General features: G+C 70.7%; 52 protein-coding genes and 2 riboswitches (2 of these 54 only partly in view). Of the genes, 20 read left to right on the top strand and 32 right to left on the bottom strand.

Annotated elements, in window-relative coordinates; genetic code table 11:
* Both MZC64_RS08760 and MZC64_RS08755 read left to right on the top strand, forming a co-directional pair.
* Positions 1-1,686: the 3' portion of a helicase-associated domain-containing protein gene (locus MZC64_RS08760; RefSeq protein WP_247761531.1), read on the top strand. The gene continues 570 nt to the left of window position 1, outside the view; only the last 1,686 of its 2,256 coding nucleotides appear in the window; the start codon falls outside the window, past its left edge; it ends in the stop codon at positions 1,684-1,686.
* A 289-nt stretch (positions 1,687-1,975) separates the two neighbouring features.
* The gene (locus MZC64_RS08755) at positions 1,976-2,713 is read left to right on the top strand and encodes a hypothetical protein (RefSeq protein ID WP_247761530.1); all 738 of its coding nucleotides are present in this window, start codon (positions 1,976-1,978) and stop codon (positions 2,711-2,713) included.
* A 63-nt stretch (positions 2,714-2,776) separates the two neighbouring features.
* On the opposite strand, the gene MZC64_RS08750 is transcribed toward MZC64_RS08755, so the two are convergent.
* The gene (locus MZC64_RS08750; protein WP_247797697.1) at positions 2,777-3,316 is read right to left on the bottom strand and encodes an ATP/GTP-binding protein; all 540 of its coding nucleotides are present in this window, start codon (positions 3,314-3,316) and stop codon (positions 2,777-2,779) included.
* Between the two features lie 125 nt (positions 3,317-3,441).
* On the opposite strand from MZC64_RS08750, the gene MZC64_RS08745 reads away from it, so the two are divergent.
* Together MZC64_RS08745 and MZC64_RS08740 are read left to right on the top strand one after the other, a co-directional pair.
* Positions 3,442-3,702: a type II toxin-antitoxin system VapB family antitoxin gene (locus MZC64_RS08745; RefSeq protein WP_247766277.1), complete on the top strand. Its 261-nt coding sequence runs from the start codon at positions 3,442-3,444 to the stop codon at positions 3,700-3,702.
* Positions 3,699-4,091 carry a type II toxin-antitoxin system VapC family toxin gene (locus MZC64_RS08740; RefSeq protein WP_247766276.1) on the top strand — a complete coding sequence of 131 codons (393 nt, stop codon included), beginning with the start codon at positions 3,699-3,701 and terminating at the stop codon, positions 4,089-4,091. Before MZC64_RS08745 ends, MZC64_RS08740 begins: the two co-directional genes overlap by 4 nt.
* 74 nt (positions 4,092-4,165) lie before the next feature.
* Here MZC64_RS08740 and MZC64_RS08735 read toward each other — a convergent pair whose 3' ends face one another.
* From MZC64_RS08735 to MZC64_RS08720, 4 genes are read right to left on the bottom strand one after another with little or no spacing between them, the layout of a single operon-like run.
* Positions 4,166-4,771: an ATP/GTP-binding protein gene (locus MZC64_RS08735; RefSeq protein WP_247797667.1), complete on the bottom strand. Its 606-nt coding sequence runs from the start codon at positions 4,769-4,771 to the stop codon at positions 4,166-4,168.
* Entirely contained in the window at positions 4,752-5,357 is a 606-nt protein-coding gene (locus MZC64_RS08730; protein ID WP_246492477.1) for a DUF742 domain-containing protein, read from the bottom strand. Before MZC64_RS08730 ends, MZC64_RS08735 begins: the two co-directional genes overlap by 20 nt.
* 24 nt (positions 5,358-5,381) lie before the next feature.
* Entirely contained in the window at positions 5,382-5,804 is a 423-nt protein-coding gene (locus MZC64_RS08725; protein WP_185001434.1) for a roadblock/LC7 domain-containing protein, read from the bottom strand.
* Between the two features lie 37 nt (positions 5,805-5,841).
* Positions 5,842-9,168, bottom strand: coding sequence for a nitrate- and nitrite sensing domain-containing protein (locus MZC64_RS08720; protein WP_247761529.1), 3,327 nt, complete (start codon positions 9,166-9,168; stop codon positions 5,842-5,844).
* Between the two features lie 516 nt (positions 9,169-9,684).
* Between MZC64_RS08720 and MZC64_RS08715 the strand changes: the two genes are divergently transcribed.
* Entirely contained in the window at positions 9,685-10,668 is a 984-nt protein-coding gene (locus tag MZC64_RS08715; RefSeq protein ID WP_247761528.1) for an ABC transporter substrate-binding protein, read from the top strand.
* A gap of 9 nt (positions 10,669-10,677) precedes the next feature.
* On the opposite strand, the gene MZC64_RS08710 is transcribed toward MZC64_RS08715, so the two are convergent.
* The 5 genes from MZC64_RS08710 to MZC64_RS08690 all read right to left on the bottom strand — a co-directional run bounded on the left by MZC64_RS08710 (position 10,678) and on the right by MZC64_RS08690 (position 16,310).
* Entirely contained in the window at positions 10,678-12,189 is a 1,512-nt protein-coding gene (locus tag MZC64_RS08710) for a tripartite tricarboxylate transporter permease (RefSeq protein ID WP_374205663.1), read from the bottom strand.
* Positions 12,190-12,218: 29 nt separating this feature from the next.
* On the bottom strand, positions 12,219-13,184 hold the full coding sequence (locus tag MZC64_RS08705; RefSeq protein WP_247761527.1) for a tripartite tricarboxylate transporter substrate binding protein: 966 nt from the start codon (positions 13,182-13,184) through the stop codon (positions 12,219-12,221).
* Positions 13,185-13,264: 80 nt separating this feature from the next.
* Positions 13,265-14,779, bottom strand: coding sequence for a tripartite tricarboxylate transporter permease (locus MZC64_RS08700; protein ID WP_247761526.1), 1,515 nt, complete (start codon positions 14,777-14,779; stop codon positions 13,265-13,267).
* A complete protein-coding gene (locus MZC64_RS08695) occupies positions 14,776-15,318 on the bottom strand; it encodes a tripartite tricarboxylate transporter TctB family protein (RefSeq protein ID WP_247761525.1) in 543 nt (180 codons plus the stop codon). Before MZC64_RS08695 ends, MZC64_RS08700 begins: the two co-directional genes overlap by 4 nt.
* Positions 15,315-16,310, bottom strand: coding sequence for a tripartite tricarboxylate transporter substrate binding protein (locus tag MZC64_RS08690; RefSeq protein WP_247761524.1), 996 nt, complete (start codon positions 16,308-16,310; stop codon positions 15,315-15,317). The genes MZC64_RS08695 and MZC64_RS08690 overlap by 4 nt, the downstream gene beginning before the upstream one ends.
* 253 nt (positions 16,311-16,563) lie before the next feature.
* Between MZC64_RS08690 and MZC64_RS08685 the strand changes: the two genes are divergently transcribed.
* Positions 16,564-18,225 carry a DNA repair helicase XPB gene (locus MZC64_RS08685; protein ID WP_247761523.1) on the top strand — a complete coding sequence of 554 codons (1,662 nt, stop codon included), beginning with the start codon at positions 16,564-16,566 and terminating at the stop codon, positions 18,223-18,225.
* Here the strand turns inward: MZC64_RS08685 and MZC64_RS08680 are convergent.
* Positions 18,218-18,877 carry a glycoside hydrolase family 75 protein gene (locus tag MZC64_RS08680; RefSeq protein ID WP_282104986.1) on the bottom strand — a complete coding sequence of 220 codons (660 nt, stop codon included), beginning with the start codon at positions 18,875-18,877 and terminating at the stop codon, positions 18,218-18,220. The genes MZC64_RS08685 and MZC64_RS08680 overlap by 8 nt on opposite strands.
* A gap of 190 nt (positions 18,878-19,067) precedes the next feature.
* Between MZC64_RS08680 and MZC64_RS08675 the strand changes: the two genes are divergently transcribed.
* The gene (locus MZC64_RS08675; protein WP_247761522.1) at positions 19,068-20,714 is read left to right on the top strand and encodes a hypothetical protein; all 1,647 of its coding nucleotides are present in this window, start codon (positions 19,068-19,070) and stop codon (positions 20,712-20,714) included.
* Between the two features lie 58 nt (positions 20,715-20,772).
* On the opposite strand, the gene MZC64_RS08670 is transcribed toward MZC64_RS08675, so the two are convergent.
* Complete coding sequence (locus MZC64_RS08670) at positions 20,773-21,882, bottom strand: CapA family protein (protein ID WP_247761521.1); 1,110 nt, start codon at positions 21,880-21,882, stop codon at positions 20,773-20,775.
* Positions 21,883-21,980: 98 nt separating this feature from the next.
* Here MZC64_RS08670 and MZC64_RS08665 point away from each other — a divergent pair, with 98 nt between their 5' ends.
* Entirely contained in the window at positions 21,981-22,211 is a 231-nt protein-coding gene (locus tag MZC64_RS08665; RefSeq protein WP_185001422.1) for a PspC domain-containing protein, read from the top strand.
* Here MZC64_RS08665 and MZC64_RS08660 read toward each other — a convergent pair whose 3' ends face one another.
* The 10 genes from MZC64_RS08660 to MZC64_RS08615 all read right to left on the bottom strand — a co-directional run bounded on the left by MZC64_RS08660 (position 22,212) and on the right by MZC64_RS08615 (position 32,840).
* Complete coding sequence (locus MZC64_RS08660) at positions 22,212-23,801, bottom strand: beta-N-acetylhexosaminidase (RefSeq protein ID WP_247761520.1); 1,590 nt, start codon at positions 23,799-23,801, stop codon at positions 22,212-22,214.
* Entirely contained in the window at positions 23,798-24,622 is an 825-nt protein-coding gene (locus tag MZC64_RS08655; RefSeq protein ID WP_247761665.1) for a carbohydrate ABC transporter permease, read from the bottom strand. Before MZC64_RS08655 ends, MZC64_RS08660 begins: the two co-directional genes overlap by 4 nt.
* A 14-nt stretch (positions 24,623-24,636) precedes the next feature.
* Complete coding sequence (locus MZC64_RS08650) at positions 24,637-25,587, bottom strand: carbohydrate ABC transporter permease (protein ID WP_247797666.1); 951 nt, start codon at positions 25,585-25,587, stop codon at positions 24,637-24,639.
* Positions 25,588-25,607: 20 nt separating this feature from the next.
* The gene (locus tag MZC64_RS08645) at positions 25,608-26,897 is read right to left on the bottom strand and encodes an extracellular solute-binding protein (protein WP_247761519.1); all 1,290 of its coding nucleotides are present in this window, start codon (positions 26,895-26,897) and stop codon (positions 25,608-25,610) included.
* A 249-nt stretch (positions 26,898-27,146) separates the two neighbouring features.
* Complete coding sequence (locus MZC64_RS08640) at positions 27,147-27,818, bottom strand: copper homeostasis protein CutC (RefSeq protein WP_374205661.1); 672 nt, start codon at positions 27,816-27,818, stop codon at positions 27,147-27,149.
* A 44-nt stretch (positions 27,819-27,862) separates the two neighbouring features.
* Positions 27,863-28,504 carry a TNT domain-containing protein gene (locus tag MZC64_RS48560; RefSeq protein ID WP_247761518.1) on the bottom strand — a complete coding sequence of 214 codons (642 nt, stop codon included), beginning with the start codon at positions 28,502-28,504 and terminating at the stop codon, positions 27,863-27,865.
* A gap of 319 nt (positions 28,505-28,823) precedes the next feature.
* On the bottom strand, positions 28,824-30,446 hold the full coding sequence (groL, locus tag MZC64_RS08630; protein WP_247761517.1) for a chaperonin GroEL: 1,623 nt from the start codon (positions 30,444-30,446) through the stop codon (positions 28,824-28,826).
* Positions 30,447-30,648: 202 nt separating this feature from the next.
* On the bottom strand, positions 30,649-31,842 hold the full coding sequence (locus MZC64_RS08625) for a protein kinase (RefSeq protein WP_247761516.1): 1,194 nt from the start codon (positions 31,840-31,842) through the stop codon (positions 30,649-30,651).
* Between the two features lie 28 nt (positions 31,843-31,870).
* Entirely contained in the window at positions 31,871-32,077 is a 207-nt protein-coding gene (locus tag MZC64_RS08620; protein ID WP_185001414.1) for a cold-shock protein, read from the bottom strand.
* Positions 32,078-32,156: 79 nt separating this feature from the next.
* On the bottom strand, positions 32,157-32,840 hold the full coding sequence (locus tag MZC64_RS08615; RefSeq protein ID WP_247761662.1) for a TIGR00266 family protein: 684 nt from the start codon (positions 32,838-32,840) through the stop codon (positions 32,157-32,159).
* A gap of 72 nt (positions 32,841-32,912) precedes the next feature.
* Here MZC64_RS08615 and glp point away from each other — a divergent pair, with 72 nt between their 5' ends.
* The 6 genes from glp to MZC64_RS08585 all read left to right on the top strand — a co-directional run bounded on the left by glp (position 32,913) and on the right by MZC64_RS08585 (position 42,071).
* A complete protein-coding gene (gene glp / locus MZC64_RS08610; RefSeq protein WP_247761515.1) occupies positions 32,913-34,130 on the top strand; it encodes a gephyrin-like molybdotransferase Glp in 1,218 nt (405 codons plus the stop codon).
* A gap of 55 nt (positions 34,131-34,185) precedes the next feature.
* The gene (locus tag MZC64_RS08605; protein ID WP_247761514.1) at positions 34,186-36,069 is read left to right on the top strand and encodes a M48 family metallopeptidase; all 1,884 of its coding nucleotides are present in this window, start codon (positions 34,186-34,188) and stop codon (positions 36,067-36,069) included.
* 113 nt (positions 36,070-36,182) lie between these two features.
* Entirely contained in the window at positions 36,183-38,087 is a 1,905-nt protein-coding gene (locus tag MZC64_RS08600; protein ID WP_247761513.1) for a M48 family metallopeptidase, read from the top strand.
* 61 nt (positions 38,088-38,148) lie between these two features.
* Positions 38,149-38,862: a phosphatidylserine decarboxylase gene (locus MZC64_RS08595; protein WP_247761512.1), complete on the top strand. Its 714-nt coding sequence runs from the start codon at positions 38,149-38,151 to the stop codon at positions 38,860-38,862.
* Between the two features lies 1 nt (position 38,863).
* A complete protein-coding gene (gene pssA, locus MZC64_RS08590) occupies positions 38,864-39,838 on the top strand; it encodes a CDP-diacylglycerol--serine O-phosphatidyltransferase (protein WP_247761511.1) in 975 nt (324 codons plus the stop codon).
* A 10-nt stretch (positions 39,839-39,848) separates the two neighbouring features.
* Positions 39,849-42,071: an AAA family ATPase gene (locus MZC64_RS08585; RefSeq protein ID WP_247761510.1), complete on the top strand. Its 2,223-nt coding sequence runs from the start codon at positions 39,849-39,851 to the stop codon at positions 42,069-42,071.
* A 21-nt stretch (positions 42,072-42,092) separates the two neighbouring features.
* On the opposite strand, the gene MZC64_RS08580 is transcribed toward MZC64_RS08585, so the two are convergent.
* Both MZC64_RS08580 and MZC64_RS08575 read right to left on the bottom strand, forming a co-directional pair.
* A complete protein-coding gene (locus tag MZC64_RS08580; protein ID WP_247761509.1) occupies positions 42,093-42,731 on the bottom strand; it encodes a LytR C-terminal domain-containing protein in 639 nt (212 codons plus the stop codon).
* A gap of 46 nt (positions 42,732-42,777) precedes the next feature.
* Positions 42,778-43,110, bottom strand: coding sequence for a DUF3263 domain-containing protein (locus tag MZC64_RS08575; protein ID WP_185010313.1), 333 nt, complete (start codon positions 43,108-43,110; stop codon positions 42,778-42,780).
* Between the two features lie 167 nt (positions 43,111-43,277).
* Between MZC64_RS08575 and MZC64_RS08570 the strand changes: the two genes are divergently transcribed.
* From MZC64_RS08570 to thiD, 4 genes are all read left to right on the top strand, one after another.
* Complete coding sequence (locus MZC64_RS08570; protein WP_247761508.1) at positions 43,278-43,850, top strand: peptide deformylase; 573 nt, start codon at positions 43,278-43,280, stop codon at positions 43,848-43,850.
* A 36-nt stretch (positions 43,851-43,886) separates the two neighbouring features.
* Positions 43,887-44,900 carry a hypothetical protein gene (locus MZC64_RS08565; protein WP_247761507.1) on the top strand — a complete coding sequence of 338 codons (1,014 nt, stop codon included), beginning with the start codon at positions 43,887-43,889 and terminating at the stop codon, positions 44,898-44,900.
* A 24-nt stretch (positions 44,901-44,924) separates the two neighbouring features.
* A riboswitch (TPP riboswitch) is annotated at positions 44,925-45,056 on the top strand.
* Positions 45,048-46,700: a phosphomethylpyrimidine synthase ThiC gene (gene thiC, locus MZC64_RS08560; RefSeq protein ID WP_247761506.1), complete on the top strand. Its 1,653-nt coding sequence runs from the start codon at positions 45,048-45,050 to the stop codon at positions 46,698-46,700. Its footprint overlaps the riboswitch before it by 9 nt.
* On the top strand, positions 46,697-47,545 hold the full coding sequence (gene thiD / locus MZC64_RS08555; protein WP_247761505.1) for a bifunctional hydroxymethylpyrimidine kinase/phosphomethylpyrimidine kinase: 849 nt from the start codon (positions 46,697-46,699) through the stop codon (positions 47,543-47,545). Before thiC ends, thiD begins: the two co-directional genes overlap by 4 nt.
* Before the next feature lie 153 nt (positions 47,546-47,698).
* On the opposite strand, the gene MZC64_RS08550 is transcribed toward thiD, so the two are convergent.
* From MZC64_RS08550 to thiO, 3 genes are all read right to left on the bottom strand, one after another.
* Positions 47,699-48,490, bottom strand: coding sequence for a thiazole synthase (locus MZC64_RS08550; RefSeq protein ID WP_308300976.1), 792 nt, complete (start codon positions 48,488-48,490; stop codon positions 47,699-47,701).
* Positions 48,491-48,691: a sulfur carrier protein ThiS gene (thiS, locus tag MZC64_RS08545; RefSeq protein ID WP_185001399.1), complete on the bottom strand. Its 201-nt coding sequence runs from the start codon at positions 48,689-48,691 to the stop codon at positions 48,491-48,493.
* Positions 48,688-49,788 carry a glycine oxidase ThiO gene (gene thiO, locus MZC64_RS08540; RefSeq protein ID WP_247761504.1) on the bottom strand — a complete coding sequence of 367 codons (1,101 nt, stop codon included), beginning with the start codon at positions 49,786-49,788 and terminating at the stop codon, positions 48,688-48,690. The genes thiS and thiO overlap by 4 nt, the downstream gene beginning before the upstream one ends.
* Positions 49,783-49,894, bottom strand: a riboswitch (TPP riboswitch). Its footprint overlaps the gene before it by 6 nt.
* A gap of 45 nt (positions 49,895-49,939) precedes the next feature.
* On the opposite strand from thiO, the gene thiE reads away from it, so the two are divergent.
* On the top strand, positions 49,940-50,593 hold the full coding sequence (gene thiE / locus MZC64_RS08535) for a thiamine phosphate synthase (RefSeq protein WP_247761503.1): 654 nt from the start codon (positions 49,940-49,942) through the stop codon (positions 50,591-50,593).
* A gap of 109 nt (positions 50,594-50,702) precedes the next feature.
* Here thiE and MZC64_RS08530 read toward each other — a convergent pair whose 3' ends face one another.
* From MZC64_RS08530 to MZC64_RS08510, 5 genes are all read right to left on the bottom strand, one after another.
* A complete protein-coding gene (locus MZC64_RS08530) occupies positions 50,703-51,887 on the bottom strand; it encodes a S1 family peptidase (protein ID WP_247761502.1) in 1,185 nt (394 codons plus the stop codon).
* A 205-nt stretch (positions 51,888-52,092) separates the two neighbouring features.
* Complete coding sequence (locus MZC64_RS08525) at positions 52,093-53,217, bottom strand: S1 family peptidase (protein ID WP_247761495.1); 1,125 nt, start codon at positions 53,215-53,217, stop codon at positions 52,093-52,095.
* Between the two features lie 356 nt (positions 53,218-53,573).
* Positions 53,574-54,476: a hypothetical protein gene (locus MZC64_RS08520; protein WP_247761493.1), complete on the bottom strand. Its 903-nt coding sequence runs from the start codon at positions 54,474-54,476 to the stop codon at positions 53,574-53,576.
* A gap of 124 nt (positions 54,477-54,600) precedes the next feature.
* A complete protein-coding gene (locus tag MZC64_RS08515) occupies positions 54,601-56,067 on the bottom strand; it encodes a DHA2 family efflux MFS transporter permease subunit (protein ID WP_374205659.1) in 1,467 nt (488 codons plus the stop codon).
* Positions 56,068-56,111: 44 nt separating this feature from the next.
* A complete protein-coding gene (locus MZC64_RS08510) occupies positions 56,112-56,864 on the bottom strand; it encodes a GntR family transcriptional regulator (protein ID WP_185001392.1) in 753 nt (250 codons plus the stop codon).
* Positions 56,865-57,088: 224 nt separating this feature from the next.
* On the opposite strand from MZC64_RS08510, the gene MZC64_RS08505 reads away from it, so the two are divergent.
* Positions 57,089-57,671 carry the beginning of an extracellular solute-binding protein gene (locus tag MZC64_RS08505; RefSeq protein WP_247761489.1) on the top strand. Its footprint extends 698 nt past the window's final position, so 583 of the gene's 1,281 nt are visible here — the first part of the coding sequence; the start codon lies at positions 57,089-57,091; its stop codon lies beyond the right edge, outside the window.

The raw sequence follows: 57,671 nt of genomic DNA, 5'->3' as shown, positions 1-57,671 counted from the left end.
CTGGCCCGCGGTCTGCTGCTGCGCCGGGACGCCGAGACCGTGGAGCTGCCAAGGCAGGTCGGGCTTGCACTGCGCGGAGACCGGGCCTTCCGCGCCGTCGAGGTGACCGAACCGCGGCTGGACACCGGCGCGTACCCGCTGTCCACGGTGGACGCGACCGCGGCCGGGGCGGCCATGGAGCTGGGCCGTCAGGTCGAGGCGCTGATCGGGTTCTGGAGCGAGGAGCCGCCGCCGGTGCTGCGCTCCGGCGGGCTGGGCGTGCGCGAGCTGCGCAGGCTGGCCAAGGAGATCGAGGTCGAGGAGCGCCGGGCCGGGCTGCTGGCCGAACTGGTGGTCGGCGCCGGACTGGTCGGCGACAGCGAGGGCAACGAGCCGGAGTGGGTGCCCACCACGCTGGCCGACACCTGGCTGGTCGGCGCCCCCGAGCAGCGCTGGGCCACGCTGGCCCAGGCCTGGCTGGACCTGCCGAGGCTGCCTGGTCTCTACGGCCGCCGGGACGAAAAGGACCGGCCGCTGGGCGTGCTCAGTGAGGAGCTGCGCCGCCCGGTCGCGCCGCGGGAACGGCGGCGGGTGCTGGACCTGCTGGCCGACCTGCCGCCGGGCGCCACCGTCAAGGACGTCCGGCAGCTGGCCGCGGTGCTGGCCTGGCGGGCGCCCCGGCGCGGCGGCAGGCTGCGCGACGACCTGGTCGAGTGGACCGTCACCGAGGGCACCGCGCTGGGCGTGATCGCACTGGACGCGCTGGCCGGACCGGGCCGCACGCTGCTGACCGAGGGCCCCATCGCGGCCGCCAAGGCGATGGCCGAGGCGCTGCCCGCGCCGGTGGACCACGTGCTGGTGCAGGCCGACCTGACCGTGGTCGCGCCCGGCCCACTGGAGGCCGACCTGGCCGCGGACATCGCGCTGGTCGCCGATGTGGAGTCGGCGGGCGGGGCCACGGTGTACCGGGTCACCGAGGCCACCGCGCGGCGCGCGCTGGACGCCGGGCGCACCGCGGCCGACCTGCACGAGTTGTTCCGCAGTCGCTCGCGCACCCCGGTGCCGCAGTCGCTGACCTACCTGATCGACGACGTGGCCCGGCGGCACGGACGGCTGCGCGGCGGCGCGGCCGGGTCCTTCCTGCGCTGCGACGACCCGGTGCTGGTGGCCGAGGTGCTGGCCAGCGCGGCGGCCGAACGGCTGGACCTGCGCCGGATCGCGCCGACGGTGCTGATCAGCCCGATGAGCCTGGCCGAGGTGCTGGACGGGCTGCGCGCCGCCGGGTTCGCCCCGGCCGCGGAGGGCCCGGACGGACAGGTGCTCGACCTGCGCCCGGCCGGCCGCCGGATCACCGCCCGGACCAGGCACAACCGCCGTCCGATGCTGCCCGGCGGGCCGAGCGAGGACCAGCTGCTGGCGGTCATCGCGCAGATGAAAGCGGGGGACGCCGCGGCCGCCACACCGCGGGGTGCCACAATCTCCCCGACGGACAGCGCGACCACCCTGGCCCTGCTGCGTGCGGCCGCCGAGGCGGGTCGCAGCGTCTGGCTCGGTTTTGTGGACAACCACGGGGTGGCCAGCCAGCGGGTGGTGAACCCGGTGAGCGTGGCTGGCGGCATGCTCGAGGGCTTCGATCAGGCCCATGGCGCGCTGCGCCGTTTTCCGGTGCACCGGATCACCTCGGTGGCCGTGGTCGAGGACGTCTGATCTCGCTGCGCGTCTCACCCACCCCTCCGGCGGTCGCCGATCATGGTGGCCGATCCAAGATCGAATACGGAACGACGTTGAACTGAATCGTTCCCCCCTGCGAATACGTGCCCAGCGCAGGCACAACGGTCCTCTGTGGACGATCCACTCGACGGGGCGCGCGGACCACCCGTTGTAGTGGCCTTTTCCGGCCTAGCGTTCTCGCAGCGGAGGTTGCCACCTGCACCGGCCACCTCCGACCCGGCGGTCTTTCGGACCGTTTCACGAACGACTGCGGAGGAGGAATGGCATGACCATTTCCCGACTGGCCCTGCGCTCGGCTGCGGGCTTCACGGCGGTATCACTCGGCCTGCTCGCCTGTGCCGGGCTCGCCAGCGCTGGGGACAAGCCCCAGGCCGGCATCCGGCCCAACGTTGGGATCTCGATCACCGGCCTGAGCCTGGGCGCGAGCGTCGGCAGCATCAACGTGGGCGTCAACGGCGATGTGAACGTCAGCCTCAACGGCAGCGTCGGCCTGGACGTCAGTGACGGCATTGGCCTCACCGCCACGGTGGACGCCGACGCGGGTGTCGGACTGGGCATCAACGCCCTGGACGGCGCGGTGGACGCCGATGTGAACGTCAGCGCCGACATCGGGGCCAACGCCGATGTCAGCCTGGGTGACGGGATCCGCAAGGCGGCCACGGCCAAGATCACCGGCAGGCAGGCGACGGTCAAGGCCAAGCCAAGGGACGCCGGTCCGCAGGTGGCGGTCAACCCGACCGCGAGCGCGGGCATCACCGGCCTGAGCCTGGGCGCGGGCGCCGGCAGCGTCAACGCGGTGGTGGTCGGCAACGCCAGCATCGGCCTGAACTGCGCCGCGGGCGCCGGGGTCAACGGCGGCGTCACGGTCAACGCCAGCTGCGACGGCAACGTGGGCGCCGGGCTCGGCCTCACGGTCGGCGGCAACGGGGAGGGCCGCAAGTCCAAGTCGGAGGGCATCCGCGCCGCGGCCAAGGCGAAGATCGCCGAACGAGCCGCACGCTAGTCACGCGGTAGCCCGAAGTGCCCCGGCTGCGCCAGCCGGGGCCTTCGTGCTGTCCGGGCCTGATCAGCCCGCGCGAACCGCCATCCACTGCCGCATGGCGTGCTCCACCAGGTGGATCAGCGCCTGCTTGGTGGACTCCCGGCTCCGGGCGTCACAGGTGATGATCGGCACGCCCTCCTCGATAGTGAGGGCCTCACGCACGTCCTCGACACGGTGATGCAACGTCCCGTCGAAGCAGTTGATCGCCACGACATAGGGCAACTGCCGGTCGTCGAAGAAATCGATCGAGGCGAAAGCATCAGCCAGCCTGCGGGTATCCACCAGCACCACCGCGCCAATGGCGCCGCGGACCAGGTCGTCCCACATGAACCAGAACCGGTGCTGACCGGGAGTGCCGAACAAGTAGAGGATGAGGTCGCTGTCCAGTGAGACACGACCGAAGTCCATCGCCACCGTGGTGGTGACCTTGTTGGGCGTGGCGCTGAGGTCATCGACCCCGACACTGGCCTCGGTCATCACCGCTTCGGTGGTCAGCGGCACGATCTCGGACACCGCGCCGACGAATGTCGTCTTCCCGACGCCGAACCCGCCGGCCACCACGATCTTGGCCGAGGTGGTGGCCCGCCGAGTGTCCGGCGTATTGCGGGGATTAGCCGAGAACGACGCCGAGGAAGATAGGGTAGAATCTGAGTAAGCCAATGGTAGACATCGACGCTGGGAGGAATGCGGTGAGCCTGAACATCAAGAACCCCGAGGCGGAACGGCTGGCCACCGAGATCGGCGCGTTCACCGGCGAAAACAAGACAGCCGCGATCATCGTCGCACTGCGCGAGCGGCTGGAACGCCTGCTGGACCATCACCAGCAGACCGAGGACGCCACCATGGCCAATGATCTGCTCGCCCTCGCCGCGAGGATCAGCACCAGACTCGCGGGGCCCCCGCTGTCCACCGACGCGCTCTACGATTCCGAGACCGGACTCCCCGCATGATCATTGACACCAGCGCGATCGTCGCCATCCTCAACAGCGAGCCGGATGCCCCCTCGTTCGCGAAGGCCATCCAGAGCGCCGCCGAGCGCCGTATCTCGGCCGCGACCTACGTCGAACTGGCGGCTGTGGTTGAACGCACCCGTGACCCAGTTACCTCGCGCCTGCTTGACGACCTTCTGGCCAGGATGAGCATCGAGATCATGCCGGTCACCGCCGACCAGGCGCTGATCGCCCGCCGGGCTTACTGGGACTACGGCAAGGGCAGCGGACACCCGGCCGGACTGAACTTCGGCGACTGCTTCTCCTATGCGCTGGCGCGAGAGCATCGGGAACCGCTGCTGTTCAAGGGAAACGACTTCGTGCACACCGATGTGATGGCGGCATTGTGACCAATCGCTAGTCACGCGGTAGCCCGAAGTGCCCCGGCTGCGCCAGCCGGGGCCTTCGTGCTGTCCGGGCCTGATCAGCCCGCGCGAACCGCCATCCACTGCCGCATGGCGTGCTCCACCAGGTGGATCAGCGCCTGCTTGGTGGACTCCCGACTCCGGGCGTCACAGGTGATGATCGGCACGCCCTCCTCGATAGTGAGGGCCTCACGCACGTCCTCGACACGGTGATGCAACGTCCCGTCGAAGCAGTTGATCGCCACGACATAGGGCAACTGCCGGTCGTCGAAGAAATCGATCGAGGCGAAAGCATCAGCCAGCCTGCGGGTATCCACCAGCACCACCGCGCCAATGGCGCCGCGGACCAGGTCGTCCCACATGAACCAGAACCGGTGCTGACCGGGAGTGCCGAACAAGTAGAGGATGAGGTCGCTGTCCAGTGAGACACGACCGAAGTCCATCGCCACCGTGGTGGTGACCTTGTTGGGCGTGGCGCTGAGGTCATCGACCCCGACACTGGCCTCGGTCATCACCGCTTCGGTGGTCAGCGGCACGATCTCGGACACCGCGCCGACGAATGTCGTCTTCCCGACGCCGAACCCGCCGGCCACCACGATCTTGGCCGAGGTGGTGGCCCGCCGAGTGTCCGGCGTATTGCGGGGATTAGAGCCTGCGGAGGCCACTGAGCACCCTTTCCAGGAACGCAAGCGACGGCCGGTCCCCCATTACCAAGCCGCCCTGGTGAATCGTGACAAGCCCGAGCCCCGCCATGTCGCCGATGAGCACCCGCACGACGCCAAGGGGCAGGCGGAGGTGCGCGGCCACCTCGGCGACCGATCGGGCGTCCAGGCAGAGCCCGCAGATGGAGCGGTGTTCGGGCAGCACCGCGGCATCCCGGCCGTGGTCACTGGTGGACACCAGCGCCTCGATGGCCAGGTCGTAGTCGGGGCGGGTACGCCCGCCGGTCCGGGTGTAGGGGCGCACCAGCGAACCGGTCTCGGTGAAGGGGTCCGGCTCGGCCGAGGCGGCCCCCGGCGCGGCCTGCTGGGGGATGGGGGAGTCCTCGACCATCCCGCCGCCGAACAGATCCGCGCCAGGGCCGCCGAAGAGGCCCGAACCCATCCCGTCCAGCCCGCCGCGCGGCGACAGCGTGTCCGGGTGCTCGCCCCGAAGCTCGCCGTCGTCGTCCGGCTCGTTGTATCCGAAGCCGCCCAGCGCCCACTCCTTGTAGTCGAACCGGTCGCCAGTGAAGCCTGAACCTGTGGTCATCGCTGTGTCACCCCCATCGCTTCATTATCTGCGCACCACGCCGTGGAGCTGGGCGCGCAGTTCGGGGGTGAGTTGCTGGCCGACCCGCTCCACGAGCAAGGTCATCTCGTACGCCACCAGGCCGATGTCGCAGTTCGGCGCGGCGAGCACGGAGAGGCAGGACCCGTCGCTGATCGACATCAGGAACAGGTAACCCCGCTCCATCTCGACCACCGTCTGGGCCACCTCACCGGCCTCGAAGCACCTCGCGGCCCCCGCGGTCAGGCTGATCAGGCCGGAGGAGACCGCGGAGAGCTGTTCCGCCCGGTCTCTGGGCAGGCCCTCCGATCCGGCGAGCATCAGACCGTCGGCGGAGACCACGACCGCGTGGGCGACACCGGGCACCCGGCGCACGAAGTCAGTGATCAACCAACCGAAGCTGCCTGGCTGTTGGACTGACTCGGTCACGCGGACTCCTCCTCAAGGGCCGTCACGGCTGGCTCGTTCACGGCTGCTCCTCGTTCCTCGCCTGCCCGTTGGAGCGGGTCTCGTCATCGTTCGGTGCCGACTCGTTGGTCAGGACGTCGATCCTGCTGTGTCGTCCCCGGCGGATTCCCTGCTGGAAACTTGACATCCTCCCACGAACATTGTCCGCGGAGCGACCGGACGCCGGCGCCTTCGACGGCAACTGCTGACGAGGCGCCGCCGAACCCGGGACCAGGTGGGCCTTGGGCACCCGCTTGGGCAGGCCGGCCGTGGTCTGCGCGGACAGCGAGTTGGCGCTGCTCAGCACCGCCTGCGCGGCCTGCCAGCCGTCATCGCCTGGCGAGTGCCAGTCGGTGGCGGGCCGGTGCGCGGTCACCGTCTCATCCTGGAGGCGGGCGGCCGGACGTTCAACCGCCGGGCGTCGCTGCGGAGCAGGCGCCTGCTCCGGCTCTGCTGTCCCACTCCGACCGGCCGCTGCCTCATTGAGGGTGGGCTGCGGCGCCGAGCGCTCCACCGGACGTTCCGGCTCCACCGGTCGCTGCGGCTCGGGCGCCTTGACCTGCTCGGTCTTGGGCTCGGGCGCGGGCAGCCGGACCTGCTCGGTCTTCGGCTCGGGCAGGCGGACCTGCTCGGTCCTGGGCTCCGGCCGGGATTCCGGGGCGGGCGTGCCGGACTGCTTCTTCACCGGCGGGACCGGGCCGAGGCCCAGGTCACCGCGGTCAGAGCCGAGGTAGGGGGCTGCCCCGCCGACCGGCTCGCTGTCCACCGCCTGGAACCACTGCGAGAGCACCGCTTCGTAGATCGGCAGCCGTTCGGTGGGCGCGTCCAGGTCGTACTCGACGCCCTTGGGCCGCTCCCCCGTCCCGTTCAGCGCGCCGTAGGCAGGCGGCGTGATCGAGGCCCTGGGCACGATCGGGTTGCTGTACCCGGCCTGGGTCCGCTCGGCGAGCGGGTCCGGCTCGGGCTCCGGAGCAGGCTCCGGGTCGGGCTGCGGCTCGGGCGGGACCACCGGCTGGAAGATGTCCCTCGGCGCGGACAGCTCCGGCGGGGCCGCCGGATCCTGCTCGCCCCGGCTGGTGAACACCTGCACGGACAGGTCCGTGTGCTCGGCGGGCTCGGCCGCCACCGGTGCGCTGATCTCGGCGGGCAGCTCCGGCTCGGCCACCGGCGGAATCGGCGGCAACGAGGGCTGGCTCTGCTCCACCGGGTCATTGGCCGCGGTGAACAGCGAACGGTGCTCGCCGGTGTTGATCACCGACGCGGCGGTCTGCTGGTAGGGCGAGAGCACCGGCGGCTGCGAACCCGTGTGCGACTGGGTGAACAGCGATCCGGCCGAGGTGCGGCTCGCGGCGGGCGAGCTGAGCGGCTGGATCAGTTCGGCCGGGACCACCACGAGCGCGGTGGTGCCGCCCTCGATGTCCTCGTTGTTGCGCAGGCGGACCCGGATGTCGTGCCGCTGGGCCAGCCGGCCGACCACGAACAGGCCCATCCGGCGGGAGACCGCGACGTCGACCTCGGGCGGCTCGGCGAGCCGCTGGTTGTAGTCGTTGATCTCCTGCTCGGGCATGCCCACACCGCGGTCGCTGATCTCGATCGCCAGCTCGCCCTTGCGGGTCCGCGCGGTGCGCACGGTGACCTTGGTGTTCGGGTCGGAGAACGCGGTGGCGTTGTCCAGCAGCTCGGCCACCAGGTGCACCACGTCGTTGACCGCGCGGCCCATCACCGCCAGGTCGGGGACCGCGGTGACCTGCACCCTGGCGTACTGCTCGACCTCGGACACGGCCGCGCCGACCACCTCGGCCACCGGCACCGGGCGGGTGAGCCGCCTGGTGAGGTCGGTGCCCGCGAGGACCAGCAGGTTCTCGCTGTTGCGGCGCATTCGAGTGGCCAGGTGGTCCAGCTCGAACAGGCTGGAGAGCTGGTCCGGGTCCTGCTCGTCCTGCTCCAGCCGGTCGATCAGGCTGAGCTGGCGTTCCACCAGGGCCTGGGAGCGGCGGGAGAGGTTGACGAACATCGCGTTCACGTTGTCCCGCAGCAGGGCCTGTTCGGCCGCCAGCCGGACCGCCTCGCCGTGGACCGCGTCGAAGGACCGGGCGACCTGCCCGACCTCCTCGCGGGTGTGCACCGGCACCGGTTCGATGGCGGTCTTGGCCGCCTCGGCCGGGTCCGGCGCGGCCAGGATCCGCTCGACCGCCTCGGGCAGCTTGCGGTCGGCCACCTCCAGCGCCGTGCGGCGCAGGATGCGCAGCGGGCGCAGCAGCGAGTAGGCCACCAGCATCGCCAGGAACACCGCCAGCGCGAGCGCGGCGAGCACCAGGATGGACCGGGTGGTCGCCGAGGCGCGCACCTCCGCCGCCGCGGCCGCGGTGTCCGCCTTGAACTGCTCGATGAGCGAGTTCTGCACCCGCTGGTTCAGGTTGATGGTCAGCGTCGCTGCCATGTCCCAGTTGTCGGTCTGCAGGTTGGCGAAGGCCGAGGCGGGCGGGGTCTGCGCCGAAGCCGCGACCTGGAGCACCGCCTCCTGCAGGTTGTTGGCCACGTCGACGATCAGACCGGTGACGGTGTCGTCGTACTGCCTGCGCTGCTCGGGCGTGGCCGACTTGCGGAAGTCGTTGCGCGCGGCCTCCAGTTCGGCGTCCGCGGCCAGGATCTGCCTGGTCTGGTTCTGCTCGAACTTCTTCTGCTGGAGGATGTCCAGCAGGATCGCGCGCTTGCGGGAGACCTGCTCCTTGGCCCGGCCGAGGGCGACCGCGGCCAGCTGCAGCCGGATCAGTTCCGGCTGGTCGGCCTGGGTGCCCGCGATCTCACCCAGGTCGAGCAGGGCCTGGATGGACTCGGTGTAGTTACGCAGGATCTCGGTCTCGGGGTACGCGGTGAGCCCGGCCACCTGACGGAGCCGGTTGAGCCGCTCAAGCTGCTGTACGACGGTGATGTAGGAGCGCCGGGTGGTCTCATCCAGTGAGGGCCCGACCTCGTTGAGCTGGTTGCGCAGCACCTCGGTGGCGTCGATGACGCGCTTGCGCTGGCGATCCAGCACCGGGGACTGGTCGTTCCGCTCGTCGTTGGACGAGGCCACGAACCGGACCGTGAGGTCCCGCTCGCGCTGCATCTGGTGCACCAGTGTGGACACACTGCCCTGCAACTGAGCCTGTGTCGCCAACCTGGCCAGCCGGCCGGCCTGGTCGATCTCGTTGATCACCTGGACGCCACCCAGCACGAGGGCGACCACCGTCGGGATGAGGAGGACAGCGAGCAGCTTGCTCCGCAGTCGCCAGTTGCGCAGGCGCCAGCGGGCCGTGCCCGCCTCCTGGACCGACCTGGACTGCAACGGTTTGCCCGTGCTCACCGGTGTGGAGTCCGGTGTCGCGGTTCCCCGCTCCTGCGTGGCCCCATTACTCTTCGAAGCCGCCTCATCACCCTTTTCGGGGGTCTCCGAGCGCGGGGCTTCCCCCGCGCCACGCTGGCTGGGACCTTTCTCTCGACGGGCCACCCTGGGCTTCCTCTTCCAGCAGCAGTGTCCCGGTCCCTCCCCGGACCGAGGTTGGACTCGCGAATCGGGCCGAATTGCAGCACAGCTCTTACTCGGGACGCCAGGGGGGTTGGCGCCGAGCACACGCGTGGCAGAGCTGAACCACCAGCGGCTAGGCCGGAGAGCCTAGTGGGAATCCCCCACAGCGCGAAAGGGCAAGATTGCGGAACGTGTCCAAAGCTCTATCTGAAGTCCTTCTTGTGGGTGGCGCTTACCTCGATAGCATCGTCTTCCGGCACACTGCGACACTGCGCACAGACAGAGCGTGCGTCGCGGTGTAGGTCAGCCGTGGTGGTATGCGGCACGAAGGCAGGACGGCGAGAGGCTCTCCCGATGGCGAACAAGACGCTGCGACGTGGCGTGGCAGTGGCGCTGAGCACGGCGATGGTGGCGGTCACGGCGAGCTGCTCGCTGTTCGGGGGCGACAGCGCCGGGACCAAGCCGGTGCTGGAGAAGACCAACCTGCGGGTGGGCATCCTGCCGCTGGTGGATGTGGCGCCGCTGTACATGGCCAAGGAGGACGGCAAGTTCGCCGCCGCCGGCCTCAACATCGACGCGATCCCGCAGGACAACGAGAAGCAGGCGATGGAATCCCTGCGCAACGGGACCATCGACATCGCCTTCGCCAGCCATGTGACCTTCTTCAAGGCCGCCTCGGAGGGCACCGACCTGCAGTTGCAGGGCGAGGCGTACCAGGCAGGCACCAACACCATGGCGCTGGTCACGCTGAAGAACTCCAACTTCGTCGCGCTCAACCGCGGCGTGAGCAAGCCGACCATCGGGGTGGACGCGCTGGACAGCATCGGCGCGCTGACCACCAAGAGCGTGATGAACGCGGCGGGCGCGCCCAACTTCAACCTCAAGCCGATGGACTTCAGCAAGATGGAGTCCGAACTGGTCGCGAGCAAGATCGACGCCGCCTGGATGGTCGAGCCGCACATCACCCGGATCCAGAAGACCATCGGCGCGGTCGTGCTCAGCGACACCGCCCGCGGCGGCACCCTGGACTTCCCGATGTCGGGCTACGCCGCGATTCGCAAGTCCGCCGAGGAGAGCCCCAAGACCTACGCCGCCTTCCGCAAGGTGCTCGCCGACGCCCAGCTGCTCGGCACCAACCACCTGAAGGTGCAGGAGGTGCTGGTCAAGTACGCCGAGCTGGACAACCTGACCGCGGCCCTGGTGGCGGTGGGCACCTACCCGGTGTCGATCAACCCGGTCCGGTTGCAGCGGGTCGCGGACATGATGGAGAGCACCCGGATGCTCAACACCCGGCTCGACGTGCTCCAGCTGCTGCCGCCCTCCAACCCGGTCAACTGAGCGACCTGGTCAGCTGACCGGCGCAGCCGAGCGGGCGCGGGCCGCCCGCAGGCCGCGCAGCACCAGCGGGACCAGCAGGCTCAGCACCGCCAGCCCGAGCACGATCTTGGCGAACGGGCTGGCCACCAGCGCCCCCGGATCACCCTGGCTGACCTGCAGCGCCTTGCGCAGGTTCTCCTCGGCGATCGGGCCGAGCACCAGGCCGAGGATGGCGGGCAGCACCGGCCAGCCGTAGCGGCGCATGGCCAGTCCGGCCACGCCCAGGGCCAGCAGCACGAGCAGACCCGAGTACTGCTGGCTGCCCGCATACGCCCCGAGCGAGGCGCAGACCAAGATGCCCGCATAAAGATATGGACGCGGAATCCGCAGAATTTTCACCCAGATGCCAACAAGCGGCAGATTTAAGACCAGCAACATCACATTGCCCAGATACAGCGAGGCGATCAGCGTCCAGACCAGCAGCGGCTGGGTCTGGAACAGCAGCGGACCGGGTTCGATGCTGTAGCTGCCGAAGGCGGCCAGCATCACCGCCGCCGTGGCCGAGGTGGGCAGCCCCAGGGTGAGCAGCGGCACCAGCATGCCCGCGGCGCCCGCGTTGTTCGCCGCCTCCGGCCCGGCCACCCCCTCGATCGCGCCCTTGCCGAACTCCTCCGGGTGCTTGGTCAGCTTCTTCTCCACCGCGTAGGAGAGGAAGGTGGAGATCACCGGGCCGCCCGCGGGCACCGCGCCGAGCGGGAAGCCCAGTGCCGCCCCGCGCAGCCAGGGCTTCCAGGAGCGCTTGAGGTCCTCCTTGGGCAGCCACCAGACCCGGTTGACCGGAATCACCTCCGGGGCGCCGTGGCGCAGCCTGGAGGCGGTGTAGAGGGCCTCGCCGACCGCGAACAGGCCCACCGCGGCGATCACCAGGTCGACCCCGTTGGCCAGCTCGCCCACGCCCATGGTGAAGCGCTCCTGGCTGGACATCGGGTCCAGGCCCACCAGCCCGAGGGCCAGGCCGAGGGCCAGTGCGGCGAACCCGCGGACCGCGCTGCCGCCGAGCATGGTGGCCACCGTGCAGAAGGCGAGCATGGTCAGCGCGAAGTAGTCCGCGGAGGTCAGGTGCACCGCCCAGTCGGCGACCTGCGGGGCGAGCAGGGCCAGCAGCACGGTGCCGATGGTGCCCGCCACGAACGAACCGAGGGCGGCGGTGGCCAGCGCCTGTGCCCCCCGGCCCGCCCTGGCCATCTTGTTGCCCTCCAGCGCGGTGATCACCGAGGCCGATTCACCGGGGGTGTTGAGCAGGATGGACGTGGTGGACCCGCCGTACATCCCGCCGTAGAGCACCCCGGCGAACAAGATCAGCGCGGCCGCGGCAGGCACCGAGTAGGTGATCGGCAGCAGCAGGGCGACGGTCATCGCGGGGCCGATCCCCGGCAACACCCCGACCAGGGTGCCCAGCAGCACCCCGAGCAGGGCGAAGAGCAGGTTCTCCGGGGTGACCGCGGCGGCGAACCCCTGCATGACGTAGTCGAACGTGCTCAATGCCCTGCCTCTGCCTCAAGGAGTGCTGGTCAGACCAGCCCGATTTCGGTGAGCACCTTCTTCGCGGCGGCGCTCTCCGCCTCGATGTAGGTGTCGAACTCGGGACCGGCCAGGAAAGCGTCTTCCCAGTCCTTGTCCCGCAACATCTGCTGCCAGCCCGCGCTGTCCTTGAGCCGGGTCAGCATGGCGACCAGTTCCTGCCGGGAGCCGTCGGCGAGGTCCGGGGTGCCCACGATCCCGCGCCAGTTGACGTAGGCGATCGGCACCCCCTGCTCCTTCAACGTTTTCACGTCAGGCAGCAGCTTGGACCGCCGTTCACCGGAGACCGCGAGCGCGCGCAGGTTCCCGGCCTTCACCTGTTCGGCGTACTCGGAGACGCCGGAGATGCCCGCTTTCGCCTCGCCGGAGAGCAGCTTGGCCACCGACTCGCCACCGCCGCCCTGGTTCGGCAGGAAGTTGACCATCTTGGGGTCGATGCCGACCTCGTCCGCGATCAGCCCGGCCAGGATGTGGTCCACGTCGGCCACCACACCGCCGGTGACCACGGTGCCCTTGCTGTCCTGCTTCCAGCCGGTCAGGAACTCCTGCAGGTTGGTGTACGGGGACTTGGCCGGCACCACCAGCGCCATGCTCTCGCTGGTGAGCCGGGCCAGCGGGGTGGTCTGCTTGAGCGTCTTGGCCGACTTCGAGTTGATCACGCTGGCGACCATGACCTTGCCCATCACCATGAGCACCTTGTCGTTGCGCTCGCCGGTGAGCTGGTTCAGCCCGGTGATGCCGTTGGCCCCGGCCACGTTGAACACCTCGGTGCCGGTGGCCAGGTTGTCCCGTTGCAGCACGTTGCGCACGGCCTCGGCGGTCTGGTGCCAGCCACCGCCCGCCTTGGCGGGCACCATCAGGCGCAGCTTCTCCACCGGCGCTCCTGGCCCGGCGGCGCCTGCGCCACCACAGCCCGCGATGAGTCCAGCGGCGAGCAGTACCGCACTCGCGGCCATCATTCCTCGTTGAACACGCATGGCGAGCAACCAACCACAAACAGCGATAGCGTGATAGGACGTTGGAAAAGAACCAACTTTCAATATCTCGATGGGGATTCAGCCGGACTCGACCGGTTCCTGAGCGCCGCCCTGGCCCGCAGCACCAGCGGCAGACCGACCGCGAGCACTGCCGCGCCGAGCACCACGATGGAGAACGGGGTGTGCACCAGCGCACCGAGGTCACCCTGGCTGATCTGCAACGCCTTGCGCAGGTTGGTCTCGGCCACCGGGCCCAGGATCAGCCCGAGCACCGCCGGCGCGACCGGCCAGCCGTAGCGCCGCATGACAAAACCGAGCAGGCCGATCCCGGCGAGCACGATCAGGCCCTGCCAGGCGCTGCTGGCCGCGTAGGCGCCCAGCGAGGCGCACAGCAGGATGCCCGCGTACAGGTAGGGCCGCGGAACTCGCAAGATCTTCACCCACAGCCCGGCCAGCGGCAGGTTGAGCACCAGCAGCATCACGTTGCCCACGTACAGCGAGGCGATCAGCGTCCACACCAGCACCGGCTCGGTCTCGAACAGCAGCGGGCCGGGCTGGATGTTGTAGCTGGTGAAGGCGGCCAGCATGATCGCCGCGGTGGCCGAGGTGGGCAGGCCGAGGGTGAGCAACGGGACCAGCACCCCGGCCGCGGCCGCGTTGTTGGCCGCCTCCGGTCCGGCCACGCCCTCGATCGCGCCCTTGCCGAACTCCTCCGGCTTCTTGGCCAGCTTCTTCTCCACCGCGTAGGAGAGGAAGGTGGTGACATCGGCGCCGCCCGCCGGGACCGCGCCGATCGGGAAGCCGATCGCGGTGCCGCGCAGCCAGGGCCACCAGGACCGCTTGAAGTCCTCCTTGGGCAGCCACCACACCTTGTTCACCGGGATCACCTCGGGCACCCCGTGCCGCATCCGGGAGGCCACGTAGAGCGCCTCGCCGACGGCGAAGAGGCCAACCGCGGCGACCACCACCGGCACGCCGCGGCCCAGCTCGTCCACGCCGAAGTCGAACCGGCTCTGCCCGGTCAGCGATTCGGTGCCGATCAGCCCGAGGAACAGGCCCAGCGCCAGCGAGCCGACCCCGCGCAGCGGGGAGGCGCCGAGCATGGCCGAGACGGTGCAGAAGGCCAGCACGGTCAGCGCGAAGTAGTCCGCCGAGGTCAGCTTGATCGCCCACTCGGCGATCTGCGGGGCGAGCAGGGACAGCAGCAGGGTGCCGATGGTGCCCGCGACGAAGGAGCCGATGGCTGCGGTGGCCAGCGCCTGCGCGCCCCGCCCCGCCCTGGCCATCTTGTTGCCCTCCAGCGCGGTGATGATGGAGGCGGACTCGCCGGGGGTGTTGAGCAGGATCGAGGTGGTCGACCCGCCGTACATGCCGCCGTAGTAGATCCCGGCGAACATGATCAGCGCGCCGGCCGGCGGGACCAGGTAGGTGATCGGCAGCAACAGCGCCACCGTCATCGCCGGGCCGATCCCGGGCAGCACCCCGACCAGGGTGCCCAGCAGCACCCCGAGCAGGGCGAAGAGCAGGTTCTCCAGCGCCAGCGCGCTCTCGAACCCCTGGATCAGCGCGCTCACCCGATCAGCCCCTGCAACGGCCCGCCCGGCAGGTAGGCGCCGAGCCCGAAGACGAAGATCGCCCACAGCGCCAGCGCCAGGCCCAGCGCGCTGACCACGATCACCCACCAGCGGCGGGCGCCCAGGATGACCGCGGTGCCTGCGAAGAGCAGCGCGGCGGCCAGCGGCCAGCCGATCGGCTCGATCAGCACCGCGTGCCCGGCGAACAGCCCGACCAGCAGCAACACCGCGCGCTTGTCGCTGCGCTGGCTGAGGTCGATGTCCTCGCCCTCCTCCGGCGGGGCGTGCCGGCCGCGCAGCACCTGCACGGTCAGCAGTACCGCGACGCCGAGCAGCAGCCCGCCGATGAGGTAGGGGAACAGCCGTGGCCCGGCCACCGCGGCGGCCGGCGGCACCATGATCGTCGGGGTCTCGATCAGCACGTACACCCCGAGCCCGCCGAGCAGCGCGGTCAGCAGCAGCTCGCCGCTGACGCGGGCTCGGCCGCCCCGGGATCCGGGACGGCCGAGCGCCGGGCTTTCGTCAGTGCCAGCGGTCACTTCACCGCGCCGATCTCGGCGAGCATCTTCTTGACCCGCGCCTCGTCCTCGTCGATGAACTTCACGAAGTCCGCGCCGGTGGACCAGGCGTCCTCCCAGTCCTTGGCCTTGAGCGTCTGCTTCCACGCCTCGCTGTTGCGCATCTTGGTGACCATGTCCACCAGGGTCTGCTTGGCGCTGTCGGACAGCCCGGGACGGGCGACCACGCCACGCCAGTTGAGGTAGGAGATCGGCACGCCCTGCTCACGCAGCGTCTTGGCGTCCGGCAGCAGGGTGGAGCGCTTGTCCCCGCTGACCGCGATCGCGCGCAGCTTGCCGGACTTGACGTGCTCGGAGAACTCCGAGACACCGGAGATCCCGGCCTTGACCTCGCCGGAGAGCAGCTTGGCCACCGCCTCGCCGCCGCCGGAATTGGCCACGTAGTTCACCTGACCGGGGTCGATGCCGACCTCGTCGGCGACCAGTCCGGCCAGGATCTGGTCCGCGCCGCCCGCCGAGCCACCGGTGATCACGGTGCCCTTGGGGTTCTGCTTCCAGGCGGTCAGGAACTGCTCCAGGTTGATCTCGGCCTGGGTGGACGGGATCACGATGACCAGCGCCTCGCCGGTGAGCTTGGCGATCGGGGTGGTGTCCTTGAGCGTCTTGTCGGACTTGGCGTTGAGGATGCCGCCGACCATGACCTGGCCCATGACCATCAGCAGCTTGTCGTCCTTCTCCCCGGCCAGCTGCTTGAGGCCAGTGACGCCGCCTGCGCCTTCCACGTTGAACACCTGGGCGCCGGTGGCCAGCTTCTCCTTGAGCAGGGTGTCCTGCATGGCCTGCGCGGACTGGTGCCAGCCGCCGCCTGCCTTGGCCGGCGCCATCAGTCGTAGCCCGGTGACCGGCTGATTCGCTCCGCCGCTCGAGCCGCCGGTACATCCGGTGAGCAGGGTGGCGACCACGGTCACGACACCGGCGGCGACTACGCGCCGTCGCGGGATCTGGCGAAGCATCGGGGGTCCTTCCTCCATGGAGGGAAGTTGCATGGTTGGAAGTGCGGTTCAGATACCCAGTGATGTTCTGGCTACGAACGGCGAGCATTCCAGCACACCGGTGCCCTATACCACTACCGCCGAACGCGAGGAAGTATCAGAACTTCTCTGATCCACTTCCCTGCTGGACCAGCCAGAACACACCTGGGCACCGGGGTCACTACCCTGGTAAGGCACACCCGCCCTCCGCCGAGGCCCAGGAGCCCGATACCCCGTGACCGACGGACCCCTCATCGTCCAGTCCGACAAGACCCTGCTGCTCGAGGTCGACCACGAGCTGGCCGACGAGGCACGCATCGCGATCGCGCCCTTCGCCGAGCTGGAGCGCGCCCCCGAGCACGTGCACACCTACCGCGTGACCCCGCTGGCGCTGTGGAACGCGCGCGCGGCCGGGCACGACGCCGAGCAGGTGGTGGACGCGCTGGTCCGCTACTCGCGCTACTCGGTGCCGCAGCCGCTGCTGGTGGACGTGGTGGACACCATGGGCCGCTTTGGCCGGCTGCAGCTGACCAACCACCCCGCGCACGGCCTGGTCATGTCCACGGTGGACCGGGCGGTGCTCGAAGAGGTCATGCGCAACAAGAAGATCGCCCCGATGCTGGGCGACCGGCTGGACCCGGACACCGTGGTGGTGCACCCCAGCGAGCGCGGCCACCTCAAGCAACTGCTGCTCAAGGCGGGCTGGCCGGCCGAGGACCTGGCCGGTTACGTCGACGGCGAGGCGCACCCGATCGCGCTGGCCGAGGACGGCTGGACGCTGCGCGACTACCAGCGGCACGCCGCGCAGGCGTTCTGGGCCGGTGGCTCCGGCGTGATCGTGCTGCCCTGTGGCGCGGGCAAGACGCTGGTCGGCGCGGCCGCGATGGCCGAGGCGCAGGCGACCACACTGATCCTGGTGACCAACACGGTCGCGGGCAGGCAGTGGAAGCGGGAGCTGGTCGCGCGGACCTCGCTGACCGAGGACGAGATCGGCGAGTACTCGGGTGAGCGCAAGGAGATCCGCCCGGTCACCATCGCCACGTACCAGGTGATCACCCGCAAGACCAAGGGCGAGTACCGGCACCTGGAGCTGTTCGACTCCAGGGACTGGGGCCTGATCGTCTACGACGAGGTGCACCTGCTGCCCGCCCCGGTGTTCCGGATGACCGCGGACCTGCAGTCCCGCCGCCGCCTGGGGCTGACCGCGACCCTGGTCCGCGAGGACGGCCGCGAGGGCGATGTGTTCTCGCTGATCGGCCCGAAGCGCTACGACGCGCCGTGGCGGGACATCGAGGCCCAGGGCTGGATCGCGCCGGCGGAGTGCGTGGAGGTCCGGGTCACCATGACCGAGAACGAACGCCTGCAGTACGCCACCGCCGAGCCGGAGGAGCGCTACAAGATGTGCTCCACCGCCCGCACCAAGGCCCCGGTGGTCCGCGCCATCCTGGACCGCCACCCGGACGAACCGACCCTGGTCATCGGCGCCTACCTGGACCAGCTCGACGAACTGGGCGAGGCGCTCAACGCCCCCGTCATCCAGGGCTCCACCCGCAACAAGGAGCGCGAGGCCCTCTTCGACGCCTTCCGCCGCGGCGAAATCCGCACCCTGGTGGTCTCCAAGGTGGCCAACTTCTCCATCGACCTACCGGAAGCGTCGGTCGCGGTGCAGGTCTCGGGCACCTTCGGCTCCCGCCAGGAAGAGGCCCAGCGCCTCGGCAGGTTGTTGCGCCCCAAGGGCGACGGCCGTCAGGCGCACTTCTACTCGGTGGTGGCCAGAGACAGCCTGGACACCGACTACGCCGCCCACCGCCAGCGGTTCCTGGCCGAGCAGGGGTACGCGTACCGGATCGTGGACGCGGACGACCTGCTCGGCCCGGCACTACCGGAGATCAGCTGACCAACGCGGCCGCGGCCTGCTGGCCAAGGCGGACCGCGGTCGCGTTGTTCTGGATCGGCACCGACTTGACCCCGGGGAACACCACGAAGTCGACCACGGCCCCGCTGACTCCCCCGGTGCTCGGATGCGGGTTGATGCCCAGCAACTGCGCCATCCGGTAGGACGCCTCACCGATGATCGCGCTCGGCCCGAGGTCCCCCACCACCCCGTAGACCACCTTGTCCCGGTACACCGCGGCCGCGACCGTGCCGCCGGTGATGCCGGAGTTGCGGTAGTTCCAGGTCGAGCTGGCCAGCGGCAACACGATGAAGGGCAACGTCTCGGCGTTGAGCGGCTTGCCGTCGGACTGGGGGAACGCGGTGGCGTTCTGCCAGTAGGGATCGGTGCTGGGGTTGCACTTGGCGGTGCGCTGCCCGTCGCAGTCGATGTCCAGATCGGCCCGCCAGTGCACGGCGCTGCGGGTGGCGCAGACCGGGACGGTGCGGGCGCCACCGGCGTCGTGGGCGTACTTGCCGTTGGAGACCTGCTTGGTACAGGCGGCCACGGCGGCCTTGAGCTGGGCGGCGGTGGGTGGGGCGGCACTGGCCGCGTGGGCGGGGGCGGCCGGGATGAGGGCGAGCAGGGCGGCTAGGGCGAGCAGGGCTGTGCGCATGATGACCTCCAGCACTGGCAGGGACTGGCAATCACTAACCACTTCAGCGCACAGATGGTTGCTTGTTGACAGCCAGGCACGCAACAGCCCGGCATCAGCTTTGGTGAACCCATAAAAAAACCGGGGGGTCCAGCCTTTCGGCGAGGACCCCCCGTGCGCACTGCCAACTATACCCGCTAACCTCAATTTCGTGCAACCGGCAAACCCTGAATACGCTCAGCACGTCCTTGCTCGCCTCACTGACTTCTGCCAAGTCGACGGCGTGCTGTGGACCAGAAGGCTGTGGGACATCGGTTCGATCTTGGCGCTGGAGGAGTTGTGGGAATCAGCGTCCTGGCAGTCCCGGAGGGTGATCTCCGGAACCGCATTTGATTGGCAGCGCCACCAGCTCGCCTGCCTGATCGGGCCTGATCTCGGCATGGGCGACAAGGACCTGCGCCGGGAGGCGGTCCAGCTACTCGGCTCGGATACCCTGACCGACCCGAGTAAGGGCCATCGGCGGCTCCGGCTGCTGATCGACCGCGCACGCGACGGCTACCTGGACCGATGGGCCGATCGCGTGGCCGACGGCGCCCAGGTGAAGCCCGAGCGGCTGGCCCGCTCGCTCGCCGCGCATCTGCTCGACCTCGGCTACACCGCGCCATTCCTGGCCACCCAGTGGCTGTCCGGGCTACGTTCGAAAAATTCCCAGACAGAGGCGATTATTGCCAGCGCAGCCGGACTTGCACGCATTCCGCCCCGAAATTTTCACGTCCTATTGCCACTCAGCTCGGTGCCTGACCGATCGACTGCGGAAAATTCCTCCGAGTGGTTGAATAATTCAGAGGTTGTCAGCTGGTTGAAGCGCGAAGGACATTCATCGAGCGGGGTCCGGTCGAACGGCGGCTTTCTCTACCAGGTCTCCGCACGCGATCCCTATGGCGCCGCTGACAAGGTGCGACGCCTGTTCGAACGAATTGTCGCCCGATCGCTGTTCTCCAGCCGGGACCGGGGCCGGGTTGCGGCCTTCCCCATGCTCTGGGTCAGCGGCCATCCCGAGCCGCTGCCCCTGCGCGGCCCCGCCCGGCATGCCGACGTGCAGTCGCTCGCGCACCAAGGGCGCCTCTACGACGTCTCGCGGCCCCGTACCCCGATCGACGACGCACTGGAACTGGCCGCGCCGGTGAACCTGGCCGGGGCCTCGGCAGCCACCCTGGCCGGGGCGTGGGCGGCGATCGAGTCCCTGCTCTGCCACCCGGGAGATCCGGTGCCCGCGGGTGAACGCAGCGGCAAGGCCGTCGCGGCGGACCGGCTGGCTTCGATCGTGGCCTGCTCCTGGCCTCGGGTGGAGATGGTCACGCTGATCCGCCGGCACGGCGGCGAGGGCGAGGAAGACGAGCTGACCCGCCGCCGGGACTCCCGCGCCAGCGTCCGCGAGCAGGCGCACTCCCTGCTCGCGGAGATCACCGCCAACGGGGTGGCCAACCTGCGGTTCCACGGACGGACCCGGTACAGCGACCAGGTCGCGGCGCAGCGGTTGGCCGCGTGTGTGGCCGAGCCGAAACGGGTGGTCGGGGAACTGGCCTCGGTGGTACGGATCGCGCTGCGGCGGCTGTACCGGGCCCGCAACATCGTGCTGCACGGCGGGTCGACCACCGGCGTCGCGCTGGACGCCACATTGCGGACGGCCGCGCCGCTGCTGGGCGCCGGTCTGGACCGGATCGCGCATGCCTACTTCGGAGAACCGGTGGGGCCGCTGGACCTGGCTGAGCGAGCGGAACAAAGCATCGCCATGGTTGGTGGGGAAACCGGACTGACCCTGGTTGACCTGCTGCGGGCGCCGGGTACGGCGGCTTAGCCGAGATCGCGCAGAGCCGGATCCGTTGCTGCCACCGGAATTGCTGCCCCGCCCGGGGCTAGCTGCCCACCGGCAGATCCGCCGGAGTGACACCCGCGCTGCGCACGATGCGGTCGATTCGCTTGGCCGCCTCGTTCTCGCCCGGTTTCAGTGTGCGCAGCCGGATCGGCGGGCCCAGGTCCACCAGGGTCGGCACGTAGTCGGCGGTGACCTGCCAGGCGCCGTTGGACTCGGCGAAGCGGAAGCGGGCCAGCACGCCTTCCTCGGTGACGCCGCGGGGTTCCTCGTGTTTGGCGATGTGGTTGCCCAGGCCGTAGGCGACCCATTTGCCCGCGACCTTGGCGATGGGCTGCACGACGTGCGCGTGGTGGCCGATGATCAGGTCGATGGCCGGGTCGTCCAGAAGTTTGGCGGCCAGTTGTTTCTGCTCGGTGGTGGGGTCGTGGCGGTACTCGGTGCCCCAGTGCAGGCTGGCCAGGACGACCTCGGCGCCCGCGGCCTTGGTGGCGCGGGCCGCCTTGAGGACCGCTTCGGCGGAGATCTGGTTGGACAGCCAGGGTTTGTCGGCGGGGAGTTTGCGGCCGTTGAAGCCGAAGGTGTGCGAGATGTGGCCGACCTTGACGCCGTTGGCCTCGTAGATCACCGGTTTGGCCGCCTCGGGGGCGGTGCGGGCCGAGCCGGTGTGCTTCAGGCCGGCCGCGTCCAGGGCGTCCAGGGTGCGTTTCACGCCGTCGGGGCCCTGGTCCAGGGTGTGGTTGGAGGCGGTGGAGCAGGTGTCGTAGCCGGTGGTCTTCAGCGCGGTGACGACCTCGGGCGGGGCGTTGAAGTCGGGGTAGCCCTTGAACGGGCCGCCGGGGGCGGCGATGGGGACTTCCAGGTGGCAGATGGCCAGGTCGGCGCCGCTGATCGCGGTTTTCACGCCCTCGAACAGCTTGGTGTAGTCGCGGGCGCCGTTGCCGTCGGTGGTGGCCTGGGCGGTCAGCGCCGGGTGGATCAGCACGTCGCCGGTGGCAGCGACGGTGAAGGCGCGCGGCGGCGGGGCGGCGGCCGCGGCGGAGCTGGTCGGCTGCGCGGCAGAGGTCGGACCGGGCGGGGGCGCCGCGTCGCTGCCGCAGGCGGTCAGCACCAGGGTGGCGGCCGCGAGGGCGGCGGTCAGGGGTCCGCGCATTTCACGACGCTAGCCCCTGACCGCATCCGGGCCGGGTCCGGGGCGGGCTCGGGGGTCTCCCTGATCCGCCGGAACGCCCCGCGGGCGAACCTTGAGTCATGTTCGACAACACGACCTACAGCGAGACGGGACAGCCCGTGAAGAAGCTGCGCCGGAGCCGGACCGACAAGATGCTCGCTGGTGTGTGCGGCGGGATCGGCAAGCTGCTGGGCATCGACGCGGCGATCATCCGCATCGTGCTGGTGGCCGCCACCCTGCTGGGCTTCGGCACCGGCGCCGTCATCTACCTCATCTGCTGGATCGTCATGCCCGAAGAGACCGCCGCCTGATCACCTCGGCCAGCCCTGCACATCGGGCCGGCGCTGCCAGGGTCGAGGGCCGTCGAGGGGTCGGTACTCGACGCCGAGCGCGTCCAGCCTGGGCAGGTGGTGCTCGGTGAGGCGGCGCAGGAACCCCGGTTCGTCGCGGGCCTCGGGGCTCCACACCACCTCGGCGAACGCGGCCAGCCTGGGGAAGGCCGCGTAGTCCAGCCGCCGGGGCGAGTCCAGGTGCTCGGTCCACAACTGGGCCTGCGCGCCGAGCACGTGCGCGGCCGCGTCCGGGTCCAGCCCGGCCGGGACCGGCTCGTAGCCGTAGACATCGGTGACCGTGCGGACGAACCCGACCGGGATCGGCTCCTCCGGATGGTCGGACTGCCGGTGGTCCAGATACACCTTCTGCTCCGGGCACATCACCACGTCGTGCCCGGCCTTGGCCGCCGTGGCGCCGGCTTGTTCGCCGCGCCAGGAGGCCACCACCAGACCGGTCGGCACCTCGCCGACCTCGGTGATCTCGTCCCAGCCGAACGCCTTGCGGCCGTGGCCCGCCAGGTGCTCGGCGAGCTGACGCAGGAACCAGCCGTGCAGGCCCGGCTCATCGGCCAGGCCCAGTTCGGCGATCCGGCGCTGCGCCTCGGGGCTGCGCCGCCACTGCACCAGCGGCACCTCGTCGCCGCCGATGCCGATCACCTCGGCCGGGAAGACCTCGACCACCTCGTCGAGCACGTTCCGGAAGAACTGGACCGTCTCGTCGCGGACGTTGAGCACGTTGTCGTTGATGCCCCACCGGGTCCACACCCCGATCGGCTGGTCCAGGTTGCCAAGCGCAGGGTAGGCCGCGATGGCCGCCTGGGTGTGGCCGGGCACGTCGATCTCCGGCACCACCGTGATGCCGAGTCCGGCCGCGTAGCCGACGATCTCGCGCAGGTCGTCCTTGGTGTAGAAACCGCCGTGCGGGCGGGCGTCGTAGTTGCCGCGCTGCCACGGCCCGACGCCGGAGCGCTCCCGCCAGCCGCCGACCTCGGTCAGCCGCGGGTAGCGCTCGATCTCCATCCGCCAGCCCTGGTCATCGGTGAGATGCAGGTGCAGCACGGAGAACTTGTGCGCGGCGAGCAGGTCGAGGAAGCGCAGCACCCCGTCCTTGGGCAGGAAATGCCTTGCCACATCCAGTAAACAGCCGCGCCAGCCGAACCGGGGCCGGTCCCGCAGGTGGCCGTTGGGCAGCAGCCACGCTCCATTGTGGACACTGGAGCGGCGGAACGCGGCCGGGCCGAAGAGCTGACGCAGGGTCTGTGCGGCGTGCCGGGCGCCGGGCAGCGCGCCGGCGTGCACGTCCGCCGCCTTCTCGGTGATGTCGAGGGTGTATTCCTCCGCACCGAGCCGCTCGTCCAGGCCGAACCGGATCTCCGGACCGTCCACTTCGGACGAATCAAGCGGGAAACCCGTTGCCGCGCCGAGGTTGTGCCGCAGCCAGTTCGCCGCGGCGGCCAGTGCCGGGTCGGCCCGGATCGCGGCGCCGGGCCGCAGCTCGAACTCGCCGGGGGCGCGGGTGGCCTCGTGCGGGCGGGGCAGCAGCACATCGAAGGACGGGGTCACACTCATCCCTTCACCGCCCCGGCCAGGCCGGAGACGAGCCGTCGTTGCACGAAGATGAAGAAGATCAGCACCGGGATGGTCATCAGGGTGGAGCCCGCCATGATCGCGCCCCAGTCGTTCTGATCCGGCTTGAAGAAGGTGAGGATGGCCAGCGGCAGCGTCTGGTTCTCCTCGGCGGAGATGATGAAGGTCTTGGCGAAGAGGAAGTCGTTCCAGGCGTGGATGAACGACAGCACGCTGGTGGCCACCAGACCCGGCGCGACCAGCGGGAAGAGCACCTGCCAGGTGAACCGGAACCGGCTGGCCCCGTCCAGGGTGGCCGCCTCCTCCAGCTCCACCGGCACCGCGGCCACGAAACCGCGCAGCATCCAGATCGCGAACGGCAGGCCGAAGGCCAGGTGCACCAGCATCAGCGAGCCGAGGTGGTTGAGCCCGAAGGCCGGGGCCACGTCGCCGACCTGGCGCATCAGGAAGAACAGCGGCACGGTCAGCGCCTCCACCGGCACCAGCTGCGCCACCAGCAGCATCACCAGCAGCGTGGTGCGGCCCTTGAAGCGGAAGCGGGTCAGCGCGGTGGCGGCCAGGAAGGAGCACAGCAGCGCCACGGTCACCACCACCAGCGCGACCACCACGCTGTTGAGGAAGTAGCGGCCGAAGTTCTCCACGGTGAGGACCTTGGTGAAGCTCTCCAGGCTGGGCGCGAAGGTCCACGGGCGCGGCGAGGTGGAGAGCACCTCGCTGGTCGGTTTGAGCGCGGAGAGCACCATCCAGTACAGCGGGAAGGCCACCACCAGCGCGATCAGCACGGTGACGATCTCGGCCACCATGCGGCCGGGTCGTTTCACAGCTCCTCCCCGCTCCTGCGCAGCGCGCGCAGGTAGAGCACGATGACGCCGAGCAGCAGCACGGTCATCACCACGCCGATCGCCGAGCCGAGGCCGTATTCGCTGGCGGCGAAGGCTTTCTGGTAGGCGTAGACGTTGAGCACCAGGTTCTGCCCGGCCACCCCGCCACCGCCGGTCATCACGTAGATCTGGGTGAAGAGCTTGAAGTCCCAGATGATCGACTGGATGGTCACGATGATCAGCAGCGGCCGCAGCAGCGGCAGGATCACGCTGGTCATGGTGCGCACGGTGGACGCGCCGTCCAGCGCCGCGGCCTCCAGCACCTCACCGGGGATCGCCTTGATCCCGGCGTAGAGGGTGACCATGACGAACGGGAACGAGCACCACACCACCTGGGCGGCGACCAGGCCGAAGGCCACGTACTTGTCGTAGGTCCAGGAGTAGCTGGCGAACCCGTCCAGGCCGACCCCGGTCAGGATCTCGTTGACCAGCCCGAAATCGGTGTCGAAGAGGAACAGCCAGACCGTGGACCCGGCCACCGCCGGGGTGGACCAGGCGCCGATCGCGGCCAGGAACAGGATCATCCGCGGCACCGTGCGCACCCGGGTGGCCAGCAGCGCCAGCGCCCCGCCGACCAGCAGGGTGGCCACCACGCAGAACCCGGCGAAGAGCACGGTCTGCAGCAGCACCTGCCAGAACTGCGGATCACCCAGCAGCGCCTGGTAGTTGCCCAGGCCGAGGAACTCCAGCGCGGCCCCGCCGCTGGCCTGTTCCTGGCCGTAGTCGAACAGCGAGATCAGCACCAGCTGGTAGATCGGGTAGCCGAGCAGCCCGCCCAGCACCAGCAGGGTGGGCAGCAGGTAGCCGATCGCGGCCCGGCCGTCCCGTTTTCCCTTGCGCCGCACAGGTTTCCCCGCGGCCCCCGGTGACGGGGCGGCTGCCGTCACCGGGGTCAGGGTGCCTTGGCTCACGAAGTGAAGGCCGTGTTCATCAGCTTGGCCGCCTCGGCGGTGGCGTCCTCGACGGTCTTCGCCTTGGTGACCACCTGCTGGATCATGTTGGGCAGCACGGTCTGCGCGTCGATCTTGGCCCAGGCCGCGGTGACCGGCACGAAGCGGGTGCCCGCCTCCAGGGTGGCGATGAACGGCTTGGTGAACTGGTCGTTGCCGGAGACTTCGCGCTGCACGTCGGTGAAGGTCGGCAGGTTGCCCATCGCGGTGTACATCTGGCGCTGGTACTTCTTGCCGGCCAGCAGCTGCAGGAAGTCCTTGGCCAGGGTGCGCCGCTCGGTGGAGCGGGTGATGCCGAGCAGGTTGCCACCGGCGAAGGCGGGCGCGATCGACCCGGCGGTCTCCCCCGGCAGCGGAACCACGGCGAACTTGCCCTTCACCGCACCGGCCTCCACCGCCTTGCGGTTGAAGTCGCCGCCGATGGTCATCGCGGCCTTGCCGGAGACGAAAGCCTGCACGCTGGCGTCGCCGCCGTTGGGCGCGCACGCCGAGGGCGGGCAGATGTCGTCGCTGATCAGCTCGGCGTAGCGACCCAGTCCGGCCCGGCTCTGCGCGCTGTCCATGGCGGCGGAGAACTTGCCGCCGTCGGCCTTGGCCAGGTCGCCGCCCGCGGACCAGACGAAGGGCAGCATGCCGTAGGTGTACTTGCCGCCGACGGAGATGCCGTACAGCTCGGGCTTGGCCTTGCGGATCTGCCGGGCCAGCGGGGCCAGCTCGGCCAGGGTCTTCGGCGGCTGCAGGCCCAGCTCGGTGAAGACGTCGGTGCGGTAGTAGAGCGCGCGCACGCCGACGAACCAGGGCACGCCGTAGGTCTTGCCCTCGACCTTGCCGGTGTCCAGGATCTTGGGCGCCAGATCGGCCGCCTCGGACCAGTTGCCGAGGTCACTGGAGAGGTCGGCGAAGCCACCGGCGGCCACGTAGTTGGCCAGGTCGGTGTTGCCGAACTCGGCCACGTCCGGGGCGCTCTTGGCGTCGCTGAAGGCCGCCTTGAAGCGTTCGGCCCTACTGTTGACCTGGATGTACTGCACGTCGACGGTGACACCGGCGTGGGAGGCGGTGAACTCCTTGATGGCCTCGTTGACCACCGCTTCCTTGGGCGCGCGGTTGACCTCGTCGAAGAGCCAGACCCGCAGGGTGCCGTCCTTGGCGTCCTTCGCCGAGCCGGTCGGACCGGACTGCACCGGCGCACAGCCGACCGTGGCCAGCCCGACCAGCGCGGCCACCGCCGCAAGCCGTCTGATCGTCATGAAGACCTCCACACCTGGCGATGTTGCACAATGCGCAATGGTCATTTCGCATAAAGCAACGAGATGCAGGCGATGGTATGGCCCGAAACAGGCTCGAACAAGGGTCTAGACCATCCCAATTGCCCCGGAACAGCAGCACGCCCGCGGGACGGAGGGTTCGTCCTACGGGCGCGCGTGATGGTTTTGGAGACGGCTCAGCCGTCGGTCGTCCTTGGAGACGGCTCAGCCGTCGGTCATCCCTGGGACGGCTCAGCCGTCGACGAGGCCGCGCCACCCGGCGACCGCGGTGGCGTCCACCGGACTGTCCCAGCCCCCGGCCCGCGCCGGCCCGCCGACGTGGAAGTGACTGACCCCCGCGGCCAGCAGTTCCGGCACATGCTGTTGCTTCAACCCGCCGCCGACCAGCAGCGCCAGTCCATCGGCCGCCTGCCGGTCGGCCAGCTTCCGCAGCAGCGGCAACCCGTCGGTCACGCCCGCCGGGGCGCCCGCGGCCAGCACGGTGTCGCAGCCGAGCCCCGCGACCACGGCCCAGGCCGCCACCGAGTCGGCCGCGTTGTCCAGCGCCCGGTGGAAGGTCCAGGCCGCCCCGGCCAGCTCACCGAGCAACGCCTGGCAGGCCACCAGGTCCACCGCGCCGTCGGCGTCGAGGAACCCGAGCACGAACTCGGTCGCCCCCGCCGCGCGCAGTTCCGCCGCGTCCCGGCGCAGCCGGTCCAGATCCGCGGGCGCGTACCCGGCGGCGTCCCGCAGCATGACCCGCACCGGCAGATCGGTGGCCGCGAGCACCGAGCGCACGGTGGCCGCGCTGGGTGTGAGCCCCCCGGCGTCCATCCCGGAGACCAGCTCCAGCCGATCGGCCCCACCCGCCTGCGCGGCCTCGGCGTCCCGGGCGTCCAGCGCGATGACCTCCAGCAACGTCATGCCGGACAGCCTAACGTGGTCTAGACCTTCTGCGGATCGACCGTTCAGCGGCGAGCGAGGTACCCCTTGTCGATCAGCCAGGCCACATTGAGGTGGCCCTCCCCCGGCAACAACGTCCGGTCCAGCTTGATCTGGCTGCCCCGTCCCCGCTGCTCGAACCACGGCGCGATGGTCCCCTGCCACACCGGGAACTCCTTGAGCACCTGGTAGGTGTGGTAGTTGCACCGGTAGGCGGCGTCGAAGGTGAACAGGCTCTGCGGCGGCAACGCCCGCTGGCTGTAGTGCGCACCCCGCGGCGCCAGGAACTGCCCGCCCTCACTGCCAAAGCGGTCCAGCTTGTAGCCCGGGAGCAGCCGGTGCACCCGCTTGATGGGCGTGCCGTCGGGCCGCAACAGGAAGCCGTCCTGCGGCGGGTACTTCCAGCTGGTGGCGGCGGTGTCCCAGTACTTGGCGAGGAAGCCGGCCGCGTCGAGCTTGCCGAACCGTTGGTAGCCCGCGACCAGTCGGCCGACCGGGTGTTCCGCTACCCGGGGCAGGGTTTCCGGGCCGAGCCGGTTGTCGCCCTGGTAGGTGCCCGCGCAGGCCAGTGGCGCGTCGGCCAGCGCGGGGGATGCCGCGCCGAGTAGGACGGTGAGGCTGGTGAGCAGGGTGGTGAGGAAGGTGGCGAGCAATCGACGACCCCGCACAGGCGCTCCTTCTGGAAGACGATCACGACGGGATCATCCTGGCGGGGCGGGGATGGCACGGAGGTACCTGAGGTCACACGGAGGGGGAAGACCACTCGGGCGGGGGAACGCCGACAGGCGGCGCCATTCCGTCCACTTGGGCCAACTCGGCGTTCCACTTGGGCCAACGTGGCGTACGACTTGGGCCAACTCGGCGTCCGGAACGGCCAACTCGGTGTACCAGAACGGCCAACACTCGGGTTTGGGTATGGGCAAGCCCCCGGTCTCAGTGCAGGTGGACCGGGGGCTTGCTGGTGTTCAGTTGTTCAGCTGGGCTGGATCAGAAGTCCATCTCGCCGCCGCCGGGGGCGGCGGGAGCGGCAGCGTTCTTTTCCGGCTTCTCGGCGACGACGGCCTCGGTGGTCAGGAACAGACCAGCGATGGACGCGGCGTTCTGCAGAGCGGAGCGGGTGACCTTGGCCGGGTCGATGATGCCGGCCTTGATCAGGTCCTTGTACTCGCCAGTGGCGGCGTCCAGACCCTCGCCCGGCTTCAGGCCCTTGACCTTCTCCACCACAACGCCGCCCTCAAGGCCGGCGTTGATGGCGATCTGCTTCAGCGGAGCCTCGACCGCGACCTTGACGATGTTCGCGCCGGTCGCCTCGTCGCCCTCAAGCCCAAGACCCGCGAAGGCGGTCTCGGCGGCCTGGAGCAGCGCGACGCCGCCACCGGCGACGATGCCCTCTTCCACGGCGGCCTTGGCGTTGCGGACGGCGTCCTCGATGCGGTGCTTGCGCTCCTTGAGCTCGACCTCGGTGGCCGCGCCCGCCTTGATGACCGCAACGCCGCCGGCCAGCTTGGCCAGGCGCTCCTGCAGCTTCTCGCGGTCGTAGTCGGAGTCGCTCTTCTCGATCTCGGCGCGGATCTGGTTGACCCGGCCCTGGATCGCGTCGGCGTCGCCGCCGCCCTCGACGATGGTGGTCTCGTCACGGGTGACGACCACCTTGCGGGCCTTGCCCAGCAGCGAGATGTCGGCGTTGTCGAGCTTGAGGCCGACGTCCTCGCTGATGACCTGGCCGCCGGTCAGGGTGGCCATGTCCTGCAGCATCGCCTTGCGGCGGTCGCCGAAGCCAGGGGCCTTGACGGCGACGGACTTGAAGGTGCCGCGGATCTTGTTGACGACCAGGGTGGCCAGGGCCTCGCCCTCGACGTCCTCGGAGATGATGACCAGCGGCTTGCCGGTCCCCATGACCTTCTCCAGCAGCGGGAGCAGGTCCTTCACCGAGGCGATCTTCGAGCCGTAGAGCAGGATGTAGGGGTCCTCCAGGACCGCTTCCTGACGCTCGGTGTCGGTGACGAAGTAGCCGGAGGTGTAGCCCTTGTCGAAGCGCATGCCCTCGGTGAGCTCAAGCTCGAGCCCGAGGGTGTTGCTCTCCTCGACGGTGATGACACCTTCCTTGCCGACCTTGTCCATGGCCTCGGCGATCAGCTCGCCGATGGTGGTGTCGGCCGCGGAGATGGACGCGGTGGCCGCGATCTGCTCCTTGGTCTCGACCTCCTTGGCGGACTTCAGCAGCGCCTCGGCGACGGCCTCGACGGCCTTCTCGATGCCGCGCTTGAGCGACATCGGGTTGGCGCCGGCCGCCACGTTGCGCAGGCCCTCGCGAACCAGGGCCTGGGCGAGCACGGTGGCGGTGGTGGTGCCGTCACCGGCGACGTCGTCGGTCTTCTTCGCTACTTCCTTGACCAGCTCGGCCCCGATCTTCTCCCACGGGTCCTCAAGCTCGATCTCCTTCGCGATGGAAACACCATCGTTGGTGATCGTCGGCGCGCCCCACTTCTTTTCGAGCACGACGTTGCGGCCCTTGGGGCCGAGGGTCACCTTGACGGCATCGGCGAGGGTGTTCATGCCGCGCTCGAGTCCTCGGCGGGCGTCCTCGTCGAACGCGATCATCTTGGCCATTGCGGTGTGGTCCTCCGGTAGTGGATGACACGGGTGCACGGCCAGGCTCGGTGCCCGCGACGGACGACCTGACGGCAGCGCCCCAGTGGTGGGGATGCCGACGGCCTCACCGTCCCGACCTGGCACTCACTGTCGGCGAGTGCCAAGTTCGTGTTTAGCACTCGACCGGAGCGAGTGCAAGCCGCCGGGCTGTTCGCCCAGCTCAGGCCACCGCGAGGACGATCACCACGACGACCACGATCAGCGCCACCACCGCCAGCACCGGGATCAGCCAGCGGCCGCCGACCTCCGGGGAGCTGCTGTTGCCGAAGGCGGTCGGCCCCGCCGCCATCGGCGGGCGCAGCCGCACCGGTTCGGCGGGCTGGCCGGGCGGCCGGTAGCCCGGCTGCGGCATGGCGTAGGCGGGCGGCGGCTGCACCGGGTTGGGCCCGGTGGGCGGGTGCGCGGGCGGCTGCACCGGGACCGGCCCGGTCGGCGGCCGCAGCGCCTGGTGCGCGCCGGTCGGCGTGGCCTGCTGCGGAACGCTGCCCGGGGTCCGGACCTGCGGCGGGGTGTTCTGCTGGGCCACCGCGGCGAGCGCGCCGCGGGCGGCGGAGATCAGTTCCCGGCAGTTGGCGAAGCGCTTGGCCGGGTCCTTGGACATGCCGCGCCGCACCACCGCGTCGATCGCCGGCGGCAGCACGACCAGCCCGGTCACCGCGGGCACCTCGGTGGCCAGGTGGCCCTGGATCACCTCGGGCACCTTGCCCTGGTAGGGCGGGCGGCCGGTCAGGCAGGCGAAGAGCACGCAGGCCAGCGAGTAGGCGTCGGTGCGCGGGTCGACCGGCTCACCGCGCAGGTGCTCCGGCGCGGCGTAGGTCGGCGAGCCGAGGAAGTCCCCGCCCCTGGTCCGGTGGCCGGTGGCGCCGCGGCGGGTCAGGCCGAAGTCGGCCAGGTAGACGTGCTCGCCGGAGGACTCGCGGGTGGTGACCAGCACGTTGGCCGGCTTGATGTCCAGGTGCACCAGGCCCTTGCCGTGCAGGTTGTCCAGCGCCTCGGCGACCTGCTGCAGCAAGGTCAGCGCGCGCACCGGCGCGATCGGGCCGTCCTTGATCAGGCTGGCCAGGTCGGCGCCGTCGACGAAGCGCATGGCGATGTAGAGGAAGCCGTCGGTCTCGCCGAAGTCGTAGAGCGGCACCACGTGCGAGTGGTCGATGGCCGAGGTGTTGCGCGCCTCGTCCACGAACCGCTCGCGGAATTCCGCGTCCACGGTCAGATGGTCGGCGATCACCTTGAGCGCGACCTTGCGCCCGAGCCGCACATCGGTGGCCCGGTACATGGTGCTCATGCCACCGTGGCCGATGACTCCGTCGATGCGGTAATGGCCGAGACGGCGTCCGGTGAGGTCTTCCGACACGGGACGCAGCCTAGCCGCTGGCCCGGAGCTAGGTGGCCTTGCGTACCTCTTCGGCCTGCTGCCTGCCGTCGCGTCCGGCTTTGACCTCGAACTCGACCCGGTCACCCTCGTTGAGGGACCGGTAGCCGTCCATCTGGATCGCGGAGTAGTGCACGAAGACGTCGGCTCCGCCGTCGGTGGCGATGAAGCCGTAGCCCTTCTCCGCGTTGAACCACTTGACCGTGCCTAAAGCCACGAGATCCTCCCGGCCACGCGCTGAACCCGGTCAACGCTACCGGAGCGCGGCCGTCGGCGTCAGCGGCAGAACAACCGGCTCAGCCGCGGGAAACCGTTGCGGCAGCACGCAACCAGCTCGCCAGCCCACGCGGGTCGCGGCTCTGCGCGAGCACCTCGCCCGGTCCGGCGAAGTCGAACACCAGGCCCTCGCCGGTGCGGATGGACTGGCTGCCGTTGTGCGTGGCCGCGCGCAGCCGGACCTGCACGGTGTCGGCGTAGGCCAGCACGTGCCCGGGGTCCATGGTGATCAACTCGCCCGCCTTGAGCGTGACCACCTCCAGCGCGCCGCAGGCGGCCAGCACCAGCGGGCCCTGGCCCAGGACGTGGGTGAGGAAACCGCCCTCGCCGCCGAAGAGCGCCTGCAGGCCGGTCCACTCCGGGTCGAACTGCACGGTGGCCGGGGCGGCCAGCCACGCGGTGCGGCTCAGGCACCAGCCGATCTTGCCGTCCAGCTCCAGCACGTGCAGGTCGCCGGGCAGGCTCGGCGCGAGATCGACCCAGCCGCCCTGGGCCGGCGCGGTGTAGAGCGCCACCGCCGGGCCCTCGGCGCCGAGCGCGGCCCTGGTCAGCGACTTCAGGAAGCCGCCCTGAGCACGGGCGTCGATCGCCATGCCGTAGCTGGTCGCCACCATCCGGCCCGGTTCGGCGAGCACGACCTCGCCTGGGGCCAGCAACAGCCGGGCGACGCCGAAATACGGAGTGTGACGAGTACGGACCTGCACGAGATCCGAGTCTGGCACGAACAGACCCCGGGCGGCTCGCCGGATGGAGATCCGGGAGGTAAGGATGAGCACGTGAGCACGTCATCCGCAGCCCTGGTCGAGGTCGAGGCGCACAAGGCCAGGGTCTGCTCGCTGCTGGGCACCACCCCGGTGGAGCGCCGTCCGCTGGCCGAGTGCCTCGACCTGGTGCTGGCCGAGGAACTGCTGTCCCCGGTGGCCCTGCCGCCCTTCGACAACTCGGCCATGGACGGCTATGCCGTGCACTCCGGCGAGCTGGCCGGGGCCAGTCCGGAGGCGCCGGTGGAGCTGCTGGTCGCCGAGGACATCCCGGCCGGGCGCACCGACGAGCTGTCCCTGCTCGGCGGCACCGCGCACCGGATCATGACCGGCGCACCGGTGCCGGTGGGCGCGGACGCGGTGGTGCAGGTGGAGTGGACCGACGGCGGCATGCCGAGGGTCCGGGTGCACCGCGAGGTCCGGCCCGGGATGAACATCCGCCGCGGTGGTGAGGACGTGCTGGCCGGGACCAGGGTGCTGGCCGCGGGCTCGCTGCTGGGCGCGGCCGAGCTGGGGCTGGCCGCCGCGGTCGGGGTGTCCGCGCTGCCGGTGTTCCGGCCGCCGCGGGTGCTGGTGCTCTCCACCGGCTCGGAGCTGGTGGAACCGGGCCGGGCGCTGCGGCACGGCGAGATCTACGAGTCCAACGGGATCATGCTGGCCACCGCGGTGCGCCAGGCCGGCGGACAGCCCGAGCTGCTGCGATTCGTGCCCGACGACGTGGACGCCTTCCACGCCGCGCTCGCCCCGCACCTGTCCACGGTGGACCTGGTGCTGACCTCCGGCGGGGTCAGCGCGGGCGCGTACGAGGTGGTCAAGGACGCGCTGAGCGGGCACGGGGTGGAGTTCACCAAGGTGGCCATGCAGCCCGGCATGCCGCAGGGCGCGGGCTGGTACCGCGGCGTGCCGGTGGTCTCGCTGCCGGGCAACCCGGTGAGCGCGCTGGTCTCCTTCGAGGTGTTCCTGCGGCCCGCGCTGCTGGCCGCCCGCGGTGCGGTGGACACCGAGCGGCCGCGGCTGACCGCCCGGCTGGCCGAGGGGCTCAAGGCACCCGCCGGACGTCGGCAGTTCCGCCGCGGCCGCTACGACGCGGCGGCGGGCACGGTGGCCATGGCCGGTGGTCCCGGTTCGCACCTGCTCTCGGCGATGGCGCAGGCCAACTGCCTGATCGACGTGCCGGAGGAGGTCACCGAACTGGCCGCGGGCGACCCGGTGACCGTGCTGCTCACCAGATAAAGGACTGCTAACGCCGGGGTTGTCCCCCGAAAGGGTGAGGGCCAGACTCCGCCGGGTGCATGCTGCTTTTCGAGCCGGACTGTCGGTGACGCTGCTGCTGGCGTTCCCGTTCGTCGTCGTTGGGGTGGGTGCGGGCGGGGTCGCGGCGGGCATCGCGGTGGGCGGGCGGCCCGGTGCGCAAATCGCGCTGCTCGGCCTGGGTGTGCTCATCGCCCTGGGCTTCGCGCTGGTCAGCGCGTTGAGCACCCGGCTGGCCGCGCCGAGCGGGCCGAAGCTGACCCAGCGGGACCAGCCCGAACTGTGGCGCACCGTGGCGGACCTGGCCGAACTTGCGGGGACCCGGCCGCCGGATGAGATCACGCTGGTCGGCGAGGTCAACGCGGCCGTGCGGGAGGACAGCAGACTGCTCGGCCTGCGCGCGGGCAGGCGCCACCTGCTGATCGGCCTGCCACTGCTGGCCGGGCTCACCGTGGCCGAACTGCGCGCGGTGCTCGCGCACGAACTGGGCCACTACGGCCGGGGGCACACCCGGCTGGCCGCGGTCACCTACCGCGGCGCGGAGACGCTGGCGCGCACCGTCGACCGGCTGGACCGCGGCCCGGTGCGCTGGGTGCTCGACGGCTACGCCCGGCTGTACGCGCTGGTCGCCAAGGCCGCCACCCGCGCGCAGGAGTTGCAGGCGGACCAGGTCATGGTGGCCACCGCGGGCCGGGAGGCCGCGGCCAACGCGTTGCGCGCGGTCAGCACGCTCGGCCCGGCCTGGGCGGCGTTCAACCGCCGCTACGCCCGGCTGGCCATCGAGACCGACCGCACCCCGGACCTGCTGCTGGGCTTCCACGCCTTCCTGGTGCACCCAGCGCAGCGCGACTGGCTGGGTGAGCTGGTCGAACAGGTGCTGGACAACGAACCGGAGTCACCCTTCGACACCCACCCCAGCCTGCGTCGCAGACTGGCCGCCATCGCGGAGGCCGAGGAGCCGTCCTACGACTCCGACGCCCGCCCGGCCTGGGTGCTGCTCTCCGAACCACGCACCACCGTGCCCACGCTGGAGTCCGCGCTGATCGCCCGCGAACTCGGGCCCAGGGCCAGCTGGACCGACATCGTCCGGCTGGCCGGGGCGGCTGATGCCCGGCACGGGGCCGGGCTGCTGGCCAAGGCGGTGGTGGACAGCGGTCAGGGCCGCACCGGCGCGATCGGCGAGGTGGTGCAGGCACTGCGCCGGGGCCGGGTGGCGGAGCTGGCCGAGCCGGTGCGCTGGCCGGGCGCCACCGACGAGGAGGTGGTCACCGAGCTGCTGGCCGATGTGGTGGTCACCGCGCTGATCGAGTCCGGCCGGGCCTATCACGACCTGGACTGGGGCGGGCCCTGGCAGGTGCGGCTGGCCGACGGCCGCCGCTTCGACGCGACCAAGCTGACCGGCCCGCCGGTGGCCGACCGGAACCTGGTGGACGCGCTGGGCCGCAACCTGCAGGCCCTGGGCGTGCCGCCGCAGTTCCGCTGCCCGCTCGACCCGGAGGAAGAGGTGCGGGAGACCGAGCCAGCGCTGGTCGGCGTGTTCAGCTCGCTGCAACTCGGCCGCGCGCCCAAGGACCTGCTGGTCTACACCAGCGGCCTGCTGGTGCTGCCGCTGTCCCGCTGGGTCTGGTTCAAACGCGGCTTCGCCGGGCTGATCGGCGGCTCGGAACGGATGGAGCGCAAGCGAATCGCGCTGCTCACCGAACGCGGCTATCCCGCGCTGTGCGAAGCCAAGGGCGCGGACTGGATCTCGCTGGAGGAGGTCTCCGGCGGCTCCTTCACCACCAAACGCACCGTGGGCTACCTCAACATCGAGTTCGCCCAGGGCGCCCCGCTGCAATTCGCGATCACCAACTTCGCCGAGGACTACGGCGACGCGCACGCGGGCCTGCGGGCGTTCTTCCAGGCCAAGGCCGCTGTGTAACGGGACTTGCCCAGCGCGGCGACGGGACGGCACACTGCCCCAGCCAGTACATCGGGGGCTGGCGAACTCCCTGTCACCCTGCCCGCTCCCGGAGGTCTCAGGTGCGTGTGCCCATGCGCGCCGCGGCGGCGCTCGTGCTGTTGGTCGGCTTCTTTGTCCTGGTCCTCGCGCTGACCGTCGGTCTGGCCGCGTTCGCGATCTGGCTCTTCGCCGGTGGTCACGGACCGGCCGGGATCAAGGTCGGCTTCGCCGCGGCCGCGGTGGCCATCGCGGTCGGCGCGGCCGTGCGCACCGTGCTCAAGGTGCGCAACGAGCCCTACGGCGCCCAGTTGCCGCGCGCGGACTACCCGGAGCTGTGGCGCACCGTGGACGAACTGGCGGTGGCCGCGGACACCCGCGGTCCGGACGACATCCGGCTGGTGCCCGAGGTCAACGCCGCGGTCTGGGAGGACAGCAGGCTGCTCGGCCTGAAGTCCGGCACCCGGTACCTGATGATCGGCCTGCCGCTGCTGGCCGGGCTGAACGTGGCCGAGCTGCGCGCGGTGCTCGCGCACGAGCTGGGCCACTACAGCCACGGGCACACCAAGCTGTCCGCGCTGACCTACCGGGCCACCGGCGCGCTGGAGAAGACCGTCGAGGAACTCGGCAACGGCCCGGTGCGCTGGGTGCTCTCCGGCTACGCCCGGCTCTACGCGATGGTCGCCGGGGCATCCAACCGGGCGCAGGAACTCCAGGCCGACGCGGCCTCGGTGACCGCCGCGGGCAAGGGCGCCACCGCCAGCGCGCTGCGCAGGCTGCCGGTGCTGGACGTGGCCTGGGAGGGCTACCGGGAGGACTTCGTGTCCATGGCACCCCCGGTCGGACGCACGCCGGAGCTGCTCGCCGGGTTCCGCGCCTACCTCGGCGACGAGCACCGCAAGCAGCGGATCGCCGAGTTTCAGGACCAGCTCATCGACGCCGAGTCCAGCTCGGTCTTCGACAGCCACCCGCCGGTGCGGGTCCGGGTGGCCGCGCTGGCCAAGCTGCCGGACGTGCCGCCGATGACCGATGTCCGGCCGGCCTGGGCGCTGCTCGGCGCGGCGGAGCGGGTGCCGGTGCTGGAACAGGAGCTGCTGGCCGACGGCCTCGGCCCGCGGGCGAGCTGGGCGGAGATCGTCGAGCTGGCCGGGACCAAACACGTCACCGGCAACGCCGGGGTGCTGGCCAAGGTCGCCACCGACGGCGGGTTCACCACTTCCGGCGGGCTGGGCGAACTGCTCGACGTGGTGCAGCGCGGACAGGGCGCGCAGCTGGTCGACCCGCTGCTCGGCCAGGGCCTCCCGCCTGGTCAGCGACCTGAGGCGGCCCAGCGCACGCTGATCCAGCTGCTCGGCGACACCGCGCTGACGCTGCTGGTCCGGCAGGGCAAGGCCGGCTTCGAGCTGGACTGGGGCAGCCAGTGGGTGGTCCGGCACGCCGACGGGACCGAGCTGGAGGTGCACGAGCGGATCGTCACCGCGCTGGCCGAGGACGACCTGGCCGGGCTGCGGGACTGGCTGACCGGGCTGGGCGTGCCGCTGACCGAGGCGGTGGAGCAGGTCGACTTCGAGCTGCGCCCCAAGGTGCTCGGGCTGTTCACCGCGGTCAAGTCCGGCGACGGCCGGTTCGACCTGTTCGTCTGCGACGACGGCCTGCTGCTGGTGCCGCTGGAACGGGCGGGCGCGCTCACCCGCGGCCTGACCGACGCGCTGGGCCGGGGCGGCCGGCAGGAGTCCGAGCGGCTGGACGCGCTGCTCGCCGAGGGCTTCAGCGAGCTGCGGGAACGGCCGGACAGCCGGTGGATCGGCATCGAGGACATCGTCAGCGGCAAACTCGGCCCGCGCCCGTGGGGCTGGACGGTGGAGCTGAAGCTGACCGGCGGCGAGCTGAGTGTGCGCAGCACCACCGACACCGACGACCACGGCGAGCCGTATGAGGGCCTTGGCGCGCTGCTCGCCCATCGGGCACAGGTCGCGGAAGCGGCCGCCGGGACGCCGTAAATGTCGGTTCGGCTACCGTTTGGCGTCCCCACGCCACCGACACCAGGACGAGCCGACACCGATGACTGACGATTCGCGACCCCGCTCCGGCACGATCGCCCACTTCCTTGATCTGGCCAAGAGCACGGTCCCGCCGATGCACCCGGGTGGCAGGCCGTTCGTGGCAGGCGCGTTCCTCGCCTCGCTGCTGCTGCGCCGGTTCTCCCGCAAGGCCGGGGTGCTCGGCATGATCGTCACGGCCTGGGTGGCCTGGTTCTTCCGCGAGCCCAAGCGGGTCGCCCCGGCGCGCACCGACGTGGTCACCGCGGCCGCCGACGGCACCGTGTACCTGGTCGACACCGCGGTGCCGCCGGCCGAGCTGGACTGGGGCAGCGAGCCGGTGCAGCGGGTCAGCGTGTTCCTGTCCGTCTTCGACGTGCACGTGCAGCGCGCGCCGGTGGCCGGGGAGATCCGGCAGGTGGCCTACCGGCCCGGCAAGTTCCTCTCCGCCGACCTGGACAAGGCCAGCGAGGACAACGAGCGCAACTCGCTGCTGATCCGCACCGACGCCGGCGCCGAGGTCGTGGTGGTGCAGATCGCCGGGCTGGTCGCGCGCCGGATCCTGTGCCAGGTCAACGCGGGTCAGCGGGTCGAGGTCGGCCAGACCTACGGCCTGATCCGGTTCGGCTCCCGGGTGGATGTCTACCTGCCCAAGGGCAGCAAGGTGCTCATCGCCCAGGGCCAGCGCACCATCGGCGGGGAGACGGTACTGGCCGAGCTTCCCGCGGGCGCCTGAGATGCCCGCGCGCACCGCACCCGGGGTGCGGCTACTACCCAACGCGATCACCGTGCTGGCGCTGTGCGCCGGCCTGTCCGCGGTGCAGTTCGCCCTGCAGAAGCAGTTCCACTTCGCGGTGATCGCCATCGGCGCGGCCGCGATCTTGGACAGCCTGGACGGCAGGCTGGCCCGGATGCTGGACGCCACCTCCAAGATGGGCGCCGAGCTGGACTCGCTGGCCGATGCCATCTCCTTCGGCGTCGCGCCCGCGCTGGTGCTCTTCGTCTGGGGCTTCGAGGGCAACCCGACCGGCTGGACCGCGGCCCTGGTCTACGTGGTGTGCATGGTGCTGCGGCTGGCCCGGTTCAACACCCTGCTCGATGACACCGAGCAGCCGCCGTTCACCAAGGAGTTCTTCGTCGGCGTGCCTGCCCCGGCCGGCGCGCTGGTGGCGATGCTGCCGCTGGTGGTCTCGCTGGAGACCTACAAGGGCTGGTGGACCCACCCGGTCGCGCTCTACATCTGGATGGTCTTCATCGCGGGCCTGCTGATCAGCCGGGTGCCCACGCTCTCGCTGAAGACGGTCAAGGTCTCGCCGAAGGCCATCGCGCCGCTGCTGGCGCTGGTCTGCATCGCCGCCGCGATCGTGATCAACTACCCGTTCCTGCTGCTCGCGGTGGCCGCGATCGTGTACCTGGCGCACGTGCCGTACGCGATCTACCGCTACCACTGGCTGGCCGGTCACCCCGAGGCCTGGGACGTCCCGGCCAAGGAGCGGCGGGCGATCCGGCGCAGCACCCGGCGGCTGGGCCTGCGCCCGCCGCTGCGCCGCCGGGTGGCCGGCGCCGCGGCCAAGGCGGTCCGGCGGGGCCGGCGCAACGCCGAGGGCGACCTGCTGGTGACCCCGGATCCCCCGGACGGGCAGCGCGGCAACTGGCGGCAGCTCGGGTTGCGCCGCACCGAACGCCGACGCCGGGACTCGCGGCCCGACTAGTGTCGTCAGCGTGATCACGCTGACCGTTCGGCACTCCCCGTCGGCCCTGGACACCCGCCGTGGCGTGGTGCGCCTGCACCCGGAGGTGCTGGACGCGCTCGGGCTGCGGGCCTGGGACGCGGTCCGGCTCACCGGCACCAGGGTGACCGCGGCACTGGCCGCGGCCGCCGACGCAGGCGTGCCCACCGGCGTGCTGCTCACCGACGACATCACCATGTCCAACCTGGGCCTGACCGAGGGCTCGGAGGTGGTGGTGGCGCCGGTGCAGGTGGCCGCGGCCCGCGCGGTCACCGTGTCCGGGTCCCGGCTGGCCAGCACCGGGGTCTCGCCGGAGACGGTGCGGCTGGCGCTGATCGGCAAGGTCATCACCACCGGCGACGCGGTGTCGTTGCTGCCCCAGGACCTGGCCCCGCCGCCCGAAGCCGATGTCAGCACCGCCCGGCGGAAGCTGTCCCAGGCGATCGGGCTGACCTGGACCAACGAACTGCTCACCATCACCGCCACCGAACCCGACGGCGTGGTCGCGGTGCAGCCCTCCACCGTGGTCAGCTGGCGGGACGGCGCCCGTACCGGCGAACCACCCGCCGCGGCCCGGCCCACCTTGCCCGCGCCAGTGGCCATCGCGCCGCCCATGCCCGCCGCGCCGCCGGTGCCGGTGGCCGATCTGGTGGGCGCGCAGGACGCGGCCCGGCGGCTCACCGAATGGCTCGAACTCTCCTTCCGCCGCCCCGAACTGCTCGCCAGGCTCGGCGCGTCCGCCCGGCTCGGCGTGCTGGTCAGCGGGCCGGAAGGAGTCGGCAAGTCCACCCTGGTGCGCTCGGTGGCCGCCGCGGTGGAGGCCGAGGTGATCGAACTGATCGCGCCCAGCGCCGCCGCCCTGGAACCGGCCGCGGCCAGTCAGCGCGCGCACGACGCGATCAGCGCCGCGGTGGCCAAGGCCCGGCGCAGCACCCCGTGCGTGCTGCTCATCGCCGACATCGAGGCGCTGCTGCCGGCCAACGACCCGCCGCCGCTGGCCACCGTGGTCCTGGACGCGCTGCACGCCGCGGTGGACACCCCCGGCCTGGCCATCGTGGCCACCACCGCCGCCCCCGAGGGCACCCACCCCAAGCTGCGCGATCCCGACCTGGTCGACCGCGAGCTGACCGTGCCGCCGCCGGATGCCCGCACCCGCACCGAACTGCTGCGCGTGCTGCTCCGCGAGGCCCCCCTCCAAGACGGCGTCGACCTGTCCGTGGTCGCCGAACGCACCCCCGGTTTTGTGGTCGCCGACCTGGTCGCGCTGCGCCGGGACGCCGCGGTCCGGGCCGCGCTGCGGCAGCGGGAGACCGCCGAACCGCGGATCGGCCAGGAAGACCTGCTCGGCGCGGCGCAGACCGTGCGGCCGATCTCCATGTCCGCCTCGGACGCCCTCGCCACCGGCGGGCTGACCCTGGACGACGTCGGCGACATGACCGAGGTCAAGCAGGCGCTCACCGAGTCGGTGCTGTGGCCGTTGCAGTACCCGGACTCCTTCGCCCGGCTCGGCGTGCAGCCCCCGCGCGGCGTGCTGCTGTACGGGCCGCCAGGGTGTGGCAAGACCTTCCTGGTGCGCGCGCTGGCCGGGTCCGGGCGGGTCAACGTCATGTCGGTCAAGGGCGCCGAGCTGATGGACAAGTGGGTCGGCGAATCCGAACGCGCGGTCCGCGAACTATTCCGCCGGGCCGCCGACGCCGCGCCCACCCTGCTGTTCCTGGACGAGGTGGACGCGCTCGCCCCGCGCCGCGGCCAGTCCTCGGACTCCGGGGTCGGCGACCGGGTGGTGGCTGCGCTGCTCACCGAACTCGACGGGGTCGAACCACTCAACGACGTGGTGATCATCGGCGCCACCAACCGGCCCGAACTCGTCGACCCGGCGCTGCTGCGGCCCGGACGGCTGGAGCGCCTGGTCTACGTGCCGCCGCCGGATGCGCAGGCGCGTACCGAGATCCTCAAGTCGGCGGCCCGGCACACCCCGCTGACCGCCGAGGTCGACCTGACCGCGCTGGCGCTGGAACTGGACGGCTACTCCGCCGCCGACTGCGCCGCGCTGATCAGGGAGGCCGCGCTGACCGCGATGCGCGAGTCCCTGGACGCCGCCGAGGTCACCCCGGCGCACCTGGACAGCGCGCGCAAAGCGGTCCGCCCGTCCCTGGACCCGGTCCAGCTGGCCAACCTGGCCGCCTACGCCGACCGGCACCGCCAGGGCGGCTGAGCCGCGACCCGAGGGCGGCGGCTACTTGGCGTTGCCGCCGTCCTTGCCGCTGCCTGCCTTGTACTCCCTGGTCACGATCATGATCAGGCCCGGCTTGGCGTCCTTGAGGCCCTCGAAACGGGCCTCGGCCCGGATGCCGAAGCTCCTGGCCAGCGCCTTGGCCGCGGCTTCCTCATCGGTGCCTGGCCGGTAGTAGACCGTGGTGGTCGGGATGACCCCGGAGGAGTAGTTGCCGACCTCGTCGACCGGGTAGCCCGCGTTGCGCAGGTCCGTGGCGGCGTGATCGGCCAGGTTCTTGATGTTGGAGTTGTTGTAGACCCGGACCGCGGCCTTCGGCTGGGCGGGCGGCGGCTGCGCGCTGGTCACCGGCGGCGGCTGGGCCGAGGTGCTGGGCGGCGGCTCGCTGCTCGGCGTCGTGCTGGGCGGCGGCTCAGCGGAAGTGCTGGTCGGCGGCGCCGGTTCACCACTGGTGGTCGGCTGGCCGGGATCGCTCGCAGTGCTGCTGGTCGGCCCGGGTTGGGCGCCGTTCTGCGGATCCTCGGAGCCGTTGGCGAACAGGGTCACCACGCCCAGCACAAGTGCCACCGCCGCGACGCCTAGGGCCGCCAGCCCCGCGACCCGCAGTGGGCGGGATGCGCTGGACGGCTCCACCGAGCTCATGCATTGCCTCCGAGAACGCTGACTTCAGCAGTGGCGGAAAGAACTGTCAGATCGGTTCGATGCCCAGCCGCCGAGCGGCTCTGGTGCGCTGCCTGCTGGCGCGCAACCGGCGCAGGCGCTTGATCAGCATCGGGTCGGCCGCCAGCGCCGCCGGTTTGTCGATCAGCGCGTTGAGCACCTGGTAGTAGCGGGTGGCGGACATGTCGAAGATCTCGCGGATGGCCTGTTCCTTGGCACCTGCGTACTTCCACCACTGACGCTCGAAGGCGAGCACCTCGTGGTCCCGCTCGGTCAGCCCGTCGGCAGGCGGCCGCCCGGCCTTCGCCGCCGGGTCGTTGTCCTGGTCACAGGACCGCGCCCTGACCTCTGCGGCGTCCATCCGGCTCCTCGCACTCACCTGTGTCACGCTCGATCCCTGCCGAAGCAGGTCTCGATCGGCGAATCCCACGGCTGTCATTTCCGGTTAACTCATTACACCACGTAACCCTGACACAGGCTGGGGCACAGCCCGGCGCGTCCGGCCGACACGCCGATAGGCTTTCCGGCATGGCCGTGCACCCCATCGTCATCGCCGGTAACCCCGTGCTGCACAACCCGACGCGCCCCGTCGAGCAGTTCGACGACGCGCTGCGCACCCTGATCGCCGACCTGTACGAGACCATGGCCGCCTCCAACGGCGTCGGTCTCGCGGCCAACCAGATCGGGGTCGACCAGCGCCTGTTCGTCTACAACTGCCACGACGACGAGGGCAACTGGTTCAAGGGCGTCGTGGTCAACCCGGTGCTGGAGACCAGCGAGATCCCCGAGGGCATGCCCGATGAGGAAGACGACATCGAGGGCTGCCTGTCCGCCCCCGGCGAGGCATTCCCCACCGGCCGCGCCGACTGGGCCAAGGTCACCGGCTTCGACGGCGACGGCAACCCGATCGAGGTCGAGGGCAAGGGCTTCTTCGCCCGCTGCCTCCAGCACGAGACCGACCACCTGGACGGCTACCTGTACCTGGACCGGCTGACCGGCCGGCACAAGCGCGCCGCGAAGAAGGCCCTCAAGGCCAACGGCTGGGGCGTGGACGGGCTGAGCTGGATGCCGGGCGAGGTCGAGGACCCCTTCGGCCACTGACGAATATTCGCTGGCCCGCCGTGGGACCTTGACCTGGTGGACTACGCGATCCGGCACACCAACCGGCGACTGGCGCCATTGCCGGACGGCTGGCTGACCATCAACGAGGCCAACGACCACCTGATCCGGCTGCGCGAGAACGGCCCAGCGGAGGTGGTCGCCGACTTCGTGTCCTGGGAGTACGCGACGGAGCCCGAGTACTTCGTGGGCCGGACGCGGAGTTTCGGGTTGCACACCTCGGCGGATGGCCGGTTCGCGGCGGTGACCGACGACTACGGGTGGCACGGGTCGCTGGTGGATCTGGCAGCGGGGCACGAGGTGTTCCCGTTGTACCGCGACGAGGGCTGGGACGTCTTCACCGTGCCGTACGGGGTCGCCTTCCTGCCGGACAACACGCTGATCGCGCAGACCGACTGGAACCGGGTGGACGCCTTCGCGCTGCCCGGTGGGCAGTTGCTGACCGAGCGCGAGATCACCACCGAATGGCCGCGGGACGGGCCCGAGCCGGAGAACCACATCAGCGACTTCCACGGGTCGCTGCATCCCAGTCCGTCCGGGCGCTGGCTGCTGACCAACGGCTGGGTGTGGCACCCGTTCCCGCTGCCCGCGCTGATCGATGTGACGGCCTGGCTGGGTGGGCACACGCACGCGCCCGAGCGGTACCGCGGGCTGGACAACGCCGATGGCATGTGGGACATGCCGGTGGCCTGGCTGGACGACAACACCGTTGCGCTGCAACGGCTCACCAACGCGGGCACCGCGGCCGCCACCGAGCTGTACGACGCGCCCTCCGGGGAGAAGACCGGCGAGCTGCGCGGACTGGACGGGCCGATGTGGGCCTATCAGGGGAAATTGCACGTCAGCGGGGCCGGGGGGCTGGAGACCTGGGATCCGGCGAGTGGGCAGCGGATCGGGCTGGTGGAGGGTATCCGGCCCACCGCGCACAACCCGGCGACCGGCGGGTTCGCCGAGCTGGTCGAGGGGACCCTGCGCACATTTCACCCGGCGAGCGGTGTGGTCAGCACGCCGATCGCTCACTATGGTGCCTAGAGGGCCCGTGCGGCCCACCACCACAACAAAACACGCGGGAGCTCGTACCGAAACGGGCTGAGAGGGCAGCTAGGTGTCGGCTTTTCGACCCTGGGGCTGTCGACCGCCTGAACCTGACCGGGTAATGCCGGCGTAGGGAGCTTTGCCATGACGGCACTTGCCGATCGGAATGTCCGTCCGACCGTCACCACCGGCCCGATCGAGGGGTCGAGCAAGGTCTACGTCGAGGGGCCGGAGGGGCTCCAGGTGCCGTTCCGGCGCGTGGGCCTGACCAACGGCGAACACCTCGACGTGTACGACACCTCCGGCCCGTACACCGACAGCACGGCCGCCATCGACGTGCACAGCGGACTGCCGAAGCTGCGCGCGGACTGGGTGGCCGCGCGGGAGCCGGTCAACGGCGCGGTGTCCCAGCTCGCCTACGCCAAGGCGGGCATCATCACCCCGGAGATGCGCTACATCGCCGTGCGCGAGGGCGTCGATGTGGAACTGGTGCGCAGCGAGGTCGCCATCGGCCGGGCGGTCATCCCGCTCAACCGGTGCCACCCCGAGGCGGAGCCGATGATCATCGGGAAGAAGTTCCTGGTGAAGATCAACGCCAACATCGGCAACTCGGCCGTGTCCTCCTCCATCGAGGACGAGGTGGAGAAGATGGTGTGGGCGACCCGCTGGGGCGCCGACACGGTGATGGACCTCTCCACCGGCAAGCGGATCCACGAGACCCGGGAGTGGATCATCCGCAACTCGCCGGTGCCGATCGGCACGGTGCCGATCTACCAGGCACTGGAGAAGGTCGACGGCGATCCGGCCAAGCTGTCCTGGGAGGTCTACCGGGACACCGTGATCGAGCAGTGCGAGCAGGGCGTGGACTACATGACCGTGCACGCGGGCGTGTTGCTGCGGTACGTGCCGCTGACCGCCAAGCGGGTCACCGGCATCGTCTCCCGCGGCGGGTCGATCATGGCCGCCTGGTGCCTGGCGCACCACAAAGAAAGCTTCCTCTACACCCACTACGAGGAGCTGTGCGAGATCCTGCGCGGCTACGACGTCACCTTCTCCCTTGGTGACGGCCTGCGGCCCGGTTCGATCGCCGACGCCAACGACGAGGCCCAGTTCGCCGAGCTGAAGACGCTGGGCGAGCTGACCCACATCGCCCGCGCGCTCGATGTGCAGGTGATGATCGAGGGTCCTGGGCACGTGCCGATGCACAAGATCAAGGAGAACGTGCGGCTGGAGGAGGAGCTGTGCGGTGAGGCGCCGTTCTACACCCTCGGCCCGCTGGCCACCGACATCGCGCCCGGCTACGACCACATCACCTCGGCCATCGGCGCGGCGCAGATCGCCTGGCACGGCACCGCGATGCTCTGCTACGTCACGCCCAAGGAACACCTCGGCCTGCCCAACCGGGACGACGTGAAGGTCGGCGTGATCACCTACAAGATCGCCGCGCACTCGGCCGACCTGGCCAAGGGACATCCGCGGGCCCAGGAACGCGATGACGCGCTGTCCCAGGCGCGCTTCGAGTTCCGCTGGGTGGACCAGTTCAACCTGTCGCTTGACCCGGACACCGCCCGCTCCTTCCACGACGAGACGCTGCCCGCCGAACCGGCCAAGACCGCGCACTTCTGCTCGATGTGCGGGCCGAAGTTCTGCTCCATGAAGATCACCCAGGACGTGCGCAAGTACGCTGAGGAGCACGGACTTTCCTCTGTGGAGGCGATCGAGGCGGGTATGCAGGAAAAATCGGACGAGTTTTCCGAGCAGGGCAACAAGGTCTACCTGCCTGTGGTGGACCGTTGACGGATCAGCACGCAGGAGCGCCGACCCCGCCGCGGGCACTGACCATCGCCGGTTCGGATTCCGGTGGCGGGGCCGGACTCCAGGCCGATCTGCGCACTTTCCTCGGGTGCGGGGTGCACGGCATGACCGCGATCACCGCGATCACCGTGCAGAACTCGCTTGGGGTGACCGGGATCGTGGAGATCCCGCCGGAGACGGTGGCCGCCCAGATCGAGGTGGTGGCCACCGATATCGGTGTGCAGGCGGCGAAAACGGGCATGCTGGCCAACGCGGAGATCATCACCGCTATCGCCAAGGCCGTTGACAAGGTCGGCATCGGCCGGGACGGCCGCTCGCCGTTCGTGGTCGACCCGGTGGCCGCTTCCATGCACGGCGATCCGCTGTTGCGGGACAACGCGCTGGAGGCGTTCAAGCGGGAGCTGTTCCCGCGGGCCACGCTGGTGACGCCGAACCTGGACGAGGTGCGGCTGCTCACCGGGATCGACGTGCAGCACCGGGACCAGCTCCGGGACGCCGCGGTGGCCATGCACGCCTACGGTCCACAGTGGACACTCATCAAGAGCGGCCATCTCAGCGGCGATCCGCAGTGCGTGGACCTGTTGTACGACGGGCAGACGTTCCTGGAGCTGCCCGGTCCGCGCTATGACACCGTGCACACCCACGGCGGTGGCGACACCCTGGCCTCGGCGATCACCTCGGCACTGGCCAAGGGCTGGGACCTGGTGGAGGCGGTGCGCTTCGGCAAACGCTATGTGCGGGAAGCGGTCCGGCAGTCCTACCCACTGGGCGGGGGCGTCGGGCCGGTGTCCGGGATGTGGCGGATCAGGGACCTCGACGAGGTCTGACCAGAGCAAAACCTGTTGCGAAATAGGCGTGGCGCGCCAGCGACACGGCGGGCTCTTCGCCAGCGGCGGGGTACCGATTTTTCGCGTTGCCTTGTCGTGTGCCCGACGCATCCGAAGCTTGCTTCGCGTGCGGCGGGTACACGACGAGGCTACTTAGAGCGAAAAATCCCGCGCGCGGAGCGCGCCAATGTCACCGTCCGGGCTGGAGGCGTGTGCCCAGAACCGTTGCGGGATACGGCCGGCCCGCCGGGCCAGCCTGCCGCCCTCGACCGCGGCGCGCATCGCGGCGGCCATCAACTCCGGGTGCTGGGCGCGGTTGACCGCGGTGGCCAGCAGGACCGCTGAGCAGCCCAGTTCCATGGCCAGTGCGGCGTCGGAGGCGGTGCCGATCCCGGCGTCCAGGATCACCGGCACGCTCGCCCTGGAGACGATCAGTTCGATGTTGTGCGGGTTGCGGATGCCCAGGCCGGTGCCGATCGGGGAGCCCAGCGGCATCACGGCCGCGCAGCCGATGTCCTCCAGTTTGCGGGCCAGCACCGGGTCGTCGTTGGTGTAGGGCAACACGATGAAGCCGTCGGCCACGAGTTGCTCGCAGGCCTCCAGCAGTTCGATCGGGTCGGGCAGCAGGGTCTGGTCATCGGCGACCACCTCGACCTTGACCCAGCGGGTCTCCAGGGCTTCCCTGGCCAGCCGCGCGGTGAGCACCGCCTCGGCCGCGCTCTTGCAGCCCGCGGTGTTGGGCAGCGGCCGGATACCCAGGCGCCGCAACAACTCCAGCACGCCGGTGCCGCCCTCGCTGTCCAGCCTGCGCATGGCCACCGTGGTCAGCTCCGTGCCGGAGGTCACCAGGGCCTGCTCCAGGATGGACAGGTTCTGCGCGCCGCCGGTGCCCATCACCAGTCTTGAGCCGAACTCGTGTTCGGCGATCACCAGCTGGTCGTCCACTCAACCTCCCTGTACCGCAGTGAGCACTTCCACGACCGAACCCTCGCGCAACCTGGTCTCCGCCCAGCTCGCGCGGGGCACCACGGCGCCGTCGAGGGCGACCGCGATGCCCGTGCTGGGTGCGGCCAGCAGGGTCAGCACCTCGGCCACCGTGGCGCTCTCGGCCAGCTGGTGGTCGTTGCCGTTGACCCGTACCTTCATCTGCTCCTCCCGGGGTCGGCTGCCTTCGCTTCGGGGGTGATCTCCTTGCCCGCCAACAGGTCCAGCACGACCTCGGCGGTGACCGGGGCGAGCAGCACGCCGTTGCGGTGGTGCCCGGCCGCCACCAGCAGACCGGGTTCCAGCCAGCCCAGCAGCGGCAGGTTGTCCATGCTGCCCGGACGCAGGCCCGCGGCGGTCTCCACCAAGGCGTACTCGGCGATGGACGGCATGAGTTCCTCGGCGTGCAGCAACAGATCGCGCACGCCACCGGCCACCACGTCGGTGTCGAACCCGGCCTCGTACTGGGTCGCGCCGAGCACCAGACCGTTGTCCGGCCGGGGAACCAGGTAGATCGGCTTGCCGCGCACCGAGCCGCGCACGGTCCGGGCAGGCGGCGGCAGCGCGCCGCGGCGGTGCCGCAGCCGCAGGATCTCGCCCTTCACCGGGCGGATCAGGCCGGCCAGTCCAGGGTAGAGCCGGGCGCTCCAGGCGCCGGCGGCGAGCACCGTCACCTCACTGTCCAAAATGGACCCGTTGTCCAGCAGCACCTTGCCGGGCAAGGTCTCCGCCGCGGCCACCGCGATGAACTCGACCCCGTTGGCGGCGCAGGCGGCGCGCAGTGCGGCCAGGAACAGCCGGTTGTCCACGGACAGATCGCCGGGCACGTTGAGACCACCGCGGACGGCCGGGCCGAGCGCGGGTTCCAGTCTGCGCAGTTCCCGGCCGGTGAGCTGGTGCACCTCGCGGCCCAGCGAGGTCAGGTATCCGGCCAGCCGGGACAGCTCGTCCCGGTCGGCCGCGTCCACCCCGACCGCCAGGGTGCCCGCGGTGTGCAGCCCGGGATCCCGGCCCGCCTCAGCTTGTAGCCGGGCGGCGAATTCCGGCCAGCGGCGTAGCGAGGCCGCGCCCAGGGCGAGCACGTCCTCCTCCCCCGGCCAGGCCTCGGTGACCGGGGCGAGCATGCCGCCCGCCACCCAGGACGAGCCGGAACCCGGCGCCGGATCGACCACCCGGACCCGGAATCCGGCCGCGGCGGCTCGCCAGGCGATGGACAGACCAATGACGCCGCCACCCACGACGACGACTGCCTTCGACACGAATCTCACGCTCCCTGCGCCGGCATGACCCGGATCAGGTTCGACGGTCGGAGTCAGCAGACTCCCTCTCAGCCCAGTGCTCTCCCAGGCTCCCGTGCGGACCGAATTCCACCGTAGCAGCCGGGACTGGGGGCGCATAGGCTCGCTTACCGTGCCCGGACTCGACGGAGATCAGATTCGCCAGCGGCTGCGCGCGGCGCGGCTGTACCTGTGCACCGACGGCCGTCGCGAACGCGGCGACCTGCCGGCTTTCCTGGACGCCGCGCTGGCCGGCGGCGTGGACATCGTGCAGTTGCGGGAGAAGGGCCTGGAGGCCGCCGAGGAGCTGCGGCTGCTGGAGGTCTTCGCCACCGCCTGCGCCAAGCACGACGTGCTGCTGGCGGTGAACGACCGGGCCGATGTCGCGCTGGCTGCCGGCGCCGATGTGCTGCACCTGGGCCAGGACGACCTGCCGGTGCCACTGGCCAGGCGGATCGTCGGCGAGCAGGTGGTGATCGGCCGCTCCACTCACGACAACGCGCAATCCGACGCCGCGGCGATCGAGCCGGGCGTGGACTACTTCTGCACCGGCCCGTGCTGGCCGACCCCGACCAAACCCGGTCGTCCCGCCCCCGGCCTGGACCTGGTGCGGCACACCGCGGCCGCCGGGCACGACCGGCCCTGGTTCGCCATCGGCAGCATCGACGAGACCCGGCTGCCCGAGGTCCTGGATGCCGGGGCGGACCGGATCGTGGTGGTCCGGGTGCTCACCGAGGCCGCGGACCCGGCGGCCGCCGCGGCCCGGTTGAAGGCCCGGCTCGGCTGAGCTGACGACCGCGGCGTTCCCGCCGGGAAAGGCGGGAACGCCGCTGTCGTCTTACCAACCCGGTGCGGTGCGGTCGGGGGGCTGACAACACACCGCGCGCCGGGAAGCCTCAGCCGGTGGCCAGGGTCAGCCGGTAGACCTTGAGCGCCTCGTTGACCGGCTGGTACCAGGACACCGACTCCTCGCCGCGCTTGGCCAGGCAGCTCTCGTTGCGGCCGTCGCCGTTGGCGTCGTAGAGCTTGGCGCCGCTGGTGATGCCCTGGGCCTGGTCGCCGGAGACGGTGGAACCGCCGGAGTCGCCCGGTTCCACGCAGGCGTTGTGCTGCACCAGGCCGCGCACCGTGATCGCGGAGCCGTCGATCTGACCGTACTTCACCGTGACGTTGCGCGCGGTGACCACGCCGCAGGTCCACTTGCTGGTGGAGCCGGATTTGCACAGGCTCGCGCCGACCGCGGCCTCGGTGGACCCCTTGATCGTCACCGCGCCGCCGTCGTGCGTGCTGACCTGGGGCAGCAGCGTCCAGCCCGCCGCCGGGTCCACGGTCACCTCGGCGAAGTCGTTCTGGTCCTTCCAGTTGACCCGGCTGAAGTCGCCGATCTTGACGTTGCCCAGCGCGTTGACCAGGCTGCCGCCGTCCGCGCAGTGCCCGGCGGTGAGCAGCCGGGGCTGGCCGTCGGCGGTGGTCGCGGTGAACCCGGCCGAGCAGCGGCCACCGGCCGCGCCGCTCATGTAGATCGCGCCGCCGCCGGCGAGATCGCCGGTCGGGGTGGCCGCGGCGGCACTCTCCACCACCTGCACGCCCTGGGCGCCGGCGGCGAAGCGCTCGGCGGCGGCCCGGCCGCCGGGGGTCGCGGTGACCACGAGGCGGTTGCCGGGCTCGTCCACGTAGAAGCTGGTGACCTCGCGCGGGGCCTGCCGGGTGTCCAGGGCGGCCTTGGCCGCGTCCAGGGTGGCCAGCGAGTAGGCGTGCAGGCGGGCGGCGGCGCCGGTGGCGCGCACGGCGGCCAGTGCGGAGGGCTCGGTCACGCCGATGACCGCGGCGCCGGTGCCCGGATCGAACCAGGAGCCGGCGAAACGGGCGCCGAGGCGGTCCCGGAGTCCGGCGGCGATCCGCTCGGCCAGCCGCTCCCGGTGCAGGCGATCGCTCGCCTGCACCGGGCTGAGGCCGAGATCGCGACCCATCGCCGCGGTCAGGCCGCTGGGCAGGGCCGAGGCGGACTGCGCACCAATCGTGAGCAGGCCACCGGCCAGCAGCGCCACCGCGGCAAGACTAGTGACGGAACGTCGCTTCATCCGAACACCCTTCCCTCTATCGGGCCACTTGACTAGGCCAGACGGGGGAAAGTTAGCGACGGATTGTGAGTTTGCCCAGGGTCAACCGAAGGTGATTCCAAGAATTCGAAGTGAAAGGCGCCCGCGGGGCAGGGATCCCGCGGGCGCCTTCCGGCGGGTGCGAGTGGGCCGGCTTGCAGGGCGCCGGCCCACCTCACCCTTACGGTCAGCTCGTGACGAGCCGGAGCCCGTACGCGCTGAGGATCTCGTTCACCGGCTGGAAGAAGGTGGTGCCGCCGGAGGAGCAGTTGCCGGACCCACCCGAGGTCACACCCTGGGCGTTGGTGCCGGTCAGCCAGGAGCCACCGGAGTCACCCGGTTCGGCGCAGGCGTTGGTGCGGGTCATGCCGGTCACCGCGCCCTGCGGGTAGCGCACCGTCTGGTTCTTGGCCTGGACGGTGCCGCAGCGCCAGCCGGTGGTGGAGCCGGAGCGGCAGATCGACGCGCCGACCGCGGACTCGGTCGAGCCGGTCACCCGGACGGTGGTAGAGCCGCTGTAGCGGTTCACCACGCCCCGCGGGGTCCAGTTCGCGTTGGTGGCCACCCAGCCGAAGTCGCCGTTGCCCGGGAAGGTCGAGCCGCGGAAGGTGCCCTGGGCGACCCGGTTGAAGCCCTGGGTCGCGGTGCCCGACCGGCCGCAGTGCCCGGCGGTGACGAAGCCGCCCTGCACCGAGAAGCCGATCGAGCAGCGGCCGCCGCCCATGTAGTAGGCGTCGCCACCACGCACGTCGTACAGCGGGACCGGGGCCTCCTCGGTCTCCACGACCTTGATCGCGGAGGCGTCCGGCAGGGTGGCCAGGTGCGCGCGGGCGGCCGTTGCCGCGCCGGGCTGCACGTTGACCACCACGTTGTTGCTCTTGACGTCGACGTACCAGCCGGTCACCCCGGCCGGAGCCTTGGCCTCGGCCGCGTCCAGCGCGGACTTCACGCCGTCCAGGGCGGCCACGCCGCGGGAGACGACCTTGGCGGTGGCGCCCGCGGCCTCGACCGCGGCGGCCTTGGCCGCGTCGGTCACGCTGACCACCAGCTTGGCGCTGCCCGAGTCGAAGTGCGCGCCGGCAAAGGCGGCGCCGACGGCCTCGCGCACCGAGTTCTCGATCTGCGCTGCCTTGTTCTCACTGCTCACCCGGTCGGCCGCCTGCTCGGCGGTCAGACCAAGGTCACGCTGCATGGCCTGCAGCATCTCGGGGGAGGCGAAACCCTCCGCCGCGGCGGGCAGGGTGCCCACGACGACCGCTCCGGTGGCCAGCAACGCCACGCCGGCGGCGCGTGCTGCGACTGCGATCTTCATTCGTAGCCCTCTCGTGTTGGTGAGACACCGGGCCGTCGCTGGCAGGGGGTACAGGGGCGACGGCCCGTGGGGGGTCGAACTCAACGAACGTGGGGCCACCGGCGGGACGCCATCGGTTGCATGACCGGGAACGAGTGGTCCATCGGACCGTCCTCTCCGCCAGTGACCATTAGTGACTGTGCGTCATCGCGAATCACTTTTGGGGGACGTTAAAGACACAGACCTACCCGAGGCATCCGCCGAAAGGAGGAACACGTGTCGGCTCTGGGCCATACGTGGGCGTGTCGTGTCACATCACGACCTCGGTAGTGGGCGACATGCAGTAACGAGACTGGGCCGTTCTGACCAACGGATGATCAGGGCGTGGTCTGCGTGGGCTGCGTGCCCGTGGTCGAGCGCGCCGCGCTGCTCGGCGGCGGGGGCGAGGTCGTCGTGGGGGGAGAGCCGGACGTCGTGCTCGGCGGCGGGGCGGAGGTGCTGGTCGGCGGGACCTGGCTGGAGCTGGTCGGAGCCTCGGGCGTCGTGGTGCTCTCGGTAGTGGAGACGGAACTGGACGGCGTTGGGTTGCCCGGGGTCGGTGTCGATTTCCGGTCACCCGGTCCGAACAGCTCGCCGACGGTGGTCCGGCCGCCGTTGTCCTTGCCGGACAGCGGCGCGCCGGTGGCCAGCTCTATGGCCAGCACCGCACCCATGCCCAGGGCGAAGACCAGCGCGGTCACCGCGGCCACCAGCTGCCAGCGCCGGTACCAGGGCCGCCGCTCCGGCTCGGGCGCGGCCTCGCGCTCGTCCTCGTCGGCGGCGGGGTCAGGCTTACGCAGAACCACTGTCTCGGCGTCCGCGGCGGGGTCGGGCTTGGCCAGGCGCACGGTCTCGGCGTGCGGGCCGGACTTGGCCAGCAGGACGGTCTCCGCGTCCGGGCCGGGCTTGGCCGGGGGCGCGTCCGGGCCGGACTTCCCGGCCTCCGCCAGGCCCTCCCGGTCGGTCCGCTCGGCGGCCTGCGCGGCCAGCGCCGCGGTGGCCAGCGCGGTGGGTGCGGCGGCGGTGCGCAGGGCCTTGGCCGCGGCCCGGCTGCGCTCCAGGGAGTGCTGGTACAGCGCACTGCCCACGGTGCTCACCACACTGGCCACCGCGGCCCCGATGATGGTGCCCGCCACCCCGAGCTGTGCGCCCAGCGCCGCCGCGGTCACCGCCGCGAGCGCGCCTGCGATCACCTGGGTGAAGGTGACATCCGGACGGTTCCGCTTCTCCTCGCCGCTCATCTTTCCCTTGCGCCTAGCTGTTCCCGGTTACTTCCTTCCAACGTTGACGACGGGCCGGACACTCCTTGGGTTGCCACATGGTGAGGACAGACACACTGTCCTCAATGGACAGTCCACAGTAGAATCACGCGTTTTGTGACGCGGTGTTGGCATGCGTTGGCGGAGCGTCCACCCCGCAGCTGAGGCAGTCCGCCGGCTTCTCCTCGGCCAGCACCCGGTTGTCGATGCCGATGGCGAACAGTCCGCCCGCCGCGCACAGTGCGGCGCAGACCAGCAGCACGATCTGCCAGCCCGCGGTGAGCGCGGCCGGGTCGGCGTACTCGGTGCCGTGCAGCCCGGCCAGCGCGGGCAGCACCGCCACCGCGAGCAGGCCGCCGGTGCGGGCCACCGCGTTGTTCACCCCGGAGGCCGCACCCGCGTGCGCGTCCGGCGCGGCGGCCAGCACGGTCGCGGTCACCGGGGCCACCGCCAGGGCCAGCCCGGCGCCGAAGAGCAGCACCCCGGGCAGCACTCCGGACACGTAGCTCGCCCCTGGCACGACCAGCCGCAACAGCAGGATGCCCGCCGCGACCAGCAGCGGTCCGATGATCAGTTGCAGCCGGGGGCCGAGGCGCTGGGCCAGCCGGCCGGAGCGGGCGGAGAAGACGAGCATGATCAGCGAGATGGGCAGTCCGGCCAGGCCGGCGGCAGTCGGGCTGTAGCCGAGGGAGACTTGGAGCTGGAGCACCAGCAGCATCATCACCCCGCCCAGTGCCGCGTAGACCAGCAAGGTCAGGCCGTTGGCCAGCACGAACGTCCGGTTGGCGAACATCGCCGGCGGGACCAGCGGGTGCCTGCCGCGGACCTGCAGCAGCACGAAGACCGTCATCCCGGTCAGGCCGATGATCAGGCAGCCGAGCACCAGCGGATCGGCCAGGCCCCTGGACGGGCCCTCCACCAGGGCCGCGGTGATCCCGGCCAGGCCGAGCGCGCCGATGGCCGAGCCGAGGAAGTCCACCCGTTCGTGTTCACCCGAGGAGGTCTCCGGCACGTACTTGACCGCCAGCCAGACGCAGGCCGCGGCCAGCGGCAGGTTGATCAGGAAGGCCAGCCGCCAGGACCCGGCCTGCACCAGCAGCCCGCCCAGCAGCGGTCCGAACACCGCGGCCAGGCCGCCCAGCCCGGACCAGGCGCCGATCGCCCGCGCCCGCAGCTCACGCGGGAAACTGGCCTGCAGGATGGCCAGCGAACCGGGCGTGAGCAGCGCTCCCCCGACCCCCTGCAACACCCTCGCCAGCACCAGCAGCTCGGTGTTGAGCGCGACCCCGCACAGCAGCGAGGCCAGTCCGAACCAGACCACCCCGATCAGGAACACCCGGCGGCGGCCGTAGCGGTCGCCGAGCGCGCCGGCGATGAGGATCAGCGCGGCCAGCGCGAGCAGGTAGCCGTCCAGGATCCACTGCAGCCCGGACACCGAGGCCCCGAACTCGCGACCGATCGCGGGCAGGGCCACGTTGACGATGGTGCCGTCCAGCATCGCCATCCCCGAGCCGAGGATGGTGGTGGCCAGGACAGCGCGGGCCTGCCTGCTGTTCCATTCCATGCCCGGCATTGTGCGCCCGCGGTGGCCCTGAAACGCACAATGCCGGCCCCGGCTCAGCCGGGAGGGTTCAAACGGGCGACGAACTTGTACCGGTCGCCCCGGTAGATCGACCGCACCCACTCCACCGGCTTGTTGTCGGTGTCGAAGGAGTGCCGGGACAGCAGCAGCATCGGCAGGCCGATGTCGGCGCCGAGCAGCTCCGCCTCCTCCGGGGTGGCCAGCGCGGTCTCGATGGTCTCGTCCGCGTGCCCCATCTCCACCCCGAACCGCTCGCGCAGCACCTGGTACAGCGAGCCACCTGCGCCTATGTAGCGCCGCAGCCCGCGGAACCGGCCCAGTGCGAGATGGGTCAGCTCGATGGCCATCGGCTCGCCATCGGCCAGCCGCAACCGGCGCAGCCGGAGCACCTTGGCCCCCGGCCGCACACCCAGCATCCGGGCCAGTTCGGCCTCGGCGGGCTGTTCGCTGGCCTCCAGCAACCTGGAGGCCGGCTGGCGGCCCTGCGCCCGCATGTCCTCGGTGTACGAGCTGAGTTGCAGTCGTTGCGCGACCTTGGGTGCGGCCGCGAAGGTGCCTTTGCCCTGCACCCGGAGCAGCCTGCCCTCCACGGTCAGCTCGGCAAGCGCTTGCCGAACCGTCGTGCGGGACACGTCGAAGTCCGCGGCCAGCGAGCGCTCCGTCGGGATCGGCGAACCCGGCGGCAGCGACCGCAGCAGATCGAGCAGGTGTCGCTTCAGACCCCAGTACTTCGGCTCCCGCTGGGTGCGCGGGTTCACGCCCGCCTCAGCCGACGTCACGTCCAGCATGTCCTCCTCCTCGGCATTGGCGCCCCCATACCTTTCTAGTGGTCCAAGCATGCCCTTAGCCCGGATAACGAGGCCGCCCAGCCCTCGGAACGTCTTTACAACGTCTTGGCAACTGTCTTGACAGGACATGTGGTCCGGACCACTCTTCAGCGCATTGGTCTACACCACTTCAGCGCGCCCGGCCAGCGTGACACGGTACGGCCGGGCTCAGAAGGGCGGCGATGGTGAAGCGCTGGACAAAGGTAGCTGTGAGTGCTGTGGCAGCGGCACTCACGGTGTCTGGTTGTGCCGGTTCGGGTGGCAACTCGGGCCAGGGGGGTAGCAAGGAACTCGTCGTATGGCTGATGAGCGGCTCCGCGCCGACGGCCATGACGGATGAGCTGCACAAGGAGTTCGAGGCGGCCCATCCGGGCGTCAAGGTCAAGTACGAGATCCAGCAGTGGACCGGCATCCAGGACAAGCTGAACACGGCCCTGGCCGGCACCACTCCGCCGGACGTGCTCGAGATTGGCAACACCCAGTCCCCGAAGTTCGCCGAGCAGAAGGTGCTCACCGACCTGACCGCGAACTCCGCGGACCTGGGCGGGGCGAACTGGGGCGCGGGCCTGAAGGCCTCCGGCACGTGGGAGGGCAAGCAGTTCGCGGTGCCGTTCTACGCGGCCAACCGGCTGGTGCTCTTCCGCAAGGACCTCTTCGAGAAGGCCGGCATCACGTCCCCGCCGTCCTCGCAGGCGGAGTGGCTGAGCGCGATCGAGAAGCTCAAGGCGTCGAACAAGGACGACCCGGAGTTCCAGCCGCTCTACCTGG

Source organism: Crossiella sp. S99.2 (assembly GCF_023094165.1).
Taxonomy (GTDB): domain Bacteria; phylum Actinomycetota; class Actinomycetes; order Mycobacteriales; family Pseudonocardiaceae; genus Crossiella.
This window is presented reverse-complemented; position numbering and strand designations above follow the sequence as displayed.

Bases quoted from the DNA above. Each gene is read 5' to 3' on its own strand.
- MZC64_RS08595 (WP_247761512.1), top strand. From the start codon at position 38,149: ATGACTGACGATTCGCGACCCCGCTCCGGCACGATCGCCCACTTCCTT.
- thiS (WP_185001399.1), bottom strand. From the start codon at position 48,691: ATGAAGGTACGGGTCAACGGCAACGACCACCAGCTGGCCGAGAGCGCC.
- MZC64_RS08520 (WP_247761493.1), bottom strand. From the start codon at position 54,476: ATGAGCGGCGAGGAGAAGCGGAACCGTCCGGATGTCACCTTCACCCAG.
- MZC64_RS08740 (WP_247766276.1), top strand. From the start codon at position 3,699: ATGATCATTGACACCAGCGCGATCGTCGCCATCCTCAACAGCGAGCCG.
- MZC64_RS08640 (WP_374205661.1), bottom strand. From the start codon at position 27,818: ATGACGTTGCTGGAGGTCATCGCGCTGGACGCCCGGGACGCCGAGGCC.
- MZC64_RS08660 (WP_247761520.1), bottom strand. From the start codon at position 23,801: ATGAGTGTGACCCCGTCCTTCGATGTGCTGCTGCCCCGCCCGCACGAG.
- MZC64_RS08525 (WP_247761495.1), bottom strand. From the start codon at position 53,217: ATGAAGATCGCAGTCGCAGCACGCGCCGCCGGCGTGGCGTTGCTGGCC.
- MZC64_RS08670 (WP_247761521.1), bottom strand. From the start codon at position 21,882: ATGCGCGGACCCCTGACCGCCGCCCTCGCGGCCGCCACCCTGGTGCTG.
- MZC64_RS08510 (WP_185001392.1), bottom strand. From the start codon at position 56,864: ATGCTGGACGTGACGTCGGCTGAGGCGGGCGTGAACCCGCGCACCCAG.
- MZC64_RS08530 (WP_247761502.1), bottom strand. From the start codon at position 51,887: ATGAAGCGACGTTCCGTCACTAGTCTTGCCGCGGTGGCGCTGCTGGCC.
- MZC64_RS08655 (WP_247761665.1), bottom strand. From the start codon at position 24,622: ATGGTGGCCGAGATCGTCACCGTGCTGATCGCGCTGGTGGTGGCCTTC.
- MZC64_RS08705 (WP_247761527.1), bottom strand. From the start codon at position 13,184: ATGGCCGCGAGTGCGGTACTGCTCGCCGCTGGACTCATCGCGGGCTGT.
- MZC64_RS08570 (WP_247761508.1), top strand. From the start codon at position 43,278: ATGGCCGTGCACCCCATCGTCATCGCCGGTAACCCCGTGCTGCACAAC.
- MZC64_RS08755 (WP_247761530.1), top strand. From the start codon at position 1,976: ATGACCATTTCCCGACTGGCCCTGCGCTCGGCTGCGGGCTTCACGGCG.
- MZC64_RS08690 (WP_247761524.1), bottom strand. From the start codon at position 16,310: ATGCTTCGCCAGATCCCGCGACGGCGCGTAGTCGCCGCCGGTGTCGTG.
- MZC64_RS08665 (WP_185001422.1), top strand. From the start codon at position 21,981: ATGTTCGACAACACGACCTACAGCGAGACGGGACAGCCCGTGAAGAAG.
- MZC64_RS08575 (WP_185010313.1), bottom strand. From the start codon at position 43,110: ATGGACGCCGCAGAGGTCAGGGCGCGGTCCTGTGACCAGGACAACGAC.
- MZC64_RS08645 (WP_247761519.1), bottom strand. From the start codon at position 26,897: ATGACGATCAGACGGCTTGCGGCGGTGGCCGCGCTGGTCGGGCTGGCC.
- thiC (WP_247761506.1), top strand. From the start codon at position 45,048: ATGACGGCACTTGCCGATCGGAATGTCCGTCCGACCGTCACCACCGGC.
- MZC64_RS08600 (WP_247761513.1), top strand. From the start codon at position 36,183: ATGCGCGCCGCGGCGGCGCTCGTGCTGTTGGTCGGCTTCTTTGTCCTG.
- MZC64_RS08715 (WP_247761528.1), top strand. From the start codon at position 9,685: ATGGCGAACAAGACGCTGCGACGTGGCGTGGCAGTGGCGCTGAGCACG.
- MZC64_RS08515 (WP_374205659.1), bottom strand. From the start codon at position 56,067: ATGCCGGGCATGGAATGGAACAGCAGGCAGGCCCGCGCTGTCCTGGCC.
- MZC64_RS08680 (WP_282104986.1), bottom strand. From the start codon at position 18,877: ATGCGCACAGCCCTGCTCGCCCTAGCCGCCCTGCTCGCCCTCATCCCG.
- MZC64_RS08730 (WP_246492477.1), bottom strand. From the start codon at position 5,357: ATGACCACAGGTTCAGGCTTCACTGGCGACCGGTTCGACTACAAGGAG.
- groL (WP_247761517.1), bottom strand. From the start codon at position 30,446: ATGGCCAAGATGATCGCGTTCGACGAGGACGCCCGCCGAGGACTCGAG.
- MZC64_RS08580 (WP_247761509.1), bottom strand. From the start codon at position 42,731: ATGAGCTCGGTGGAGCCGTCCAGCGCATCCCGCCCACTGCGGGTCGCG.
- pssA (WP_247761511.1), top strand. From the start codon at position 38,864: ATGCCCGCGCGCACCGCACCCGGGGTGCGGCTACTACCCAACGCGATC.